The 52,721-nt window shown below is 65.7% G+C and carries 43 protein-coding genes and 2 pseudogenes; 28 read left to right on the top strand and 17 right to left on the bottom strand.

Going from position 1 to position 52,721, the window contains the following annotated elements; all coding sequences use genetic code 11:
* The 4 genes and pseudogenes from ACYCAX_RS25485 to ACYCAX_RS25470 all read left to right on the top strand — a co-directional run.
* Positions 1 to 250 (top strand): electron transfer flavoprotein subunit beta/FixA family protein (locus ACYCAX_RS25485; protein ID WP_460249130.1); only part of this gene is annotated, 250 nt, incomplete at its 5' end.
* On the top strand, positions 250 to 1,194 hold the full coding sequence (locus ACYCAX_RS25480) for an electron transfer flavoprotein subunit alpha/FixB family protein (RefSeq protein ID WP_015477206.1): 945 nt from the start codon (positions 250 to 252) through the stop codon (positions 1,192 to 1,194). The genes ACYCAX_RS25485 and ACYCAX_RS25480, both read left to right, overlap by 1 nt.
* Positions 1,195 to 1,315: 121 nt before the next feature.
* A pseudogene (locus tag ACYCAX_RS25475) lies at positions 1,316 to 1,579 on the top strand (hybrid sensor histidine kinase/response regulator); the annotation flags it as partial.
* 192 nt (positions 1,580 to 1,771) lie between these two features.
* Positions 1,772 to 2,653, top strand: coding sequence for a hypothetical protein (locus ACYCAX_RS25470; RefSeq protein WP_460249132.1), 882 nt, complete (start codon positions 1,772 to 1,774; stop codon positions 2,651 to 2,653).
* A 341-nt stretch (positions 2,654 to 2,994) separates the two neighbouring features.
* Here the strand turns inward: ACYCAX_RS25470 and ACYCAX_RS25465 are convergent, their stop codons facing one another.
* On the bottom strand, positions 2,995 to 3,924 hold the full coding sequence (locus tag ACYCAX_RS25465) for a site-specific integrase (RefSeq protein WP_294973081.1): 930 nt from the start codon (positions 3,922 to 3,924) through the stop codon (positions 2,995 to 2,997).
* A gap of 181 nt (positions 3,925 to 4,105) precedes the next feature.
* Between ACYCAX_RS25465 and ACYCAX_RS25460 the strand changes: the two genes are divergently transcribed.
* Positions 4,106 to 5,080 carry a DNA-binding protein gene (locus tag ACYCAX_RS25460; RefSeq protein ID WP_460249129.1) on the top strand — a complete coding sequence of 325 codons (975 nt, stop codon included), beginning with the start codon at positions 4,106 to 4,108 and terminating at the stop codon, positions 5,078 to 5,080.
* A 35-nt stretch (positions 5,081 to 5,115) separates the two neighbouring features.
* Here ACYCAX_RS25460 and ACYCAX_RS25455 read toward each other — a convergent pair whose 3' ends face one another.
* From ACYCAX_RS25455 to ACYCAX_RS25420, 8 genes are all read right to left on the bottom strand, one after another.
* Entirely contained in the window at positions 5,116 to 6,027 is a 912-nt protein-coding gene (locus tag ACYCAX_RS25455) for a LysR substrate-binding domain-containing protein (RefSeq protein WP_294973085.1), read from the bottom strand.
* 242 nt (positions 6,028 to 6,269) lie between these two features.
* The gene (locus tag ACYCAX_RS25450) at positions 6,270 to 7,688 is read right to left on the bottom strand and encodes an OprD family porin (protein ID WP_015477237.1); all 1,419 of its coding nucleotides are present in this window, start codon (positions 7,686 to 7,688) and stop codon (positions 6,270 to 6,272) included.
* 11 nt (positions 7,689 to 7,699) lie between these two features.
* Complete coding sequence (locus ACYCAX_RS25445; protein WP_460249131.1) at positions 7,700 to 8,644, bottom strand: pirin family protein; 945 nt, start codon at positions 8,642 to 8,644, stop codon at positions 7,700 to 7,702.
* A gap of 64 nt (positions 8,645 to 8,708) precedes the next feature.
* Positions 8,709 to 9,116, bottom strand: coding sequence for an OsmC family protein (locus ACYCAX_RS25440; RefSeq protein WP_015477239.1), 408 nt, complete (start codon positions 9,114 to 9,116; stop codon positions 8,709 to 8,711).
* 115 nt (positions 9,117 to 9,231) lie between these two features.
* Entirely contained in the window at positions 9,232 to 9,921 is a 690-nt protein-coding gene (locus ACYCAX_RS25435; protein WP_460249128.1) for a hydrolase, read from the bottom strand.
* Positions 9,922 to 10,025: 104 nt separating this feature from the next.
* Positions 10,026 to 10,892, bottom strand: coding sequence for a pirin family protein (locus ACYCAX_RS25430; RefSeq protein WP_294973094.1), 867 nt, complete (start codon positions 10,890 to 10,892; stop codon positions 10,026 to 10,028).
* Positions 10,893 to 11,160: 268 nt separating this feature from the next.
* A complete protein-coding gene (locus ACYCAX_RS25425) occupies positions 11,161 to 12,363 on the bottom strand; it encodes an NAD(P)/FAD-dependent oxidoreductase (RefSeq protein ID WP_294973096.1) in 1,203 nt (400 codons plus the stop codon).
* Positions 12,364 to 12,545: 182 nt separating this feature from the next.
* Positions 12,546 to 13,451: a LysR substrate-binding domain-containing protein gene (locus tag ACYCAX_RS25420; RefSeq protein WP_015477243.1), complete on the bottom strand. Its 906-nt coding sequence runs from the start codon at positions 13,449 to 13,451 to the stop codon at positions 12,546 to 12,548.
* 155 nt (positions 13,452 to 13,606) lie between these two features.
* On the opposite strand from ACYCAX_RS25420, the gene ycaC reads away from it, so the two are divergent.
* A complete protein-coding gene (gene ycaC, locus ACYCAX_RS25415; RefSeq protein WP_460249127.1) occupies positions 13,607 to 14,239 on the top strand; it encodes an isochorismate family cysteine hydrolase YcaC in 633 nt (210 codons plus the stop codon).
* A gap of 168 nt (positions 14,240 to 14,407) precedes the next feature.
* On the opposite strand, the gene katG is transcribed toward ycaC, so the two are convergent.
* The gene (gene katG, locus ACYCAX_RS25410; protein WP_015477245.1) at positions 14,408 to 16,594 is read right to left on the bottom strand and encodes a catalase/peroxidase HPI; all 2,187 of its coding nucleotides are present in this window, start codon (positions 16,592 to 16,594) and stop codon (positions 14,408 to 14,410) included.
* Between the two features lie 303 nt (positions 16,595 to 16,897).
* On the opposite strand from katG, the gene ACYCAX_RS25405 reads away from it, so the two are divergent.
* Positions 16,898 to 19,636: a cation-transporting P-type ATPase gene (locus tag ACYCAX_RS25405; RefSeq protein ID WP_460249126.1), complete on the top strand. Its 2,739-nt coding sequence runs from the start codon at positions 16,898 to 16,900 to the stop codon at positions 19,634 to 19,636.
* 52 nt (positions 19,637 to 19,688) lie between these two features.
* Here the strand turns inward: ACYCAX_RS25405 and mqo are convergent, their stop codons facing one another.
* The gene (mqo, locus tag ACYCAX_RS25400) at positions 19,689 to 21,320 is read right to left on the bottom strand and encodes a malate dehydrogenase (quinone) (RefSeq protein WP_460249125.1); all 1,632 of its coding nucleotides are present in this window, start codon (positions 21,318 to 21,320) and stop codon (positions 19,689 to 19,691) included.
* A 714-nt stretch (positions 21,321 to 22,034) separates the two neighbouring features.
* Here mqo and ACYCAX_RS25395 point away from each other — a divergent pair.
* The 13 genes from ACYCAX_RS25395 to ACYCAX_RS25335 all read left to right on the top strand — a co-directional run bounded on the left by ACYCAX_RS25395 (position 22,035) and on the right by ACYCAX_RS25335 (position 36,219).
* Complete coding sequence (locus ACYCAX_RS25395) at positions 22,035 to 22,700, top strand: GntR family transcriptional regulator (protein ID WP_015477248.1); 666 nt, start codon at positions 22,035 to 22,037, stop codon at positions 22,698 to 22,700.
* A 125-nt stretch (positions 22,701 to 22,825) separates the two neighbouring features.
* A complete protein-coding gene (locus ACYCAX_RS25390; RefSeq protein WP_460249124.1) occupies positions 22,826 to 23,632 on the top strand; it encodes an ABC transporter substrate-binding protein in 807 nt (268 codons plus the stop codon).
* 11 nt (positions 23,633 to 23,643) lie between these two features.
* Positions 23,644 to 24,411 (top strand): amino acid ABC transporter permease, encoded by a 768-nt coding sequence (locus ACYCAX_RS25385; protein WP_460249123.1) that lies wholly within the window; start codon positions 23,644 to 23,646, stop codon positions 24,409 to 24,411.
* A gap of 1 nt (position 24,412) precedes the next feature.
* A complete protein-coding gene (locus ACYCAX_RS25380; protein WP_081518195.1) occupies positions 24,413 to 25,192 on the top strand; it encodes an amino acid ABC transporter ATP-binding protein in 780 nt (259 codons plus the stop codon).
* Positions 25,193 to 25,207: 15 nt separating this feature from the next.
* Complete coding sequence (locus tag ACYCAX_RS25375) at positions 25,208 to 26,293, top strand: polyamine ABC transporter substrate-binding protein (protein ID WP_460249122.1); 1,086 nt, start codon at positions 25,208 to 25,210, stop codon at positions 26,291 to 26,293.
* Between the two features lie 18 nt (positions 26,294 to 26,311).
* The gene (locus ACYCAX_RS25370) at positions 26,312 to 27,928 is read left to right on the top strand and encodes a gamma-glutamyltransferase family protein (RefSeq protein WP_460249121.1); all 1,617 of its coding nucleotides are present in this window, start codon (positions 26,312 to 26,314) and stop codon (positions 27,926 to 27,928) included.
* Positions 27,929 to 28,078: 150 nt separating this feature from the next.
* Positions 28,079 to 28,585 carry a sigma-70 family RNA polymerase sigma factor gene (locus tag ACYCAX_RS25365; protein ID WP_460249120.1) on the top strand — a complete coding sequence of 169 codons (507 nt, stop codon included), beginning with the start codon at positions 28,079 to 28,081 and terminating at the stop codon, positions 28,583 to 28,585.
* On the top strand, positions 28,582 to 29,520 hold the full coding sequence (locus ACYCAX_RS25360) for a FecR domain-containing protein (RefSeq protein WP_460249119.1): 939 nt from the start codon (positions 28,582 to 28,584) through the stop codon (positions 29,518 to 29,520). Before ACYCAX_RS25365 ends, ACYCAX_RS25360 begins: the two co-directional genes overlap by 4 nt.
* Before the next feature lie 124 nt (positions 29,521 to 29,644).
* On the top strand, positions 29,645 to 32,050 hold the full coding sequence (locus ACYCAX_RS25355) for a TonB-dependent siderophore receptor (RefSeq protein ID WP_460249118.1): 2,406 nt from the start codon (positions 29,645 to 29,647) through the stop codon (positions 32,048 to 32,050).
* Positions 32,051 to 32,068: 18 nt separating this feature from the next.
* The gene (locus tag ACYCAX_RS25350; protein WP_294973121.1) at positions 32,069 to 33,220 is read left to right on the top strand and encodes a PepSY-associated TM helix domain-containing protein; all 1,152 of its coding nucleotides are present in this window, start codon (positions 32,069 to 32,071) and stop codon (positions 33,218 to 33,220) included.
* A complete protein-coding gene (locus tag ACYCAX_RS25345) occupies positions 33,217 to 33,408 on the top strand; it encodes a hypothetical protein (RefSeq protein ID WP_015477258.1) in 192 nt (63 codons plus the stop codon). Before ACYCAX_RS25350 ends, ACYCAX_RS25345 begins: the two co-directional genes overlap by 4 nt.
* A gap of 1 nt (position 33,409) precedes the next feature.
* Positions 33,410 to 34,606 (top strand): MFS transporter, encoded by a 1,197-nt coding sequence (locus ACYCAX_RS25340; RefSeq protein WP_460249117.1) that lies wholly within the window; start codon positions 33,410 to 33,412, stop codon positions 34,604 to 34,606.
* Positions 34,603 to 36,219 carry an alpha/beta hydrolase family protein gene (locus ACYCAX_RS25335; RefSeq protein ID WP_294973126.1) on the top strand — a complete coding sequence of 539 codons (1,617 nt, stop codon included), beginning with the start codon at positions 34,603 to 34,605 and terminating at the stop codon, positions 36,217 to 36,219. Before ACYCAX_RS25340 ends, ACYCAX_RS25335 begins: the two co-directional genes overlap by 4 nt.
* Before the next feature lie 123 nt (positions 36,220 to 36,342).
* Here the strand turns inward: ACYCAX_RS25335 and ACYCAX_RS25330 are convergent, their stop codons facing one another.
* A complete protein-coding gene (locus tag ACYCAX_RS25330) occupies positions 36,343 to 37,116 on the bottom strand; it encodes an ABC transporter ATP-binding protein (RefSeq protein ID WP_015477261.1) in 774 nt (257 codons plus the stop codon).
* A gap of 288 nt (positions 37,117 to 37,404) precedes the next feature.
* Between ACYCAX_RS25330 and ACYCAX_RS25325 the strand changes: the two genes are divergently transcribed.
* From ACYCAX_RS25325 to ACYCAX_RS25295, 7 genes and pseudogenes are all read left to right on the top strand, one after another.
* Positions 37,405 to 39,198, top strand: a complete 1,794-nt coding sequence (locus ACYCAX_RS25325; protein WP_460249116.1) for an acyl-CoA dehydrogenase — start codon at positions 37,405 to 37,407, stop codon at positions 39,196 to 39,198.
* Positions 39,199 to 39,536: 338 nt separating this feature from the next.
* The gene (locus ACYCAX_RS25320; RefSeq protein WP_015477263.1) at positions 39,537 to 39,950 is read left to right on the top strand and encodes a hypothetical protein; all 414 of its coding nucleotides are present in this window, start codon (positions 39,537 to 39,539) and stop codon (positions 39,948 to 39,950) included.
* A gap of 163 nt (positions 39,951 to 40,113) precedes the next feature.
* On the top strand, positions 40,114 to 40,293 hold the full coding sequence (locus ACYCAX_RS25315; RefSeq protein ID WP_041711972.1) for a hypothetical protein: 180 nt from the start codon (positions 40,114 to 40,116) through the stop codon (positions 40,291 to 40,293).
* Between the two features lie 153 nt (positions 40,294 to 40,446).
* Positions 40,447 to 41,121 (top strand): polysaccharide lyase family 7 protein, encoded by a 675-nt coding sequence (locus tag ACYCAX_RS25310; protein WP_460249115.1) that lies wholly within the window; start codon positions 40,447 to 40,449, stop codon positions 41,119 to 41,121.
* A 166-nt stretch (positions 41,122 to 41,287) separates the two neighbouring features.
* Positions 41,288 to 41,884 carry a GNAT family N-acetyltransferase gene (locus ACYCAX_RS25305; RefSeq protein WP_460249114.1) on the top strand — a complete coding sequence of 199 codons (597 nt, stop codon included), beginning with the start codon at positions 41,288 to 41,290 and terminating at the stop codon, positions 41,882 to 41,884.
* A 183-nt stretch (positions 41,885 to 42,067) separates the two neighbouring features.
* Positions 42,068 to 42,952: a DMT family transporter gene (locus tag ACYCAX_RS25300; RefSeq protein ID WP_015477267.1), complete on the top strand. Its 885-nt coding sequence runs from the start codon at positions 42,068 to 42,070 to the stop codon at positions 42,950 to 42,952.
* Between the two features lie 71 nt (positions 42,953 to 43,023).
* Positions 43,024 to 43,305: pseudogene (locus tag ACYCAX_RS25295) on the top strand (LysR substrate-binding domain-containing protein); the annotation flags it as partial.
* 222 nt (positions 43,306 to 43,527) lie between these two features.
* Here the strand turns inward: ACYCAX_RS25295 and ACYCAX_RS25290 are convergent.
* The 5 genes from ACYCAX_RS25290 to ACYCAX_RS25270 all read right to left on the bottom strand — a co-directional run bounded on the left by ACYCAX_RS25290 (position 43,528) and on the right by ACYCAX_RS25270 (position 51,049).
* Positions 43,528 to 45,963, bottom strand: coding sequence for an efflux RND transporter permease subunit (locus tag ACYCAX_RS25290; RefSeq protein ID WP_460249113.1), 2,436 nt, complete (start codon positions 45,961 to 45,963; stop codon positions 43,528 to 43,530).
* Between the two features lie 17 nt (positions 45,964 to 45,980).
* Positions 45,981 to 47,045 (bottom strand): WD40/YVTN/BNR-like repeat-containing protein, encoded by a 1,065-nt coding sequence (locus tag ACYCAX_RS25285; RefSeq protein ID WP_294973139.1) that lies wholly within the window; start codon positions 47,043 to 47,045, stop codon positions 45,981 to 45,983.
* Between the two features lie 62 nt (positions 47,046 to 47,107).
* Positions 47,108 to 48,466, bottom strand: coding sequence for a DUF1329 domain-containing protein (locus tag ACYCAX_RS25280; protein ID WP_460249112.1), 1,359 nt, complete (start codon positions 48,464 to 48,466; stop codon positions 47,108 to 47,110).
* A gap of 41 nt (positions 48,467 to 48,507) precedes the next feature.
* Complete coding sequence (locus ACYCAX_RS25275; protein WP_460249111.1) at positions 48,508 to 50,352, bottom strand: DUF1302 domain-containing protein; 1,845 nt, start codon at positions 50,350 to 50,352, stop codon at positions 48,508 to 48,510.
* Positions 50,353 to 50,485: 133 nt separating this feature from the next.
* Positions 50,486 to 51,049: an RBBP9/YdeN family alpha/beta hydrolase gene (locus ACYCAX_RS25270; protein ID WP_294973143.1), complete on the bottom strand. Its 564-nt coding sequence runs from the start codon at positions 51,047 to 51,049 to the stop codon at positions 50,486 to 50,488.
* 358 nt (positions 51,050 to 51,407) lie between these two features.
* Between ACYCAX_RS25270 and ACYCAX_RS25265 the strand changes: the two genes are divergently transcribed.
* Positions 51,408 to 52,412 (top strand): AraC family transcriptional regulator, encoded by a 1,005-nt coding sequence (locus ACYCAX_RS25265; protein ID WP_015477274.1) that lies wholly within the window; start codon positions 51,408 to 51,410, stop codon positions 52,410 to 52,412.
* The last annotated feature ends 309 nt before the right edge of the window (positions 52,413 to 52,721 follow it).

Here is a 52,721-nt window from a genome sequence, read left to right as displayed (position 1 = left end):
GCTGAACCTGCCGGCGATCGTCACCACCGACCTGCGCCTGAACGAACCGCGCTACGCGTCGCTGCCGAACATCATGAAGGCGAAGAAGAAGCCGCTGGACGTGGTGACCCCGGACGCCCTGGGCGTTTCCACCGCTTCCACCGTGAAGACCGTGAAAGTCGAAGCGCCGGCTGCCCGCAGCGCTGGCGTCAAGGTCAAGTCCGTTGCCGAACTGGTCGAGAAACTGAAGAACGAGGCGAAAGTAATCTGATGGCTATCCTGGTAATCGCTGAGCACAACAACGGCGCACTGGGCGCTGCCACTCTGAACACTGTCGCTGCCGCACAGAAGATCGGTGGCGACATCGCTGTCCTGGTCGCTGGCCAGAACGTCGGTGGCGTGGCTGAAGCCGCTGCCAAGATCGCCGGTGTTTCCAAGGTGCTGGTCGCCGACAACGCCGCCTACGCTCATCAGCTGCCGGAGAACGTTGCTCCGCTGATCGCTGCTCTTGTTGGTGAGAATGGGGGCAAGGGTTACAGCCACGTGCTGGCGCCGGCCACCACCAACGGCAAGAACTTCCTGCCGCGCGTCGCCGCGCTGCTGGACGTCGACCAGATCTCCGAGATCATCGACGTGGTCAGCGCCGACACCTTCAAGCGCCCGATCTATGCCGGCAACGCCATCGCGACCGTGCAGTCCTCGGCCGCCGTCAAGGTCATCACCGTTCGCGGCACCGGCTTCGACGCCGCGGCTGCCGAAGGTGGCTCCGCCGCCGTTGAAGCGGTTTCCGGCCCGGCGGATGCCGGCAAGTCCGCCTTCGTCGGCGAAGAGCTGGCCAAGTCCGACCGTCCGGAACTGACCGCTGCCAAGATCGTCGTTTCCGGCGGCCGTGGCATGGGCAACGGCGACAACTTCAGCATCCTTTATGCCCTGGCCGACAAGCTGGGTGCCGCCGTCGGCGCTTCCCGCGCCGCGGTCGATGCCGGCTTCGTGCCGAACGACATGCAGGTTGGCCAGACCGGCAAGATCGTCGCGCCGCAGCTGTACATCGCGGTGGGCATCTCCGGCGCCATCCAGCACCTGGCGGGCATGAAGGACTCCAAGGTCATCGTGGCGATCAACAAGGACGAAGAGGCACCGATCTTCCAGGTCGCCGACTACGGCCTGGTGGGTGACCTGTTCGAAGCTGTGCCGAGCCTCGAAGCGGCAGTCTGAGGACTGCCAACACTCCGGGACCTTGCGGTCCCGGCGCTTTTCTCCTCCGGACTGGTTGGCACACCCCATATACAAGGGGCAGAGCCAGTAATGACCAGTGCTCCGGCGTGACAGCAGCCATAACCTGCTGCTCAAACCGGACGAAGAAGGGCTGGTGGAGGGCGAGCGCGTCCAGGCCCAGCCGCGCCTACAGAGCCTCAACGAAGAACTGGCTGCCCTAGGTACTTGTCCTTGTGCCTCGGCGGCGTCGCGGGCTTCGCGCAACTGGTGGTTGAGCGTATCCAGTTCACGGGTGCGGGTGGCGACGCGCTGCGCCAGCCATGATCTGCTGCAGCCGCTGAACGCCGCGCGGCTGCTGCTCTCGACCTTCCGCGAGCGACAGCTGAACAAGCCGGTACGAGGACGGTGCTCAGTTCGCTGGTGCAGGGGTAGGGTGGGGGAGTCCGGGAGACTGCCCTCCGACCCGCGCGACCACAGATCGGTTATTCCACAGACCGATGTGGATGAAACTAGAGTTTGCGGTATTTCCGCAGGCGACGAACCGGCATGGAGCGCTTGCTGCAGCAAGGAGGTCAGTATGAAAGCGCTACTGCTGTTGCTCAGCGTCAGCCTGTTCATCGCACCTGCCGTGGCCAGTGAATGGGATCGCGACGATCCGAAACCAGACCAACCCAGTCCGGTCGAGAGTCCGGCACCGGCGCACGAGGTTTCCCCACCGAACGGCCTTCATCCAGCGTCAGCGAGTACTGTGCCGGCCTCAACCGCCATCACCAATAGCGCTGGGAATATGGTGGCGGGGATCGAGGTGGCGCGCAGGATCTTCAGCGCAAGGATAGGCGGCAAGCCTCGTCGCTGTGATGCCGCAGTCATTGACTTCCCGCGCTGGGAGGGCTTTCCCGTACAGCGTTGCGACTACTATGACACGGGGGTACGCGTTAAGACCTACATGCTCAACCCTTCGATTTATCAGCTCTCCCGATGGACTGTGACCGCCTGCAAGGACGCCGGGGCGATCAACATGCGGGACTGTGTCAGCGTCGTAGCCGAGACCATTATCACGGCCTCAACCGGTGTCTTTCCCGTCTCGGGATTCATACCGGAGCCCGCCAAACCTGCAGGCCGGCACAGCAGTCAAATGCTTTGCCTCCTGTTCAGGGATGGTGTGACGGTGCATTCCGCCCAGTTCGTCGAGGCTCCCGCAGCGGTCAATGGAACCTGTCCATCCGTGGATCACGGAGCATTGGTAACCCGTGCCATGCCATTCGCTCGAGTCGCATCGACCACGCGTGATGAATATCGTGCTCATGGTGGGGCTATCTTCGTCGGAACCGATGGCGACGGTAGCGCGCACTGGCTGGATGTCGTTCGCAAGCTTTATCAGAGGGCCTGGACCAGTGAGCGTAACGAGCTGATTTCAGCGAAGGCCGTGGCCATGCATTCACAGCATCTTTTTGAGTGATTCGAGAGCAGAGAGGGAAAGGAGCATCTACCATGCAATATTGAATTTAACATAATATAGATTATGCGAACTATAAGGTTCGCACGCGGCGATCAGGTATCAGGGAATGCGCCCATAGCGCCCCGGCATCAAAACCTCACCAGCGTGATTCTGAGGCCATTCTCTGTCCACGGAGTTCTCAGTGACGCGATCGCTACCGTGCCTGCTCAGTTCGTCCCGGCCACGTTCGTTGCACCGACCGATTACTCGTAAGCGCTTTCGGTTTCTTAAAAACGGGAATGGCAAATTTGAAGAACCTATCGCTGGATTGCAGGACGACCAGTCGAGCCGTCGCTCACGTGTCATTGCTGCAAAAGTGCATGCGCCGTTTCTCTGGAGAAGCCTCCCGAGGCTTCAACGTAGCGCAGCGCGGACTTCGGATCGCGCCAGCCGACATAGCTCATCAGCGACTTTTGGTCCCATCCATTACGCGTGGCCCAGGTCGCGAATCCGCGCCGCAGTGAATGGCTGCTGTAGCGCTCAGCTGGAAGTCCGGCCCCCTTAAGGATCTTTCGCAGCAGCGGGATCACGCTATGGGGATGCAGCGCTTGCGCGGCCACGTGCCCCCAGCGATCGACACCCCGGAATACTGGCCCTTTGGTTTCGCGCATTTCGTCGCACCAGTCCTGGTAAGCCTGTACAGGACACAGTCTCGCCAGTGCTGGCGCCTGGTAAGTCTGCCCGCGATTGTCGCGGTCGACTTTGCTCCAGGGTAAGTAGATCGCCATCCCCTTCCCTGGCGTAACCGCGATGAATTCAATTTCCAGGCGGCACAACTCATCGCTGCGGAACGCGCGCCAGAACCCTATCAGGAGCAAGGCGCGATCTCGCAGGCAGCGCCGGCGAGTAGGCAAGTCAGTGGATGCGCGAATTCCCTGCTCCAGCCAGATGACGCACTGTTCCAGCTCTTGAAGCTGCAGCGGAGAGGCCTGCTTCTCTTGGCGCGGGTGCAGGAAGCGGATGCCTTTGAGTACCTGCCTTACAACCGGGGCCTTCGTCGGATCGGGAAAACCTTGACTGAGATGCCACTGCGCCAGGGCCGCCAATCGCGTCTTGAGTGTGTTGGCACTGAGCACGCCCGCATGATCGGCCAGGTAGCGCGCGATGGTCTCGCTCGTGGCCGGCAGAAACCCTCCCCAGCTCACCTCGAAGTGCTCGATGGCGGCTCGGTAGCTGCGCCGCGTATTGCTACGCGTAGCTGCTTCTATATACCGATCCACTTCTTGGCTCATCACCACCCTCCTCTACCTTTCGTACCGGCCTGCTGCTGGAGATAGGTACGTCTTTACCTATCACACGTGATAATTCGTGATTATCCAATCTCAAACTAATGAGCACAAACGTTGATTATTCTTGATAAGATGCTACGTATTTACGTATTACATACCACATTACGAAATCATCGGAGACCATATGGCACGCGGCGGAGTCACCAAGTTCCTGGTACAGAAGGCCCGCGTAGCCATACTGGCGCGAGGGGAAAATCCGAGTATCGACGCCTTGCGTGTCGAGCTGGGTAATACGGGCTCGAAATCCACGATCCATCGCTACCTGAAGGAGATAGAGGCCGAGAACGCGCCCGCTGTCGGGGCGCCGCGTACGCTCAGCGAGAATCTGACCGAGCTGGTGGCGCAACTGGCTGGCCAGTTGCAGCAGGAGGCACGGCAGTCCGTTGCGGAAGACAGAGCCGCCCTGTCCCGCGAACGCCTGGACTATCAGCAGCAGGTACGGAACGCCCAGGCGCAGATCGATCCGCTGAAGGCGGCCGTACACGCGTTGGAAGTTCAGTTGCAGGATGCTCGCGAGCAGTTCCAGGCGGTTCAGGAGCAGAAGCACCAGAGCGACCTGGCGAACGCCCGCCTGCGCCAGGTGGGCAGTGACCTGGAAACCCGTCTGCGGGAACGGGATGCGCAGATTCTCTCGCTTGAGGAGAAGCACAATCATGCCCGCCTGGCGCTGGATCACTTTCGCCAGGCGGCCAAGGAGCAGCGCGAGCAGGAGCGCCGGCAGCAGGAGAGCCAGGTCCAGCAGCTCGGGGGCGAGCTCCGGCAGTTGCAGCAGTCTTTGATCGTGCGTCAGGATCAGTTGACCCAGCTCAACCGGGACAATGAGCGCCTGCTCACCGAGGCGCGCTTGCTGCGCAATGAGCAGGAAGCGAAGCATCAGCAGCTCATGCGGGAAACCCTGGCCTCCGAAGTGCTCCGGCAGGACAAGGCCAGGATTGACGGGCAACGCATCGAGCTCGAGGAAAGAAACCAGGAACTGGCCGACGAGCTTCGCCTGTCACAACAACTGCTACGAGAGCAGGCCATCCGGATGGTCGCGCTCGAGGAGCAGGTTCGGCACGCCAGCCAGCGCGAGACGCCTGAGGCGGCAGCGCCCGAGTGACGGGGATGCAGGCGCCCTCCGCGCTTGCCGCAGGTTCATGAGGGTGCCACGCCCTCCTGCTCGAACGCATCGGCAAGGAAATCGATCAGCTTGCGGACTGCGGGCATGAGGCCGCGACGGGAGGGAAATATTGCAACCACGTCGCCCATTTTCGGGAACCAGCCGTCGAGCACGCTGACCAGCCTGCCGCTGGCCAGGTCTTCGCTCACCACCTCTTCCGGAAGAAGCACGACCCCGACGCCCGCCAGCGCACCCTCGCGCAGCACGGATATGTCATCGGATACGATCCGTGGGCGCAGGTGGATGGACGCCGAGGCACCATTCGGTCCGTCCAGCTCCCAGATGTAGTCCTGGACGTGCGGTCCCCAGCAAAGACTGGGCAGTTCGACGAGATCCGCCGGCCCCAATACCCTGTCCGCCCCGGAAAGCATCGTGGGAGCCGCCACCAGGCAGTAACGGCTGAGCGCCAGTTTCCGCATGACCAGCTCGCTGCTTTCCAGCGGTTGATGACGGACGCTCAGGACCAGATCGAAGCCCTCGCTGATGACGTCGACACGGCGATTGAAACTCTTGACCTGCAGTTCGACCACCGGGCATTGCGCCATGAAGCGCGCCAGCATGGGCGCAAGGCGCGAGTCCAGCAACGCCGTCGTGCAGGCCACCCTGACGACTCCACGGGGCTCGGCCCGGCTGCGCTCGATCGTGTCCTCGGCGGCCAGGGCCTGCTCCATCATCGCCACGCAGTACTGGTAATACTCCAGGCCGATTTCAGTGACGGAGAAGTGCCGAGTCGAACGCTGAATCAGCCGCACTCCCAGGCGCTCTTCCAGCCTTGAGACACGGCGGCTCAAGCGCGACTTGGGCAGCCCCAGCACGCGGCCCGCGGGGGCGAATCCACCGTGCTCGACCACTTTGGCGTACAGGAACAGGTCGTTCAGATCAAACATGGAAACTGGCCATCCACACCCTCGTCAACATTATTTCGAACCTACTCATGAAGGGTGACACTCGCAGTATTCCTCGCCCATTCGCGCAATGGGCGTAACGGGGTGGCGCCGGACAGGCGTCATCCCGGTGCTGATGGGACATTCGGGTAACGGATCAGGCACGCTGCGTGACGCGCTTCGACAGCCGGTTACGGCAGGCAGTCAGGATCGGCTGGACGTACGGCATCGCGCTCATCCAGTCCTCAGAACAGGCTGATCGGGTAATCGACGATCAAGCGGTACTCGTCGGCGCTGGAGTTACCCCGGGTGTTGCCTGGGGCGGTATAGCCGTCACCTTCGCGATGGGACGCCCAGCGTGCCGTCAGCGACAGTCCCTTCGCCGGCCCCGCTGGCACCTGGTACTTGAGGGCGAGGTCACGCTCCCAATGCTTGGCGTGCTTCCCGTCCGGGTTATAGATGTAGCCATAGCCGACGCTGTTGGGGTCCACACGGGTCAGGTCCGCCTCGCCGCGCGTATAGGCCGCGATGAACTGCAGTGTCGGCGCGTTGAGGAAAGTCAGGGGTGTTTCGTACTGCACTCGCCAGGACTTTTCTCCCGGTCCGTTGAAGTCGGCGAACTGCTGGGAGTTGCTCAGGTACAGGAAGATCCGGTCGTTCTGCGTGAGGTAGTCGAAAGGCGTTCGGCCATCGACCTTCTGCAGCCCGAGGGTCAGCGTCTGGCCGTAGGCGGTGGCGGCAATCCCGGCACTGTAGGTGTCGTTGTCGATCGTCCCCAGCTGACCGCGACCCTGGTCGCGCGTCCTGAAGTAGTGCAGGTAGGGCTTGAGTACCAGGGTGTCGTTCACCGGGATGGCGTCCGAGAGCCCCAGGTAGTACTGATTCCAGATGTCTTCGAGCTGGCCGCCATAGGCCGACAGCTGCATGCCCCACGGGCCGCTGTAAATGGCGCCCGCCCAGCCCACATGCGGGCTTTCGCGATCCGCCGCGACGCCGGCCTTGTTGCGCGCGCCGTAGGCGGTGACCAGGTGACTATGCCCGCTCTGGTTGCGCAGGCGGGTGGACTCCACGAAGCCCGCATCCAGCCAGAGGTCCTGCAGGCTGTGGTTCTTCAGCGTGACGCCACGATATCCCTGGGGAAACAGGCGGCTCATCCCGCTGGCGATCAGCGGGTTTTCCACCATCTGGTCACCCGCCCTTACCAGGGTATCGAGGTACCTGAGCTTGAGCGCGGCGCCCGCGCTGGAAAAGTCGTCGCCGGGCTTGAGGGCCGAATCCAGCGGCAGCACGCCGGCGCCGCCGCTGCCACCGCCGCCATCCAGCTTGATGCCCAGGAAGCCGTGGGCATCGACACCCACGCCAATGGGCGTGTCGGTGAAGCCGGACCTGAACGAAAGCAGGAAGCCCTGGGCCCACTCGGTCGGGTCGCGGGTGACCAGGTCCGAGTGATTGTCGCGCTGCAGGTAGTAGTTCCTGACCAGGCCGTCCAGCCGAGCGCCCTCCACCAGCCCCGGCGGGATGGAGAGCTCGACGGCCTGCCGCTCATTGATGCCCGTGAAGATGTTGTCCTTCTGTCCAAGGGAGTTGTCGGCCTGGGCGGGCAACGCCAGGAACAGGCCGACGCCCAGGGGCCACAGGCGTCGTTCGACGAATGGGGACCTCATCGTCGAAACGTTCAGGTTCGCCAGGGCAACGGAGGCGCAACCAGGCGAGGGCCGTCGAACCCCTCCACCTCGCCGAACCGGGCGCTACCCTCCTCCCATTCACGTTGTGCCTGGGCGATCCCTTCCTTGCTGTGCCCTACGAAGTTCCACCAGAGGAAAATTTCCTCGCCGAAGGGCACACCTCCGAGCAGGACGGCGCGGGCGTCAGCCGATGCCGTCAGATCGACCGCTTCCAGCCCCCGGCCGAGATAGGCGAACTCGTTCGTGGCAAAGACCTCGCCGTTGATCCGCCACTCGCCCGTCAACGGCAGAACGCCGTACTCGTAGCTCCGCTCCAGGCCAAGCCGGGTGCTGGCCGCCTGCGCCTTCGTGACCAGATCGAGCCCTACCAGGGGCGAGAAGATGCACGTGGGAGCCTTGTATTGCCCGAAGCTCCCGGCCAGGAGCGTCAGGTCGAAGCCATCGGCCTGCCATTGGGGCAGGCTCGCGTAGTGATCGAACATCGGCGGACGATCGCTGGCGGAAGCCGGCAAGGCGATCCACAACTGGACCGCGTGCAGTCGATCCTCGCCCGGCAGGGACTCTTCGGTGTGGGTGATCCCGTAACCGGCGGTCATCAGGTTCACCTGGCCGGGCCGGATCACCTGGACATTGCCCAGGCTGTCGCGGTGGAGCACTTCGCCCTCGATCATCCAGGTGAAGGTCTGCAGTCCGGTATGCGGATGCGGACCGACGCGCAGTCCACTCCCGGAGGTGAAGACCGCCGGGCCGGCATGGTCCAGGAAGCACCAGGCCCCGACCATGCGGCGGTGCCGTGAAGGCAGCAGCCGGCTGACCGAAATGCCGCCACCGACTTCGGCGCTGCGCGAAGTGATCCGCTGGATGGCCCGCACGCCGTCGTTCATCGGGCAGTCGGCGGACGACGACAGCTCGCATTGGGTTTCGTGTGTACTCATCATCAGATCTCCCTGGCCACCGGGATACCCACGACCTCGACCAGCGGGTGCCTCGGTGCGTGTGTCATTCCACCAGCACACTGGTAATGCGGACTTCACCGCTCAGCACCTTGTGAATGGGGCAGGCATTGGCAATTTCCAGCAGGCGCGCCCGCTGTTCGTCCGTCAGCGCGCCGGACAGGCGGATATCCCGTCCGATCTCCACCTGCGACGCTTGCCCCAGCCGTTCCTGCACAACGCTCAGGTCCACATCGATGGACTCCAGCGGTATGCCCTTGCGCTGCGCGTACATGGCCAGCGTGATGGAGGTGCAGGCGCCAAGGGCGGACAGCAGCAGCTGGTGCGGCGTCGGCCCGGTATCTCCACCGCCCAGTTCGGCGGGAACATCGCCGAGCCACGCATGCTGACCATCGCTCACCTTCACCTGGTATGCCACGCCCCCGTAGGATGCACGGACTGTGGGTTCTGCCATGAAAACTCCTGAGTTGAATGTCGAACCGGACGGCCCCGGGCCCGCCAAACGAGGAGCCATGCGCAAGGTCATGGCTGCTCGCTCGTGACAGGCCTGACGAGGCTCGCCGTGGCGGTCAGGTGCGCTGGGAATCCAGTTGCTCGTGATTGGTCGCGACCGACTGGGCCTTCATGTAGCTCTCGATCAGCAATTGATAGTGCGGGAACACGGCGCTGTAGGCTTCCGCCCACTGGGCGGCATCCGCGCGGTTCCAGGTCTGCTGGACTTCGGAGCAGACCGCGGCGGTGTCCATCGGCACCACGCCGGCCTGCACCACCCGCGCCAGGGTGATCTCCTGCGCCATCTTCGAATACGTGCCGGACGCATCGATCACGGCGAAGACCTGATAGCCGGCGTTCACCGCGCTGATGCTGGGGAAGGCCATGCACACGCTGGTGATGGTGCCGGCGATGATCAGTTGCTTGCGTCCCGTCTTTTCCACGGCGGCAACGAAGTCGGCGTTGTCCCAGGCATTGATCTCTCCCTTGCGTGCCACGTACTGGGCATGGGGTGCGGCTTCGTGGATTTCCGGGATCAGCGGGCCGTTGGGGCCTTGCGGCACCGAGGCGGTGGTGATGACCGGGATCTTCGCCAGGGTGGCGATCTTCGCCAGGGTGATGGCATTGGCACGCAGCGTGGTCATCGGCATGTCCTTGACCGTCTGGAACAGACCGCTCTGGTGGTCGATCAACAACATCGCTGCGTTATTGGGATCGATCTTGGGAATCTGGCCGTTGAAGTTGGCGACTTGTGCGAAATTGCTCATAGCTCTTTCCTCGTTCTCGGGTAGAAGGCCATCCAGGCCGTAGCCCCGCATTCCGCCGCGGGGATTTATCAGGTTAGTTACGCACTTGCATGACGTTGCGACCGTCAGTCGTTCAGTTGGCCGAACCGACCACTTTCGAAGTCCTGGACCGCCTGACGTATTTCGCTTTCGCTGTTCATCACGAAGGGCCCATAGCCGACAATCGGCTCATCGATGGGCTCGCCGGCCAGCAGCAGCACCTGAGCGTCCCCGTTCGCCTCCAGCAACACCTCGTCATCGGCCCGGTCGAACAACACCGTCTGGGCCTCCCGCACGAGCTCGCTGCCGTTCACCAGCAAGGTGCCATGCAGGACCACCAGGGCCGCGGTGTATCCAGGGACCAGTGGCAGGCTGAGCGGTTTTTCGCGCTTGAGCCGCAGGTCCCAGACGTCGATGGGGGTGAAGGTCCGGGCGGCGCCCTGCTGCCCGGCGAACTGCCCGGCAATCAGGCGAAGCGTGCCGGCGCCATCGGCCAGCGCGATGCTGGGAATGGCGCTGTCGAGAAGGGTCTGGTAGCGCGGAGCCGACATCTTGTCCCGGGCCGGCAGGTTGACCCACAGCTGCACCATCTCCAGGGTTCCGCCGCTGCGGCTGAAGGCTTCGGAGTGGAACTCTTCATGCAGGATGCCCGATGCCGCCGTCATCCACTGCACGTCGCCGGGGCCGATGCGCCCGCCCGCGCCAGTGGAGTCGCGATGCTCCAGTTCGCCCTGGTAGACGATGGTGACCGTCTCGAAACCGCGATGGGGGTGCTGCCCCACGCCCCGGCGGCCCGGCGTCGGCGGAAAGTCTTGCGGCCCGGCGAAGTCGAGCAACAGGAAGGGACTGATGTGCTTGCCCAGGCTGTCGTAGGAAAACAGCGTGCGAACCGGAAACCCGTCGCCCACCCAATGGGGCCTTGGGCTGGTATAGACACCCAGAATCTTCTTCATTGCGCACCTCCCGCAACCAACGGCAGTAACGGTAGTTCCGCAACGATGTTCCCGGTAGAGCCATAAACTGCTCCTCAGAGTTCCATTCCCGGAACACTGCTTCCGCTTCCACCGGTGATCAGGCCGTCCGGTGGACTGCGTGTAGGTGGGCCTATTCCTACGAATGACTGAAGATATTCAGGCGACGGCAGAACCCGGCTGAAGCTGCCAGCAGCCCCGGAGCCGCAACGTGAATCCCGCGCGGCTCCGGGGCTCGCTAACGTCGCGGTCACGCCACGACGGGAATCAGCGGGTCGGCGGCGGCCAGCGCCACGGCACGGTCAGCCGCCGGTGGGTAGATCCACTGGGTGTTGATCTGGGTCTTGAGCTGCTTGCCCTCCTCCCCCGTCAGCTTGACCTGGCGGTCCCAGCCTTCGGTATACACCGCGCCCCAGCCGCCCAGGTCCAGGCAGGTGACGTACTTGGGTTGGCTGTAGGGAATCGGCGCGACGCCCAGCAGGTCGGCGGCGGCGTTGTTGCCGGCCGAGCGGCCCAAGGAGATGGCGTGCTGGCAGGTCATCAGAGCATGGTTGCCGAGGTCGTCGGTGGCGGCGTAGGCGGTGTCGCCGGTGGCGTAGATTTCATCCTGGCCCAGCACCTTGAGGTTGCGGTCGACGTGCAGGCGGCCGCGCGGGCAGCGCGGAGCATCGATCTGCGCGGTCAGCGGCGAGGCTTTCACGCCGGCGGCCCAGATCACCGTGCGGGTTTCGATACGCTCGCCATTGGCCAGGGTCACGCCATTCTCATCCACCGAGCTGACCGGCGCGCCCAGGCGCCAGGACACACCGAGGGTTTCGCTGGCGTGGGCGATGATCTCGGCGATCGAGTCGCCCATCGCCGCGCCGATGCGCTGGCCCGGATCGACGATGATCACATTCAGCGCAGTCTCCTCGCCCAGGATCGCCCGCAACCGGCCGGGCATCTCGGTGGCCGTCTCGATGCCGGTGAAGCCGCCGCCGACCACAACCACGGTGTTGCGCGCCGGGCTCTCCGGCAGCGCGGCCAGCGCGTGCAGGTGTCGCTCCAGCTCCACTGCCGACTCGAGGCTGTCCACGTCGAAGGTGTGACGGTCGATGCCCGCCGCCGCTGGCCGCGCCACTTCGCTGCCGGTCGCCAGCACCAGACGGTCGTACGGCAGTTCGTGCGACTGGCCATCGGCACCGGTGTAGCGCACGCGGCGGGCCTGGCTGTCGATGCCGGTGGCGCTGCCCTGGATGAAGTTGACGCCGACCGCGTCGAACAGCGCGCCCAGTGGCACGGTGGTACCGGCGACGTTGTGTTCGTAGAAGCGCGGGCGGATGCGCAATTCGGCCTGCGGTGCGAGCAGCGCGACCGCCGCGTCCGCGCCCTGCCGGTCGAGCAGGCGTACCGCGCTGAGGGCGCTCCAGAGGCCGCCGAAGCCGGCGCCGACGATCAGGATCTGTTGTTTCATGACATGCTCCAGAAAGAGGTCGAGGGGGAATCTCACCGGCCTGCTGCCGGACTACGGAGCGAATTGTGCGGGCAACGGTGGCCGAGGTATTTATCCAATTCCCGGTAAAACGACGGGGCCACTTCCGGGGCCGGGCACTGTCCTCCCCCCCGCCGCATCGGAGCCAGGAGGCACCTCGCGGTTCATGCCATGTCGCTACGGCTGAACTCCTCGGCGAGGAAGTCGATCAGGGTCCGCACCGACGGAAGCAGGCCACGCCGCGACGGGAAGATCGCATGGACGATCCCGCACCTGGGGGTCCAGCCCGGCAGCAGCTCCACCAGTGCGCCGGAGGCCAGGTCCTCGCGCACTGCGACCCTCGGCAGGTGTGCGATACCGACCCCCGCCACCACGCTGTTGCGCAGGGCCAGCAGGTCATCGGTGACCATGCGCGGCCGGTGCGCAATCACCAGCCGCTCGCTATCGGGATTGAACAACTCCCACTGGTACTCCCGCTGCGAAGCGCCCCAGTGCAGGCTCGGCAGGCTGCCGAGGTCCTCGGGCCGGAAGTTCCCTGACAAGCGCGCCACCAGTTCCGGATGCCCCACCAGGCATTGGGTACTGTTGGCCAGTACCTTCATCACCATGTCGGTGTTCTCCAGCGGCGGGAAGCGCACTCGCAATGCCACGTCGAACCCCTCATGGAGCAGATCGACGCGCCGGTTGGTGCTCTCGATGAACAACTCCACCATCGGGTACTTGAGCATGTAGCGCGTCAGCATCGGCCCCACCCAGGAATTGAGCAGTGTCGTCGGACAGGCCAGGCGCACCAGCCCGCGCGGCTCGCTGCGGTTGCGTTCGATCACTTCCGCCGCGCCCTCCGCCTCTACCCGCATGGCCAGGCAACGCTGGTAATACGCCTGGCCGATCTCGGTCAGCGAACAGTGCCGGCTGGTGCGCTGCAGCAGGCGCACGCCCAGGCGCTCCTCCAGCTCGGCCACGCGCCGGCTGAGCTTGGACTTGGGCATGTCCAGAGCGCGGCCGGCCGCAGCGAAACCACCATGCTCCACCACCTGGGTGAAGTAGTAGAGGGTATTCAAGTCTTCCATTGTCGTTCCCCATATAGAACGCTAGAGATGATTTTTGCAGTCTAGCGCACCAAGGGTGTCGTTTTTAATCTTTTGCCACGCAGCCAACGCGCTGCAAACCGCCTGAGGGTTCACTACCCGACGGCCCTATCCCAAGGCATTGCGAGGAACGCACCATGACGACTTCTTTCACCTACAACCGTCTCGACAAGAACAACGCCGCCGTTCTGCTGGTGGATCACCAGGCCGGCCTGCTCTCGCTGGTTCGTGATATCGAGCCGGACAAGTTCAAGAACAACGTCCTGGCCCTGGCCGACCTGGCCAAGTACTTCAAGCTGCCAACCATCCTCACCACCAGCTTCGAAACCGGCCCCAACGGCCCACTGGTGCCGGAACTCAAGGAAATGTTCCCCGATGCGCCCTACATCGCCCGCCCCGGCAACATCAATGCCTGGGACAACGAAGACTTCGTCAAGGCGGTCAAGGCCACCGGCAAGAAGCAACTGATCATCGCCGGCGTGGTCACCGAGGTGTGCGTGGCCTTCCCGGCGCTCTCGGCACTGGAAGAAGGCTTCGAGGTGTTCGTGGTGGCCGATGCATCCGGCACCTTCAACGAAGTCACCCGTGACGCTGCCTGGCGCCGCATGGAGGCCGCCGGCGCACAACTGATGACCTGGTTCGGCGTGGCCTGTGAGCTGCACCGCGACTGGCGCAACGACATCGAAGGGCTGGCCGCGCTGTTCTCCAATCACATCCCGGATTACCGCAACCTGATCACCAGCTACAACGCCCTGAGCGGAGGCAAGTAAGGCGCCACGCAGGCCGGCACCTTCCAAGAGGCGCCGGTCTTGCGGCATCGGCAGGCATTTGAGGCATCATTTCAGATGCTGGGCCAGAGTGACGCCAGCTTCCGCTTCCCAGCCCCCGATAGAAACGCCCCGTGAGCCGGCAGGCACAGGGGGCGTTGGTCCCAACGATCAGCGCAGATCGAACCGATCGAGATTCATCACCTTGGTCCAGGCCCTGGCGAAGTCATCGACGAACTTCTGCCCGGAGTCGGAGCAGGCATAGACCTCCGCCAATGCCCGCAGTTGCGAGTTGGAGCCGAACACCAGGTCGATGCGGGTGCCGGTCCATTTCACCTCGCCGGTCTTGCGATCGCGTCCTTCGTACAGCTCGTTGGCAGAGGATGTCGGTTTCCATTCCGTGCCCATGTCCAGCAGGTTGACGAAGAAGTCATTGCTCAGGGTGCCCGGCTTGCCGGTGAACACGCCATGCGGCGACTGGTCGACGTTGGCGCCCAGCACGCGCAGGCCCCCGACCAGGACGGTCATTTCCGGCGCGGTCAGGGTCAGCAGTTGTGCCTTGTCCACCAGCAGGTGTTCCGGCAGGACCGGGTACCTGGCCTTGAGGAAGTTGCGGAAACCATCGGCGCGCGGCTCCAGCATGCCGACCGACTCCACATCGGTCTGCTCCTGGCTGGCGTCCATGCGCCCCGGCGCGAAGTCCACGGCGACACCGTAGCCGGCATCCTTGGCGGCCTTCTCGACGGCGGCGCTACCGGCCAGCACGATCAGGTCGGCCAGGGAGATTTTCTTGCCACCGGCGGCGGAACCGTTGAAATCGCCCTGGATGCCTTCCAGCACCTTGAGCACCTTGGCCAACTGCGTGGGCTGGTTCACCGGCCAGTCCTTCTGCGGTGCCAGGCGGATGCGCGCGCCGTTGGCGCCACCGCGCTTGTCGGAACCACGGAAGGTGGACGCCGAGGCCCAGGCGGTGGAAACCAGTTCCGAGACGCTCAGCCCGGAAGCCAGCACCTTGGCCTTGAGCGCCGCCACGTCGTTGGCATCCACCAGAGGATGATCGACCGCGGGGATCGGGTCCTGCCAGATCAGTTCTTCAGCCGGTACTTCCGGGCCCAGGTAGCGGGCGCGCGGGCCCATGTCGCGGTGGGTCAGCTTGAACCAGGCGCGGGCGAAGGCCTCGGCCAGTTGCTCGGGATGCTCGTGGAAACGCCGGGTGATCTTTTCGTAGATCGGGTCGGTGCGCAGCGAGATGTCGGTGGTGAGCATGGTCGGGCCGCGGCGCTTGTTCGGGTCGAACGGGTCCGGGATGCTGCCCGCCCCGGCGCCATGCTTGGGCTGCCACTGGTGGGCGCCGGCCGGGCTCTTGGTCAGCTCCCATTCGTAGCCGTACAGGTTCCACAGGAAGTTGTTGCTCCACTTGGTCGGGGTGGAGGTCCAGACCACTTCCAGGCCGCTGGTGATGGCATCGGTGCCCACCCCGGTCTGGTAGCTGCTGCGCCAACCCAGGCCCTGTTCTTCCAGGCCGGCGGCTTCCGGGGCGGCTCCGACATTGTCGGCGGGGCCCGCGCCGTGGGTCTTGCCGAAGGTGTGGCCGCCGACGATCAGCGCCACGGTTTCCTCGTCGTTCATCGCCATGCGCGCGAAAGTCTCGCGGATGTCGATGGCGGCCGCCAGCGGGTCGGGGTTGCCGTTGGGGCCCTCCGGGTTCACGTAGATCAGGCCCATCTGCACGGCGGCCAGCGGGTTTTCCAGGTCGCGGTCGCCGGTGTAGCGCTCGTCGCCCAGCCAGGTCCTCTCGTCGCCCCAGTAGACGTCCATGTCCGGTTCCCATACGTCTTCACGACCGCCGGCGAAGCCAAAGGTCTTGAAGCCCATTGACTCCAGCGCGACGTTGCCGGTGAGGACGATCAGGTCGGCCCAGGAGAGCTTGTTGCCGTATTTCTGCTTGACCGGCCAGAGCAGCCGGCGGGCCTTGTCCAGGCTGACGTTGTCCGGCCAGCTGTTGAGCGGGGCGAAACGCTGTTGTCCGCGCCCCGCGCCGCCCCGGCCGTCGCCGATGCGGTAGGTGCCGGCGGCGTGCCAGGCCATGCGGATGAAGAGCGGGCCATAGTGGCCGAAGTCAGCCGGCCACCAGTCCTGCGAGTTGGTCATCACGGCCCGCAGATCCTGCTTCACCGCGTTGAGGTCGAGGCTCTTGAACGCCTCGGCGTAATCGAAGGATTCCTCCATCGGATTGGACTTGGAGGAGTGCTGGTGGAGCAGGTCCAGCCTCAGCTGATTCGGCCACCAGTCACGGTTCGTCGGGCCGCCACCAGCGGTGTGGTTGAACGGGCAGCTCGCTTTTTTTTCGTCACTCATCACAGGCTCCTTATCTGCGCCCATGCAGCGGCGCTGTGGCTTCACTTAACCCTCAGAAGATAGATCAAATGAGAGACAGCGCTATGACTGAGCCATTGGAGTTATTGATCGGTCGATGCGGTAAAAGGCTATGACCGCCCGAGGGGCCGAACTTGAGCGTCCCCTCCTCCCGGACATTCGCCCCGTTCTAGACCGGATCAGGAACAACCTGGCTGTCGTTGAGGTATGACAGCCTTTTATGTCGGACCAGCGGTTAGGGTTGCATCAGACCCTTCCTACTTCGGCATACGCCGGGAGTCCAATATGACCGCAATGCGACCCGACGGAGGCAACGTCGCCCAATCCGGTGCGGGAGACTGGCACCGCAAGAGCGTGGAGCAGACCCTGGCCGATCTGCAGACCGGCACGGACGGCCTTGCCCCCGACGAGGCCTGCACCCGGTTGTCGCGCGTCGGCCCCAATGCGCTGCCGGCCAAGGCATCCGAACCGATCTGGCTGCGCTTCATGCAGCACTTCAACGACGTGCTGATCTACATCCTGCTGGTGGCCGCGGTGGCAACCGCGCTGATGGGCCACTGGACCGATACCCTGGTAATCCTGCTGGCGGCGGTGATCAATGCCAGCATCGGCTTCTTCCAGGAGAACAAGGCGGAAAAGTCCCTGGCGGCCCTGCGCGGCATGCTCAGCAGCAGCGCCCGCGTGGTGCGCGGCGGACAGAAGATCGAGGTGGACGCCAGCGAGCTGGTGCCCGGCGACATCGTGATCCTGCGTCCCGGCGACAAGATTCCCGCCGACGTGCGCCTGTTCGACGTGCACCACCTGCAGGTCGAGGAATCCATGCTCACCGGTGAATCCCTCACCGTGAGCAAGCACGCCGATGCGCTGGAGCGGGATGCGTTGCTGGCCGACCGCACCAACCTCGGTTTCTCCGGTACCAACGTCAGCGCCGGCAACGCGCGCGGCGTGGTGGTCGAGACCGGTCCGTCCACCGAACTGGGCCGCATCAACCGGATGATCGCCAACGTCGATGAAAGCGAAACGCCGCTGCTGCGACAGATCGGCGAACTGGGCAAGCGCATCTTCCAGTTGATCGTCGGGATGATGCTCGCGCTCTTCGTCGTCGGCTTCTTCTGGCACGACTACCCGTTCGGCGAACTGCTGCTGTCGCTGATCAGCCTCGCCGTGGCCTCGGTGCCCGAGGGCCTGCCGGCCATCGTCTCGATCATCCTGTCCCTGGGCGTGCAGCGCATGGCGCGCAACAAGGCGATCATCCGCAAGCTGCCGACGGTGGAAACGCTGGGCGCGATGAGCGTGATCTGCTCGGACAAGACCGGCACCCTGACCATGAACGAGATGACCGTGAAGAGCGTGCTGCTCGCGGACGGTCTCTACGGCGTGGGGGGCCAGAGCTACGAGCCCAAGGGGCGCATCACCTTCGGTGGCGCGGGCGACGCGCCGGACACGGCGCAACAGGGTGTGCTGGAAGCCTTCATTCGCGCGGTGGACATCTGTAACGACAGCAGCCTGCAACGCGATGACGAGGGTCGCTGGACAGTGGTTGGCGGGCCCACCGAGGGCGCGCTGAAAGTGCTGGCGCGCAAGGCGGCGCTGCCGGAGATCGAGTTCCGCAAGTTCGGCAAGATCCCCTTCGACTCCGCCTACAAGTACATGGCCCGCCGCTGCGACGTCGCCGGGCAGAACCTGATCTACCTCAAGGGCGCGCCGGACGTGCTGCTGCGCATGTGCCAGCAGCAACTGGGCACCGACGGTGCGCAGCCGCTGGACCACGACTACTGGGAACGCGAGATGCACCACATCGCCGGCCAGGGGCTGAGGATGCTGGCGGCGGCCTACAAGCCGGTGCAGCCCGACGACGGCGTGATCGACCATGAAGACCTGCAGCACGGCATGATCTTCCTCGGCGTCGCCGGCCTGATGGACCCGCCGCGCCCCGAGGCCATCGAAGCCATCGCCCTGTGCAAGCGCGCCGGCATCCAGGTGAAGATGATCACCGGCGACCACCCCGACACCGCCGTGGCCATCGCCGGCATGCTCGGCATGGGCCACGAGCTGCAGGCCATGACCGGGCAGCAACTGGAGCAGGCCGACGACGAGCAGTTGAAGTCCCTGGCCATGCAGTACTCGGTGTTCGCCCGCACCAGCCCGGAGCACAAGCTGCGCCTGGTCCGCGCGCTGCAGGCCAATCGGCAGGTGGTGGGCATGACCGGCGACGGAGTGAACGATGCGCCGGCGCTGAAACAGGCCGACGTAGGGATCGCGATGGGTATCAAGGGCACCGAGGTGACCAAGGAAGCCGCCGACATGGTGCTCACCGACGACAACTTCTCCACCATCACCAACGCCGTGCGCGAGGGCCGGCGCGTCTACGACAACCTGAAGAAGACCGTGCTGTTCATCCTGCCGACCAACATGGCCCAGGGCCTGCTGATCGTCATGGCGATCCTCGCTGGCGCGGTGATTCCGCTGGCGCCGCTGCAGATCCTGTGGATGAACATGGCGACCTCCACCACCCTCTCCTTCGCGCTGGCCTTCGAACCGGGCGAGCCGGGGATGATGCGGCGCCCGCCACGCAATGCGAAGGAATCGATCCTCAACGGCTTCGCCGTCTGGCGGGTGCTCTACGTGGGCGGACTGCTCACCGCCGCGGCGTTCCTGCTGGAAGCCTGGATGGTCAGCAACGGCCAGGACACCGACCATATCCGCACCATGATCCTGCACACCCTGGTCACCGCGCAGTGGGCGTACCTGTTCAACTGCCGCCTGCAGGAAGCGTTCTCGCTGAACATGGCGCTGCTGCGCAACGGCGCGCTGCTCACCGTGACCCTGGCGCTGATCCTGCTGCAGTGCTTCGTGATCTACGTGCCCTTCATGCAGAACGCCTTCCATACCGTCGCCCTGCCCTTCAGCGGCTGGCTGATTTCGCTGGGCATCGGCATCGCAGTGTTCTTTGCGGTGGAGCTGGAGAAGCACCTGGTCCGGCACTGGAAGGCCGCGCGCGGCCGGGTTCGGGCATCGCCATGAAAACCGGGGCCCAGGCCCCGGTTTTCGTCTGCATGACTGGGCGCCGAAGGGTTCAGAGCGCCAGGTCGTTGGCGGCCTTCTCGGCCGGTGCGGCAGTCGCGGACGGCGTGGCGGGAGTCAAGTCAATGGCCGGCGGCGGGTCCAGTTGCAGGACGTCGCTGGTGTAGGCCCACTCCTGCCGGGTCTTCTCCGGATTGTCGTTCAGCCGGGTGCCGTAGCTCGGGACGATCTGGCGGACCTTCGCCTGCCATTGCGGCGTGGCGAGTTTGTCCTTGAACACCTTCTCCAGCACGCTGAGCATGATCGGCGCGGCGGTGGAAGCGCCCGGCGAGGCGCCCAGCAGGCCGGCAATGCTGCCGTCGGCGGAAGCGACGATCTCGGTGCCGAGCTTCAGCACGCCGCCCTTGTCCGCGTCGCGCTTGATGATCTGCACGCGCTGGCCGGCCTGCCACAGGCGCCAGTCCTCGGCCTTGGCTTCGGGGAAGTATTCGCGCAGCGCGGCGAGACGATCGTCGTCGGAAAGCATCAGCTGGCCGGCGAGGTATTCCACCAGCGGGTACTCGTCGATGCCCACGCGGGTCATCGGCCAGACGTTGTGCACGTTGGTGCTGGCCAGCAGGTCGAGGTAGGAACCTTCCTTGAGGAACTTGGTGGAGAAGGTGGCGAAGGGTCCGAAGAGGATCACGCGCTTGCCGTCGAGCACGCGGGTGTCCAGGTGCGGCACGGACATCGGCGGCGCGCCGACCGACGCCTTGCCGTAGGCCTTGGCCAGGTGCCGCTGGGCGATGGTCGGGTTCTCGGTGACCAGGAACGAGCCGCCCACCGGGAAGCCGGCGTAGTCCTTGGCTTCCTCGATGCCGGATTTCTGCAGCAGGCGCAGCGCGCCGCCGCCAGCGCCGATGAAGACGAACCTGGCGTCGGTCTGGGTGACGCTGCCGTCCTTGAGGTTCTTGTACTCAACGCGCCAGGTGCCGTCGTCGTTGCGGGTGATGTCCTCGACTTCGCTGGAGAGCTTCAGGCTGAAGTTCGGCTGGCTCTGCAGGTGCGCGGCGAAGTGGCGGGTGATCTCGCCGAAGTTCACGTCGGTGCCGATGGGCGTCCAGGTGGCGGCGATCTTCTGCGCCGGGTCGCGGCCCTGCATCATCAGCGGCACCCACTTGGCGATCTGCGCCGGGTCCTCGGAATACTGCATGCCACGGAACAGCGGGCTCTGCTGCAGGGCTTCATAGCGCTTCTTGAGGAAGGCGATGTTGTCATCGCCCCAGACGAAGCTCATGTGCGGGGTGGTATTGATGAACGAGCGCGGGTTCTTCAGTACGCCGTTCTGCACCTGCCAGGCCCAGAACTGACGGGAGATCTGGAACGACTCGTTGATCTCCACGGCCTTGGCGATGGTGACGTTGCCGTCTTTATCCTCGGGGGTGTAGTTCAGTTCGGCCAGGGCGGAGTGGCCGGTGCCGGCGTTGTTCCAGCCGTTGGAGCTTTCCTGGGCGACGCCGTCGAGGCGCTCGACCATCTCCATGCTCCAGCCGGGCTCCAGCTCGTTGAGCCAGACGCCCAGGGTGGTGCTCATGATGCCGCCGCCGATCAGCAGCACGTCGACTTTCTTGGTTTCCGCGAAGGCGGGCGCGCAATTCACTGCCAGAGCGAGGCCCAGCAGCGCCCCGCTAACTTTCTTGATCATCGAAAGGTTTTCTCGTCGTTAGGGCTTGGCCTGCCCCACCGGCGTCATTCAGCGTGAAGGCCGGGCCCGGCGCGCAAGGGTGCGCACGATGGGCAAGGCGACAGATGACGAGGATGAGTCAGGGCTCAGTTCCCTCCTCCGCCGGCTCTGTGGCCTGCTCGATGGAATGAGGGACGTCCTGCGCAGAGAGGCTTTTGTTGTAGGAAGAATGCATGGTCTGCTGAAACGTTTGTGCATTCTATAGAAAGCGAACTGCATCACCAACCTTTACAGTCAACTATCAATGGTCCGAGTCACGCGCAGGCCGTTTCTTCTTGTTTCAACCCGAGCTTCCCGACATGCGTACAAGCGGACCCTGTCCGCGATAGATCCGTATAGCGCCCAAGCGTTCGCGAGCAAGCTCGCTCCTACAGGCTCGGCATCGGAGCGCTTTTCGTAGGAGCGAGCTTGCTCGCGAACCTGCCCCAGCACCGGCCTACCCGGCAAATCGACCACAGCCCCACGCACCACAACGTTACCGAAGCGCACCGCCAGCGCGCACGAATCGCGCTGCCCGTTACCGTTTCGCCCCTTCCCCCGCCGCAATTCCTACGCCACTTCCCTATGCCCACCGCTCTACCCCGCCCAATTTCGATCGTTTCGCCATCCTTGGCACGGCAACTGCTTTATTACATACATGGATAATTGGATCCATAAATCCAAAGGAGCGATCCCATGCGCCTGGTACCCGCTGCCCGCCCGCCGATGAGCGCCGAAGACGAGGCTTACGACTATCTCCTCCAGGCCATCTGCACCGGCCGCTACAAGACCGGCGACCGCCTGGTGGCCGAAGATATCGCCAGCGAGATCGGCATGAGCCGCATGCCCGTACGCGGCGCCTTCAAGCGTCTGGACGCCGAGGGCCTGGTGACCCTGCGGCCCAATCGCGGGGCCATTGTCAGCGGCCTGAACATCGAGGAAATGCGCGAAGTCTTCGAGATGCGCAGCGCCCTGGAGGGCCTGGCCATCCGCATCGCCGTGGCGAAACTCTCCGAACGCGACATCGCCCGCCTGGAACGCATGCTCGACGAGATGGACGATTACCGCGACGACAGCGCCGAGTGGGTCAGCCGCCACCGCGCTTTCCACGAATACCTCTGCAGTCTTGCCGGGCGTCCGCGCCTGCTGCGCCAGATCACCGCGCTGTACTCGGTGATCGAGCCGCACATGCGCCTGTGGCTGCAGCACGTCGACAAGCCCATGAGCGCCCGCGAGGAACACACCGTGATCCTCGACGCCCTGCGCTCGGGCGATGCCCGCGAAGCCGAGCGGGTGATCTGCGACCACATCGAGGGGACCATTCCCTCTCTCGCGAAATTCCTGGAGGCGCAAGCCACCTGAGCCGCCATTCACGGAGCGCGCAAGCCACCCAAGCCCGATCCACCAAAGAGAGGAAGCAACGGGCGCCTAGACCCGTACTTCTGTGTCCCTGAACTGCCCCTGGCAACCCCACCCCGGAGCTCAACATGTTCGAACGCAGGATCCCACAGTGCCTTCTCGCCCTTTGCCTGGCCGCGCCCCTGGCGCACGCCGAGGTGAAGATTCCCGACCGTTTGCAGAACGTCGACAAGGTGACCTTCTGCGGCGGCATGGACTCGCCGCCGATGGGGTTCTATGACGCCTCGCAGAAGCTCACCGGGGTGACCATCGACCTGGGCGAGGCGATCGCCAAGCGTCTGGGCGACAAGAGGATCGACTGGCGCATCACGCCCTTCTCCGGGCTGATCCCGGCGCTGCTCGCCGGTCAGTGCGACATGCTGGTGGACCAGCTGTTCGACAAGCCCGAGCGGCGCGAAGTGATCGACATGGTCAACTACATGTACTCCAGCCAGGCCGTGGTGGTCGCTAAGGGCAACCCCGAGGGCATCCGCACGCTGGACGATCTCTCCGGCAAGAAGGTCGCGGTGCTCAACGGCTCGACCATCCGCACCCTGCTCGATGCCCACAACGAGAAGCTGGCCAAGGCCGGCAAGCCGCCGATGAAGGTGGTGGTCTACAACACCGATACCGACGCCTTCCAGTCCCTGCGCATCCGCCAGACCGACGCCTACGGCACCACCGTGGAAACCGCCGGCTACTACCAGAGCATGGCGCCGGACCTGTTCGAGATCGGCGTGCCGGCCTTTGCGCGCATCCTCACCGGCCTCGGCATCCGCAAGGACGACAAGCAACTGAGTGAAGCCGTCACCCAGATCATCAAAGACATGCAGGCCGACGGCAGCTATGCCGCGCTGCTGGCCAAGTGGCACATCGAAGGCGACAAACTGGACTGAGGTAACGAGCCATGAACTTCAGTTGGGACGTTTTCTGGCAATACCTGCTGCGGCCGAGCGACATCTACCTCTACGGCCTCTGGCTGACCTGCGTGATCGCTGTCAGCGCCATGCTCCTGGGCTGCGTGCTCGGGCTGCTGGCGGCGCTGATGCGGCTGTCGTCCAACCCGCTGCTGCAATACCCGGTGCGCTTCTACGTGTGGCTGATGCGCGGCACGCCGTTGCTGGTGCAGATCGTCTTCCTTTACACCGCGCTGGCCGCCGGCGGGATCTTCCGCTTCGAGGACCTTGACCTGGGGCTGTTCATCCTGCCGGGCAACATCCAGGCGGCGATCATCGCCCTGGGGCTCAACGAAGGCGCCTACATGGCCGAGATCATCCGCGCCGGCATCGGCGCGGTGGACAAGGGCCAGTACGAGGCCGGCAAATCCCTGGGGATGACCTTCCCCAAGCTGATGCGCCGCATCGTGCTGCCGCAGGCCTTCCGGGTGATCGTTCCGCCGCTGGGCAACGAGTTCAACGTGATGCTGAAGAACACCACGCTGGTCAGCGTGATCGGCGTGCAGGAACTGCTGCTGAGCACCCAGATGGTCACTTCGGCAACCTTCCGCGTGTTCGAGCTGTACCTGGTCGTGGCGATCTACTTCCTCGCCCTGACCACCCTGTGGGGCTTCTTCCAGCGCTGGCTGGAAGTGCGCTTCGGCAAATCCGACGGCCACACTGCCGCACCGAACCGCCTGTTTGGCCGGCAGGCGATGAAACTGCTGAGGGGGCGTTGAGATGATCCCGGACATGAAAGACGTGGTGATCCAGGCCCGCGACGTGCACAAGGCCTTCGGCGAGCTGGAGATCCTCAAGGGCGTGTCCCTGGAGGTGCGCCGTGGCGAAGTGGTGGTGCTGATCGGCGCCTCGGGCTCGGGCAAGACCACTTTCATCCGCTGCATGAACCACCTGGAAGACATCCAGGGCGGCAGCATCCGCGTCAACGGCGAGCTGATGGGCTACCGCGAACGCCCGGACGGCAAGCTGGTGCGTGACTCGGAAAGCAATATCGCCCGCCGTCGCCGTGACATTGGCATGGTGTTCCAGCGCTTCAACCTGTTCCCGCACATGACCGTGCTGGAGAACATCATCGAAGCGCCGACCCAGGTGCTCGGCGTGCCCCGTGGCGAAGCGCTGGATCAGGCCCGTCGCCTGCTGGCGCGGGTACGCCTGTCGGACAAGGCCGAGCACTACCCCGGCCAGCTCTCCGGCGGCCAGCAGCAGCGCGTGGCCATTGCCCGCGCCCTGGCGATGAAGCCCCAGGCCATGCTCTTCGACGAACCCACCAGCGCCCTCGACCCGGAAACCGTGGGCGAGGTGCTGCAGGTGATGAAGGAGTTGGCCGACGAAGGCATGACCATGGTGGTGGTCACCCACGAGATGGGCTTCGCCCGCGAAGTGGCCGACCGCGTCGTCGTTCTTCACCAGGGCGAGCTCATCGAAGAAGGTCCGCCGGCGCAGGTCTTCGGTAATCCGCACCACCCGCGCACGCGGGAATTCCTAAGCCGCGTTCTCTAACGATAAGGACAAGTCATGCGTAAACGCGTTCTGTTTCTGACCCTCCTCGCCTGCGCCACCGCTGTGCAGGCTGACGACAAGCTGGTGCGTTTCTACAACTGGTCCGACTACATGGGCCCGGACACCCTGAAGAACTTCGAGAAGGACACCGGCGTCGAGGTCCAGTACGACGTCTTCGATACCAACGAGATGCTCGAGGCCAAGCTGCTCTCCGGCCACTCGGGCTACGACCTGGTGGTGCCTTCCAGCCAGTTCCTCACCAAGCAGATCAACGCCGGCGTCTACCAGAAGCTCGACCGCGCCCAACTGAGCAACTGGAAACACCTCGACCCGCGCCTGATGAAGCGCCTGGAAGCCGCCGACCCCGGCAACCAGTACGCCGTGCCCTACATGTGGGGCACCGTGGGCATCGGCTACAACTACGACAAGGTCAAGGCTGCCCTGGGCGACAGCGCCCCGCTGGATTCCTGGGACCTGATCTTCAAGCCGGAGAACCTGGCCAAGCTGCACGGCTGCGGCGTCGCCTTCCTCGACGCACCAGTGAAGATCATCCCGCAGGCGCTGCACTACCTCGGTCTGAACCCGAACAGCACCAACCCGGACGACTACACCAAGGCCTCCGCCCTGCTGCAGAAGCTCGCCCCGTCGATCACCTACTTCAACTCCTCCAAGTACACCACCGACCTCGCCAACGGCGACATCTGCGTGGCGGTCGGCTACTCGGGCGACGTGATGCAGGCGCAGACCCGCGCCCGGGAAGCCGGCAAGAAGATCGACGTGCGCTACGTGATCCCCAAGGAAGGCGCCAACCTCTGGTTCGACATGCTCGCCATCCCGCGCGATTCGAAGAACCCCAAGGGTGCCCACGCGCTGGTCAACTACCTGCTGCGCCCGGAAGTGATCGCCCCTGTCAGCGACTACGTCGGCTACGCCAACCCCAATCCCGACGCCACGCCGCTGCTTGACCCCAAAGTTCGCGACAACCCCGGCATCTACCCCAGCGACGCGGTGATCGAGAAGCTCTACGTCTCCGCCGACCTGCCGCCGAAAATCCAGCGCGTGATCACCCGCGAATGGACCCGAATCAAGACTGGCCAATGACCTTCGAAGAGCCCTGCCATGCTTAAGTTTTCCGCTCACGAGTACCCCTACGCCTCCCAGCGCCAGAGCGTGTTCGCCCGCAACGGCATGGTCGCCGCCTCGCAGCCCCTGGCTGCCGAGGCCGGCATCGCCATGCTGCGTGCCGGCGGCAACGCCATCGACGCCGCCATCGCCACCGCCGCCGCGCTGACCGTGGTGGAACCCACCGGCTGCGCCATCGGCGGCGACGCCTTCGCCCTGGTCTGGGTCAAGGACCAGCTGCACGGCCTGGACGCCAGCGGCCACGCGCCCGCCTCCCTCTCCATCGGCAAGGTCAAGGCCGCAGGCTTCGACAAGATGCCCGTACACGGCTGGCTGCCGGTCACCGTGCCGGGCATTCCCTCAGCCTGGGCGGAACTGTCCGCGCGCTTCGGCAAGCTGCCCTTCGCCGACCTGCTGCAACCGGCCATCGCCCTGGCCCGTGATGGCTTCCCGGTGTCCCCGGTGGTCGCCCACCAGTGGGAAATCGCCCGCCGTGAATACCAGGAAAGCCGCGCTGCCGTGCCGGCCCTGGAAGCCTGGTTCGAGACCTTCACCCTGAACGGCGAGGCACCGCGCGCCGGCCAGCTGTTCCGCAACCCGGCCCAGGCGAAAACCCTCGCCGAGCTGGCCGAGACGAAGTGCGAAAGCTTCTACCGTGGCGCCCTCGCCGAGCGCCTGGCCGCCCACTCCGCCGCCACCGGTGGCGAGCTGAGCGCCGCCGACCTGGCCGGCTATAAGCCCAAGTGGGTCGAGCCGATCAAGACCAATTACCGTGGCTATGACGTCTGGGAAATCCCGCCGGCCGGCCAGGGCCTGATCGCCCTGATGACCCTGAACATCCTCCAGGGCTACGACTTCGACCAGCGCGACAGCCAGCTCACCTGGCACCGCCAGCTCGAGGCGATGAAGAAGGCCTACGCCGACGGCCTGCACTACATCACCGATTCGGAGCACATGCGCGTCAGCACCGCCGCACTGCTCTCCGATGACTACGCTGCGCGCCGTCGCGCGGAGATCGGCGAACACGCCGCCGAGCCCAGACATGGCGACCCGCACTCCAGCGGCACCGTGTACATCGCCACTGCCGACGGCGAAGGCAACATGGTCTCGTTCATCCAGAGCGCCTACCACGGCTTCGGCTCCGGCGTGGTGCTGCCCGACAGCGGCATCGGCCTGCAGAACCGTGGCTCGGAGTTCAGCCTCGATCCGGCCCACTCCAACGCCCTGGCGCCGGGCAAGAAGACCTTCCACACCATCATCCCCGGCTTCCTCAGCAAGGATGGCGTGGCGGTCGGTCCGTTCGGCGTGATGGGCGGCTACATGCAGCCCCAGGGCCACGTGCAGATGGTGATGAACCTGGTGGACTTCGGCCTCAACCCCCAGGCCGCGCTGGACGCCCCGCGCTGGCAATGGCTGGGCGGCATGAAGGTGGGCATCGAGCAGCATGCCAACCGCGACCTGGCCTTCGGCCTGGCGCGGCGCGGCCACGAGGTCGAGATCGCCTGCGACCTGACCGACTACGGACGCGGGCAGATCATCGTCCGCGATCCGCAGACCGGTGTGCTCTGCGGCGGCACCGAGCCGCGCGCGGATTCGCATATCGCGGTCTGCTGATCCATTGAAGGCAACGGCGGTGGCCCGCCTGCACGGGCGGGCCACCGACAACCGGTCACATCCGCGAGCGTTATCCCTGCCCAGGGGCTTGTGAGCACACCTCGGCAGCCACTATCATGAGAAATATTCTCAAATGATAATAGTTCTGCCATGCCTTCAGTCGACGCTCCGCTCCACGCCGCCGTCAGTGAGCTCTATCAGCACCATCACGGTTGGCTGCAAGGCTGGCTGCGTCGGCGCCTGGGCTGCCATGAACAGGCCGCCGACCTGGCCCAGGACACCTTCACCCGCCTGCTCGGCTCACGCCGGGTGCTGGAGGCCCGCGAGCCGCGCGCGTACCTCACCACGGTGGCCAAGGGGCTGATGATCAACTGGTTCCAGCGCCAGTCGCTGGAACGCGCCTACCTCGAAGCGCTCGCCAATCTGCCCGAAGAGCTGGCGCCCTCGCCGGAGCAGCGTTACCTCGTGCTGGAAACCCTGCACGAGGTGGATGCCCTCCTCGCCCGCCTGCCCGATCCCGTGCGCCAGGCCTTCCTGCTGGCGCAGATCGAGGGGCTGAAGTACGAGGCCATCGCCGAGCGCCTGGGCGTGTCCGTGGGGTCGGTGAAGCGCTATATGCAGCAGGCCTTCCGCCACTGCCTGGAGCTGATGGAGTGAGCGCCGCCGAGCCCATCGCCGCGCGCATCCTCGACGAGGCGGCGGACTGGCTGGTACGCCTGCAGCAGGATGCCAGCGAGGAAACCCGCCGCGCCTGCGTCGACTGGCAACGCCAGAGCCCGCAACACGCGCGAGCCTGGGATCGTGCCGAACGTCTGCTGGGCCACCTGGGCAGCCTGCCTCCGGCGCTGGCGATGCCGACACTGGGTCGCGAACGCACGCTGGATCGCCGACGCGTCCTCAAGCAACTGGCCGTGCTGTTGGCCGTCGCCCCGGTCGGCCTGGCCGCCTGGCGCACGCAGCCCTGGCAGGACTGGAGCGCCGACCAGCACACCGGAATCGGCGAGCAGCGCAAGTTGCCGCTACCCGATGGCAGCCTGCTGACGCTCAACACCGACAGCGCCGTGGACATCGCCTTCACCCCGGCGCAGCGCCTGGTGCGCCTGCTGCGCGGGGAGATATTCCTCGATGCGCGCGCGGACAGCCGGCCCTTCCTGGTCACAACCCGCGAGGGCCGGATGAATACCCGCGAGGCGCGCTTCAACGTGCGTCAGGGCGAGGTCTCGACCAGCGTTTCCGTGCTCCTTGGGCGTGTCGAAGTGGCACCGCTACAGGGGGCCAGCCAATGGCTGGGCGCCGGGGATTCGGTACTGCTGTCGGCAAGAAGTATCGGCGCGCTCCCGCCCTCACCGAGTCCGGACGCCTGGACCCACGGCATGCTGATGGCCGACCGCATGCCCCTGCAGACGCTGCTGGGCGAGCTGAGCCGTTATCGCCGCGGGGTGCTGCGCTGCGACCCGGCGCTGGCGCAACTGGCGGTATCCGGTGCCTTCCCGTTGCTGGACAGCAACCTCGCGCTGTCGATGCTGCAGTCCACCTACCCCCTGCGGATCCATCGGGTAACGGACTTCTGGATCACCCTGGCAGCGGCCTGAAGGCCGTCGCTGGGCATTGATGCAAAATAATTTCATAAAGAAGTGAGACTTTTTCTCACTTCGGCTGGCAACAGGGGAACATCTCCCGATACGAAGCCCGCAGAGGGCCGAAGGTACCCCGTCCATGTCCAGCAGACACGCCCACCCCTCTTCGCTTTCCCTGGCGGTACGCGCCGCCCTCTTCTCCCTGACGGTTGCCGTGGCGACGCCAGTGATGGCCGCGCCGGCGGCCAGCGAAGTGCGCAGCTACAGCATTGCTCCCGGCCCGCTGGGCCGCGCCCTGGCGTCGTTCGCCGCCGAGACCGGCGTGCACCTGTCTTTCGACCCGGCGCTGACCGATGGTCTGCAGAGTCCTGGCCTGAGTGGCGACTACTCGACCCGCAGCGCTCTGGAACGCCTGCTGCAAGGCAGCGGCCTGGAGCTGGAACAACGTGGCGACGGCACCTTCACCCTGATCCGCTCGCCCAGCCCCGACGCATTGCAGATGCAGCCCTCGCTGATCACCGGCCAGGCTGTGGGCCCTGAAGACCTGCCCGCCGAGTACGCCGGTGGCCAGGTGGCGCGCGGCGGACGCCTCGGCTTGCTGGGCAATACCGACCTGATGGATGCGCCCTTCAGCATCACCAGCTACACCGAGAAGACCATCCAGGACCAGCAGGCGCGCAGCGTCGCCGATGTTCTGCGCAACGAGCCCTCGGCGCAGATCGGCAGTGCGCGCACCAACCTCAACGAAGACTTCTCCCTGCGCGGCTTCCCGGTGGTCAGCGCCGACGTCGCGCTCAACGGCATGTACGGCCTGGCGCCATTCTTCCGCGTGCCGGTGGAAATGGCCGAACGCGTGGAGGTGGTCAAGGGCCCGAGCACCATGCTCAACGGCATGCCACCCAGCGGCAACGTCGGCGGCGCGGTGAACCTGGTGACCAAGCGCGCCGGCGACGAGCCGCTGACCCGCGTGACCATGGATTACCTGTCGGATTCGGTGTTCGGCACCCATGTCGACGTCGGCCGGCGCTTCGGCGAAGGCAAGGAATTCGGCGTGCGATTCAATGGCGTATACCGCAATGGCGATACCGCTCTGGACAAGCAGGAACTGGAAGACGGCCTGGGCTCCCTCGGCCTGGACTACGCCGGCGAGCGCCTGCGCCTTTCCGCCGACTACATCTGGCAGCGCGAAGACATCACCAACGTGGTCCGCCAGTTCTCCGTCGGCCCCGGCGTGACGAAGATTCCCCACGCCCCGGACAACGACCTGAACTACCCCGGCTACGGCGATTCCGAAATGATCGACCGGACCCTGGTGGTGCGCGGCGAATACGACCTAACCGACTGGCTGACCGGCTACGCCGGCTATGGCGACCGTCGCAGCGAGATGGATGCGCTGGCGGGTAACCCGGTGCTGATGGGCAATGACGGTGACTTCGTTTCCAGCCCGGCCTGGCAGGTCTACGACGTTGGCTCGCACTCTGCCGAGGCGGGCTTGCGCAGCACCTTCAACACCGGCCCGGTGGAGCACCGGTTGAACTTCGGCGCGACCCGCGTGGTGCAGAACTCGGACATCTTCTTCCTCTACACCGCCTTCCCGTCGCGTGCGTCGAACATCTACAACCCGGTCTACGCAGGCACGCCGAGCACCGACGGCTACCCGAAGAACGTGCAGAAGTACACCGCCCAGACCCTCACCAGCTATGCGCTGGCCGACACCCTGTCGATCCTCGACGGCCGCGTCGAGCTGACCCTCGGCGCGCGCAAGCAGCGCGTGGAGTCGCAGAACTTCGAGATGAACGTCGGCACCCCGGTGGGCGATGGCTACGACGAGGAAAAGACCACTCCGATGGGTGGCATCGTGGTCAAGCCGTGGGAGAACATTTCGCTCTACGCCAACTACATCGAGGGCCTGAGCCCGGGCGAAACCGCGCCCATCGGCACTTCCAACGCCGGTGAGATGCTCACGCCCTATGTCTCCAAGCAGAAGGAAGTCGGCATCAAGGGCGAGTGGGACGGCTTCGGCGCGACCCTGGCCGCGTTCGAGATCAAGCGCCCGAGCAGCGTCAATGACAACGGCCGCTTCACCCGTGGCGGCGAACAGCGCAACCGTGGCCTCGAACTGAGCCTGTTCGGCGAGGTCACCGAGGGTGTGCGCCTGCTCGGCGGTGCGTCCTACACCCAGGCGAAACTGACCAAGACCCAGGACGGCCAATACGACGGCAACGACGGCATCGGCGTGCCGCGCAAGCAGCTGAACCTCGGCGGCGAGTACGACATCACCCAGGTGCCGGGCCTGACCGTCACCGCCCGCACGATCTACACCGACGAGCAATACGTGGACCAGGCGAACAGCCTGAGCATCCCGGACTGGTGGCGCCTGGACCTGGGCGCGCGCTACCGCTTCGACACCCTCGGCAAGCCGGTGGTACTGCGCGCCAACCTGGATAACGTGTTCGACAAGGACTACTGGGGCACCTCCACCGCCGGGTACCTGTACCTGGGCGAGGGGCGCACCCTGCAGTTGTCCGCGAGCGTGGACTTCTAACGAAGAAAGAGCCTGACGATGACCGCCAAAGCCCTCCGCACCTGGTACCTGGTGCACAAGTGGACCAGCCTGATCTCCACGGTATTCCTGCTGATGCTCTGCCTCACAGGCCTGCCGCTGATCTTCCACGAAGAGATCGAGCACTACTTCGAGCCGCACCCGGAGCTCAAGCCGCTCACCGAACAGTCGCCGAAGATCGACTACGACGACGTGGTGGCCCGCGCGCTGGCGGCCCGGCCCGGCGAGGTGGTGCGCTTCGTGTTCTGGGAGCAGGACGATCCGCTGGGCGCGGTCCTCACCGCCCCGACCCTGGTGCCGCCGCCGGAGAATGGCCACATCCAGCCGTTCGACGCGCGCACCGGGGAGTTCTTCGATCCGCTGCCGCCACCGGGTGGCTTCATGTACATCATGCTCAAGCTGCACACCGACCTGTTCATGGGCCTGCCCGGCTACCTGTTCCTCGGCTTCATGGGGCTGCTGCTGGTGGCCTCCCTGGTGTCCGGCGTGGTGGTCTACACGCCGTTCATGCGCAAGCTGGACTTCGCCACCGTGCGCTCGCAGCGCAGCTCGCGGCTGAAGTGGCTGGACCTGCACAACGTGCTGGGCATCGTCACCCTCGCCTGGGTGCTGGTCGTGGGCGTCACCGGGGTCATCAACACCCTGGCGCTGCCGATCCTCATGCTCTGGCAAGGCGGCCAACTGGCGGAAATGACCGCGCCCTACAAGGACTTGCCGCCGCTGGAACAGCACGGCTCGTTGCACAAGGCCATCGAGACCGCGCGTCAGGCTGCACCGGACATGAAGCCCAGCTTCGTCGGCTTCCCCGGTACGCAGTTCAGCAGCCAGCACCACTATGCAGTGTTCATGCGCGGCAACACGCCACTGACCGAACGCCTGCTCAAGCCCGCGCTGGTGGACGCCGAAACCGGCGAGCTGACCGACATGCGCGAAATGCCGCTGTACGTGAAGACCCTGTTGCTGTCCCAGCCGCTGCACTTCGGCGATTACGGCGGCATGCCGCTGAAGATCGTCTGGGCACTGCTGGACATCGTCAGCATCGTCATCCTCGCCAGCGGCCTGTTCCTGTGGCTCGGCCGGCGCCGCACGCCCATCGAGAAGCGCCTCGCCGAACTGGATTCCGGCGGCCTGACAACGGAGGTCAAGGCATGAGGCGCGGACTCTGGATGATCTTCCGCTGGCCCGTCGCACTGGCCGTGCTGAGCACCTTCGGGCTGCTCTCGGCGCTGCTCGGCGATGGGGTTTTCGACGTGCTGTCGTGGGTTTCCCTTGGCGTTCCGCTGCTGCTGATCGTCCTTGTAGGGATGAGAATGCCCCGTCGTCCCAAGGAGCCACGCTGAAATGACCGCCATGCCGCCCCAGGCGTCCACCCTCAACCTGCGCCCGCTGATGTTCGAGACCTTCGTCTGCACGGTGGCGGTGATGTCCTTCGTCGCACTGATCGGCCCGGTGGCGCGCACCCTGGGCCTGGCGCCCTGGCAGGCGGGGATGACGGTGACCGTCGGCGGCATCGCCTGGATGCTCATGGCGCGGGTCTGGGGCATCGCCAGTGACCGCCTGGGCCGTCGCCGCGTGCTGCTCAGCGGCCTGGCCGGTTTTGCGGTGACCTACGCGCTGCTCTGCGCCTTCATGGCGCTGGCACTGAATATCTCGATGTCAGCGCTGCCGGCCTTCATCGGCATCGTCGCGCTGCGCGGCCTGGCGGGCGGTTTCTATGCCGCCGTGCCGGCCTGCTCCGCGGCACTGGTAGCGGACCATGTAAGCGCGGACAAGCGCGCCTCGGCCATGGCCGGACTGGGTGCCGCCAGCGCCGTGGGCATGGTAGTCGGCCCGAGCTTCGCCGGTCTGCTGGCGATGCTCGGCCTCGCGCTGCCGCTGCTGCTCACCTGCCTGCTGCCGCTGCTGGCGTTCGCCGTTCTGTGGCGCTGGCTGCCCGATAGCCAACGCGTCAGCGAACGCAAGGGTCCGGCGCTGGCGATCGGCGACAGGCGCCTGCGCCGCTCGCTGACTCTGGGCTTCATCGCCATGGTCTGCGTGACCGTGGCGCAGATGACCGTCGGCTTCTTCGCCCTCGATCGCCTGCAACTGCCCCCGGCCGATGCCGCCCGTGTTGCCGGCATCGCACTGACCTCGGTGGGCGTGGCGCTGATCTGCGCGCAGATGCTGGTGCGCAAGCTGAACTGGGCGCCGCTCAGGCTGATCGGTGTGGGCGGCCTCGTCTCCGCATTGGGCTTCGGCTCGGTGTGCTTCGCCGTGGCACCGTGGATGCTCTATGCCTCCTGCTTCGTCGCCGCCGCCGGCATGGGCTGGGTCTTCCCCGCCGTCTCGGCACTCAACGCCAACGCCGTGGAAGCCGACGAACAGGGCGCCGCCGCCGGCAGCCTGGTGGCCGTGCACGGCCTGGGCATGATCAGCGGCCCGCTGCTGGGCACCCTGCTGCACCAGATCGACAGCCGCGCGCCCTACGTGCTGGTCGCCGCGCTGCTGCTGTTCGGCGTCGCCTGGACCGTGCTGCCGCGCCAGGGCGCCACTGCATGACCGGCGCCGACGTCCTGCTGCTGGCCCTTCTCGCTGTCGCGTTGCTGGGTTGGTGGCTGCGTCGTCGGTCACTGGCCCTTATCGCCGCCCCGCTCGCGCTGGTCGCTGCGCTCTACGACGTCTGGGACGACCGCTGGCAGGCGGGCGCCGGCGCAGTGGTCGCCCTGCTGCTGGTTCTGGCCCTGCTGCTGCGGCGCAAGCGTCCGGCGCGGCTCCCACTCTGGTCCGGGCTGTTCTTCAGCCTGCTCACGGGGCTGGCGGTCGCCGCGCTGTACTTCTTCCCGGTCTCGCCACTGCCCATGCCGGGTGGCCCCTATCAAGTGGGCGTACGCGACTTCGAACTGGTCGATGCCAGCCGCTCCGGTCTCCTCGGCACACCGGTCGGCAAGGCTCGGCGTCTATTGGTGCGCATCTGGTATCCGGCCAGGCCGGCGACAGGCGCGCAGCCGCGCACCTACTTCAGCAATGCCGAAAGCCGCAGCACCGCCCGCGGCTTCGGCGAGCTGTTCCACTTTCCGCCACTGCTCACGCACTTGCGCCACCTGCGCACCCACTCCTACGAGAACGCGCCGCTGCGCTCCGACCTTGGACGCCTGCCGGTGGTGTTCTACAGCCACGGCTACGGCTCGTTCGCCGGCATGAACGGACGGATCATGGAGGAGCTGGCCAGCAACGGTTACGCGGTCTACTCCGTGCAACACAGCGGCGACGCCTCTCCCACGCTGTTCCCCAACGGCGAAGTGGCGCCGACCGACCCGGCGCTCTACGAGCACCTGCGCTACGCCTTCGAGCACGGCTTCTCGCCGCTCCTGCTGCAAGGCTATGGCGAGGACGACCTGGCCCGCCGCCTGGATGGACAACTGCGTTTCGCCACCGAACTCAAACCGCCAGCGGACCGCGCCATCCACCTCAGCGCGCCGATCTGGCTGGCCGACCGGCTGTTCGTCCACGACCGCCTGCAGGCTGGCGACGTGCCGCCGAATGTGACCGACCTGGTGGCCGCCAGCGACTTCGCCCATACCGGAGAGATGGGCATGTCCTTTGGCGGTTCGACTTCCGGCGCGGTCTGCATGATCGACAAACGCTGCGCGGCGGCGGTCAACCTCGACGGCGGCGACTTCGACTTCACGCCCTTCGACCAGGACCTGCCGGTGCCGCTGCTGATGCTGCACTCGGACCTGTCGCTGTTCTACCGCATGCTCGGCGTCACGCCGCCGTCCCAGCCGCGCAGCTTCAACGACTTCTCCTACGAAAGCCTGGAACATGCCGGGCAGAACCCGCGCATCCACCGTCTGGTGCTGCGCGATGCGCTGCATGCAGGTCTCACCGACAATGCGCTGTACATGCGCCGCCCGCTGCGCGACAAGCTCATCGGCAGCGCACCCACCGAGGTTCTGATCGAGGCCCCGGCGACGCTGGTACTGGGCTTCTTCGACCACTACCTGCGCGGCCGCGACAATGGTTTCCCGCAGGTGCAGGTAGCGCGCTGGTCCGATTGGCTGACGCCCTACAGCAATCGTCCTGTGAGCCAATGGTGGAGCGCCTTGCCCGAAGCCGAACGCAATCACTGGGAAGAACGCATCCGCGCCATGCGCCAGGCGCTAGTCCGATAGCGGCTGAAACCCTCAGGAGCGGGCCATGCCCGCGATCGCTGACAAAGCACGCACCCTTGGCATGAAGCGATTCCCAGCCGAGGACAACGCAACAGGAGCGGAGTGGCCGGTTTCCAGGCTCACTCACGCGTGCCAGCAACGGTACCAGCCGTCCTGCTGCGTGGCCTTCAGCGGCGCCTGGTACAGCGCCGACAGATTCTCGCTGGTGAGAATCTCGGCCTTGGCGCCGTCGGCCACCACCTTGCCGTCGGCGATCAGCACGACGCGCTCGATCTCCGGGATGATTTCGTCAATGTGATGGGTGGTGATGATCATTGCGTGCTCTTCGCCGCAGAAGCGTCGCAACAGCTTGAGCATCTGCAGGCTGGCACCCATGTCCAGGCCGTTGGCCGGTTCGTCGAGAATCAGCGCCCGCGGTTCGTGCACCAGGGCGCGAGCCAGCAGCAGGCGGCGTTTCTGGCCGGTGGAGAGGCGCTGGAACATGCGTTCCTCGAAACCGGACATTTCCACCGCTCCGAGCAGGCTCCTGGCCTTTTCGACCTGTTCCGCCGTTGGCTGCAGGTGGCCGTGGCTGCCGATGGCGCCGAAGAAGCCGGAGATCACCACGTCCAGCGCCTGGGTGAACGGCGTGTAGTCTTCCTGCAGGTCCTGGGAGATGAAGCCGATGCGGCTGCGCAGGTCCCAGAGATTGACGTTCTGCTTGCCGAACAGGGTCAGCGAACTTCCCTCGTGTTCAACCGGGTAGAGTTCGCGGCTGATCAGCTTGAGCAGCGTACTCTTGCCGGCGCCATTGGGGCCGAGAATGGCGACTTTCTCGCCTTCGCCAATGTGCAGGGAAAACCCATCCAGCACGCGGGTCTGCTGCTGGTAAGCGGTAACGTTGTTGAACTCGATCATGCGGGCATCAGTTATCGGCGGACGAAGAGGACACCTTCTACCACGCCCGGCCCTGCTCTTCACGCCAAATCCCACTGCCCGACAGAACCCGCTCAGCAGGGGCGCCACCGTCTCCTGCGCGCCAGGGGACTCGCTCGCCCACTGCGGCACCTTCGGCCTGGAATACCGGTCTGATGTCCTGAGGGCGGCATCCGTCCGCTGGTGCCCCCCTAGCGGCGGCGGGCCGGCCCGAGGGAATCGTGGGTACGCTGCCGCCGCGAGGCTCATCCTTCGAACAGGAGTTCCACCATGAGTGAGTACGTAGCCCCGCTGCGCGACATGCAATTCGTCCTGCGCGAGCTGCATCTGCTGGAGGCCCTGGCCGAACTGCCCGGACACGAGGACATGAACGCCGAACTGGTGACGGCCATCCTCACCGAGGCGGGCCGCTTCGCCCAGGGCGTGCTGGCACCGCTCAATCCCGTCGGCGACCGTCAGGGCGCGCGTTGGCAGGCTGGCGAAGTCAGCACCGCCGCAGGCTGGCGCAATGCATACGAGCAGTTCGTCGCCAACGGCTGGAACGCCCTCTCCTGCCCCCCCGACTTCGGCGGCCAGGGCGCGCCTCGACTGGTCTCGGCGCTGGTGGAGGAAATGTGGAACGCCGCCAACGTCGCTTTCGGCCTCTGCCCGATGCTCACCCGTGGCGCCATCGAAGCCATCGAACTGCGTGGCTCCGACTCACTCAAGCAGACCTGGCTGCCCAGGCTGGTGAGTGGCGAATGGGCCGGCACCATGAACCTCACCGAACCCCAGGCCGGCTCCGACCTCTCGGCGGTGCGCAGCCGTGCCGAACCGCGAGGCGACGGAACCTATCGGCTGTTCGGGCAGAAGATCTTCATCACCTATGGCGAGCACGACCTCACCGACAACATCGTCCACCTGGTGCTGGCCCGCGTGCCCGGTGCGCCCGAAGGAGCGAAAGGTATCTCGCTGTTCGTGGTTCCCAAGATGCTGCTGAACGCCGATGGCAGCCTGGGCACGCGCAACGACGTGCGTTGCGTGTCCATCGAACACAAACTCGGCATCCACGGCAGCCCCACGGCAGTGCTGGCCTTCGGCGATCACGGCGGCGCCACCGGCTGGCTGGTGGGCGAAGAGAACCGGGGCCTGGAATACATGTTCATCATGATGAACGCCGCGCGCTTCTCGGTGGGCATCGAAGGCATCGGCCTGGCCGAGCGTGCCTACCAGCGCGCGGTAGCCTACGCCCGCCAGCGCATCCAGGGCGGCGAGACCGGCAGTGCCAGCCGCGCGAAGGTGGCCATCCTGCGCCATCCCGACGTACGCCGGATGCTGATGTCGATGCGTTCGCGTATCGAGGCCATGCGCGCACTGGCCTGCGACGTGGCGCTGGCGACGGACCAGGCCCGGCGCCATCCCGCCCCCGCCGTGCGCCGGGAACGACAGGCCTTCGTCGAACTGATGATCCCGGTGATCAAGGGCTGGTGCACGGAGAACGCCGTGGACATCGCCTCCCTCGGCGTGCAGGTCCACGGCGGCATGGGTTTCATCGAGGAAACCGGCGCCGCCCAGCACCTGCGCGACGCCCGGATCACACCGATCTATGAAGGCACCACCGGCATCCAGGCCAGCGATCTGATCGGCCGCAAGATCGCCCGCGACAGAGGCGAGGCGGCGAGCGCGCTGATCGTGCGCATGCGCGACACCCAGCGTGGCCTGCCGGATGAAGACACCCAGTTGGCGGGCATCCGTCACCACCTGTTCCTGGCCATCAATGCCCTGGACGATGCCGTGGCCTTCGTCGTCCGGCACTACGACCAGCAGATGCGGCAGGTAGCGCTCGGCTCCGTGCCGCTGCTGGAGCTGTTCGGCATCGTCGCCGGTGGCTGGCAACTGGCGCGGGCCGCGCGGATCGCCCGGCAACACCTGGCCGCCGGGACCGGGGATAGCGCCTTCTACCGCGCCAAGCTGCGTACCGCGCAGTTCTACGCCGGGCACATCCTGACCCGCGCGCCGGGACTGGCGCAGAGCATCGTGGACGGCAGCGATGCCGCCCTGCTCATGGATGACTTCGCGTTCTGACCGTCGCGGCGCATGGCCGCCCGTCCGAAGCCTGGAGGGGCGGCCGCAACCTGTAACGCCAGCGTTACACCCCTGCGGCAATCCGCCATTCCGGCTCCACGCCGGTGCCACGCCCTGCGGCAGAGCGCTTGGCTATTTCCGGACTCACCCTTATGCGGGATTGCTCGTTGACAGTCCGTCTGCGCTTACAGTGTGATGGCTTTTCGTTCAGGCAAATGGCATTGCCGGTTGACCGATGTGTGCGTTGTAGTCACTGCAATGTCGCGATGACGAAGCTCGGCGATCCCGACGGTCGCTCCACGGGTTTCATTGATTCATCGACACAGGAGATGCCGGCGATGCACAACCAGGCAGCCCGGAATACCCCGGAAGTCGATTTCGACGATCAGTTCTTCCTCGCCTTCGAAATCCAGGTCCTGCAGAAGGCCCTGCCCGCTTTCGAAGAAGCCTCGCGCTTCGCCCGCGACCGAGGCCTGCGCTGTAGCGTGGAACTGGTCACCAACGCCGACGGCCATCCCGAACTCAGCCTGCTGGCCAGGCAGCGCGATGACCTGCCGGACAGTTGTTATCGCCTTATCGCCGATCCCCATACCCAGGGCATCATCCATGAAGAGTTCACTGCCGTGAGCCGGCGTACCCAGCGTCAGCCCTCGCATCTGGCATCGCTCAATGCGCAGGTGCTGGAAATGCAGCTGGCGGCATTCTTCATGCACGCCTTCGGCATGCGCCTGGACTACGCAATGGAGCGTTGACCGGCTTCCGACTCGCCGGTCGTCGGGTCGACCGGTGAGAACGGGGCGTTCCGTCGGAACGGCCCGGCAAAGGATGATTCATGGCAACGCCGAGACAGCGGGAGCCGCTATCATTCGCGGCCTGTGCGCCACTTCGTGCGTGTCTCTCCGCTGTCGCTTCGCCATGAATGAATTTCTCGTGCATTTTCAGGACGGTCACTGCCTGGGCAAGACCGTGCTGCGCTCGTTCTCCCGCCACATGACCCTGTCCGAAGCGCGCGTGCGCCTGCAGGCCTGCTACCCGCTGCGCGTCCCGCACCTGCTGAACATCCTGCACCTCGCTCCGATGCTGCCGGGCCGCTGAGCCTGCCCCTAGGGTTTCCCTCCGCGGGTTTCCCGTTCCACCTGGCGAGCCGAGCCAGTGCCGCAATGCGTCACGACCGTCTGGCCGAAAAATCGATACGACACGAGCATCACCGGTCAAAGGCAGCACCCCGACCGTTGAAGGAGTGCCGTCATGAACGTGAACATCGACAACCTCAACATCGCCCTGCCCGTGGCGAAGTCCGCCAGCGACCCCGTGGCCCTGGAAATCCCCGGCCTGCAGGCTCAGGCACAGTATCCCGAACTGGTACTCCGGCTACCGGACGGCAGCCTGCAACTCACCGCGCCAACTCGTGGCGCCTCGAGCAAGAGCCCCCACCGCACCCGCTGCGAATGGAAGGAGCCGATCCACTGGAGCCTGAGCAGCGCCACCGAGCATGTGAACCACCAGTTGATGAAGGTCACCCAGGTGAACTCGGCGCAGAAAGTCGTGGTGGCGCAGGTGCACGTGAAGAACGATGACAGCCCGCTGCTCAAGGTGTTCTGGCAGGAGGGCAAGCTGACCCTGGGGTTCCGCCAGAACTTCAACCAGACCGCCCCGGTGAACAGCACGGTGCTCGACAACGTTCCGCTGGGCGCGGACTTCGACATCCTGGTCCTGGTCACTTCCAGCCTGATGCTCAGCGTGCAGGCCAGTTGCAATGGCCGCACCTCGAGCCTTCTCCCGATGCCGCTGGATGCCAGTTGGGCCGTGCAGACCTTCAACTTCCACGGCGGGGTATACAACCAGGTGGACTACAGCGATGCGACCTTGCCGACCGATGCCTCGGTGTGTGTGATCAAGGATCTGCAGATCTGGCATATCTGAGCGCGGCGCCGATCGATGCCGTGCTGCAGACGCGGTTCGCGAGCACGCTCGCGTCCGCCCAGGACCGATCGCGGCGGGACGTTCCAGGGCTCGGTTCCACGCTACAAACCCGGCCCCGGTTTGGTTACGCTCTCCCCGCGCCGTCCGTTCCGCCAAGAGCCGTATCATGCACTCTCCCAGCTGCCCCCACCTGATCGGCGTACACGTCGAGCTCCTCCCCTTGCGCGCCGAGCATGCCGTCGACCTGCTCGCGGCCGCCGCCGATGGCGAGCTGTGGAACCTCAAGGTCACCCTGGTGCCGGGGCCCGATACCGTCGGGGGCTATATCGACAAGGCACTGGCCGGACAGTACGCCGGCACGGTGATACCTTTCGCCATCCTTGACCGGCGCAGTGGCCGCATCGTCGGCAGCACGCGTTTCTGGAAGATCGACCGGAGCAACCGCAAGCTGGAAATCGGCCACACCTGGCTGGCGCTGTCGGCACAGCGCACGCCGATCAACACCGAGGCCAAGCTCCTGCTGCTGCGCCATGCCTTCGAGGTGATGGACTGCGTGCGGGTGCAGTTCACCACCGACGAGCTGAACGGGACGTCCCGCGCGGCGATTCTTCGCCTGGGCGCGGTGCAGGAAGGTATCGTCCGCCATGAGCGGATCATGCCCGACGGACGCAAGCGCAACTCGGTGCGTTTCAGCATCATCGACAGCGAATGGCCCGAGGTCCGGGCCCGCTTGCTGGCACGCCTGGGGCGCGCGTCGGGCTGACCGTTTCCAGCCGGCGCTTGGCTCCGCCGGGGCAGTGCCCGGCCGGCACCGGGAAAACGGCGCTGCGAGACAGGAAAACGTCGGTGCGCCACCTTCCCAAGCGCCACGGGCGCCCGGCAAGATAGCCCGACTCGCCGCCGCGCTTCGGTGGCCCACCTTCTGCCTGTGCGTTCCGGGAGCCGTATGCAACCGCGCGACCTTGCCGCCTACCTGTTCCTGGCGATCGGCTGGGGGCTGTCCTTTCTCGTACTGCTCAAGGCCATCGCCGGCTTCGGTTGGGTTGGCGCGGTAAGCTTCCGCGCGCTGATCGCCAGCGGCACGCTGCTGGCGGTGGCGCGGTTGTCGGGGCGCCGGCTGAATTTCGAGGGGCTGTGGAAGCCGCTGTGCGTCGTCGGCGCCACTACGGTGGCCGGCCAACTGATCGGCATGACCTACGCCACCCCGCGCATCGGCACCGCGATGGCGGCGATCTTCGTCGCCGGGATTCCGCTGTTTTCCATGCTCATCGGCCGTGTCTGGGGCCTGGAGCGCATCACCTGGAGCGGCCTCGGCGGGCTGCTGCTGGGCTTCTTCGGCATGGTCCTGCTGGTGGGGTTCCCGGCGGTACCGGTGACCCACGAGTTCATCCTCGGCTGCATCGCCTCGGTGTTCGGCGCGGTCTGTGCGGCCTTCGGCAGCAACTACGCCAGCCTGCGCCTGCGTACCGCCGGGCCTTGGGAAGTGACCTGCGGCGCCTTCCTGATCGGCGGCCTGCTGACGCTGCCGCTGCTGATCTGGGTACCGCTGCCGGGCACGCCGCAGCCGGTGGATTTCCTCTACCTGCTGCTGTGCGGCTGCGTGCTCAGCGCGCTGAACTACGTGATCTACTTCCAGCTGGTTTCACGTATCGGAGCGACCCGGACGATCAGCGTGGAGTTCGTCGTTACCGTGGTCGCCGTGCTGGTCGGTGCGCTGGTGCTGGATGAAAGCCTGTCGCTGATCCAGGGCCTGGGCGCGCTGACCATCCTGGCCGGCTGCGCCCTGGTGCTCGGCCTCGTGCCGGGCACCAGGATGCGCGCCGTCAGTTAAGCCGCGGTGAGCTGGACTGTGTCCGGTGAGGCGTCGTCGCGGTCGGTCGCCTCCAAAGGCATGGCTGCTGTCGCATCCGCCAGCCGGTGCCGCGGGTCGCCAGCGACAACTATGACTTCCTGCTGTCCTGCCTGCTGGACGGCCAGGGGCTGCAGTTCCTCCCGCAATGGAGCGCGCTGCCGTACATCGAGCGCGGCGAACTGGTGGAGCAGCTACCGGACTGCTGGCACGACCAGAGCGCCTTCGGACCCTGGGTGCATGTGCTCTACCTGCCGCACCGGCGCAGCACGCGCAAGGTGCGGGTGTTCATCGAGTACCTGCGCGAGCATTTGCAGGGCAAAGGGTTGATCTGAGCGGTCCCGCAGGGCGTGGCTCCAGGGCCTGGACTGGGCCAGGAGGGCCCTGAGGCGAAGGTCAAACGGCGGAGTCCACTCCGTAGCAGCGGAGCTTCTCCGCGATTCGCCGGCAAGGCCGGTGCTGGATCAGTTCGCGAGCAGGCTCGCTCCTACGAAGAGCGGGCCTGCAGGAGCGAGCTTGCTCGCGAACCCGCCCAACGCAGACGCCTGACCGGCTGTTCAGCCCTTCCGGTCGTTCAGCAGGAAGTGCGACAACGCCGGGATCAGCACCAGCGCGCCGAGCATGTTCCAGAGGAACATGAAGGTCAGCAGGATGCCCATGTCGGCCTGGAACTTGATCGGCGACCAGGCCCAGGTAATCACCCCGGCGGCCAGAGTCACGCCCACCAGCGCCACCACCTTGCCGGTGAAGATCACCGCTTGCTGGTAGGCCAGCGCCAGCGGGAAGCCGGCACGCTGCAGTTGCAACTGCACGCTGAGCAGGTACAGCGCATAGTCCACGCCGATACCCACGCCCAGGGCGATCACCGGCAGCGTCGCCACCTTCACGCCGATGCCGAGGAACACCATCAGCGCCTCGCAGAGCATCGAGGTCAGCACCAGCGGCAGCATGGCCACCAGGGTCGCGCGCCAACTGCGGAAGGTGATCAGGCAGAACAGGCTGACCGCCCCGTAGATGTACAGCAGCATGGTGCGGTTGGCCTGGTGCACCACGCTGTTGGTGGCGGCCTCGATACCGGCGCTGCCGGCGGCGAGGAGGAACTGGCGGTCCGGCGTGCTGTTGGCCTTGGCGAAGTCCTCGGCGATGCTCGTGACTTCTTCCAGGGTCTTGGCCTTGTGGTCCTTGAGGAAGGCGATCACCGGCATCACCGAGCACTCGGTGTTGAACAGCTCCGGGGTGTTCACCGATGCCTGCTGGGCCGAGTAGTTGAGCACGTCCTGGTTGCGCTGCAAGCTGGCGAACTTGGGGTTGCCCTCGTAGGTGCCGGCGGTGATCTGGCGCACCGCGTCGGCCAGCGACACGGTGGCCTGTACGCCCGGATGCTGTTGCAGAGCCCAGCCCAGGCGGTCGGCGAGGATCAGCGTCTTGTAGTTCAGGCAGCCTTCGGCCGGGGTCTTCACCATCACCGCGAACAGGTCGCTGGACAGCGCATAGTGGCTGGTGATGTAGGCGTTGTCGCGGTTGTAGCGCGAGTCCGCGCGCAGCTCCGGCGCCCCGGCGTCGAGGTCGCCGATCTGCAGGTGCAGGCTGACCAGGTAGCTGCCGGCGCCGATCAGCGCCGCGAAGCCCAGCGCAATGCTTGCCCAGCGTCGCTCGGTGAAGCGGTCGAGCAGGCTCCACAGCCGACCCAGGCCCTGCTCGCGGGCTTCCTGCTGCTCCTCGCGCAGGGCGCGGGCGGCGGCGCGCGGACTGACGCCGATGAAGGACAGCGCCACCGGCATCAGCAGCAGCGAGGTGAACACCAGCACCGCCACGCCGATGCTCGCGGTGATCGCCAGGGCCTTGATCACCGGGATGTCGATCAGCATCAGCACGCCGAAGCCCACGGCGTCGCAGAGCAGCGCGCTGACCCCGGCCAGGAACAGGCGGCGGAAGGTGTTGCGCGCCGCCACCAGGCGGTGGGTGCCACGGCCGATGTCCTGCATGATCCCGTTCATCTTCTGCGTGGCGTGGGAGACGCCGATGGCGAAGATCAGGAACGGCACCAGGATCGAGTACGGGTCCAGCGCGTAGCCCAGCCAGGCGATCAGGCCCAGTTGCCAGATCACCGCCAGCAGGGAGCAGACGATCACCAGCAGGCTGCTGCGCAGGCAGCGGGTGTAGAGCAGGATGATGACGAAGGCCGAGACCACCGCCAGGCCGAAGAACATCATCACCCGCAGCAGGCCGTCGATCAGGTCGCCGACCAGCTTGGCGAAGCCGATGACGTGGATGCGCACGTTGCCCTTGCCCGGCTCGCCGGCATCGAAGCCGTGCTGGTCGCCCTGGTACTCGTACTTCAGGCGCAGCGCGTCGAGCTGGTGGGAGAACTGCCGGTAGTCGATGCCCTTGCCGGTGGCCGAGTCGTGGTCCAGCAGCGGTACCACCAGCATGCTCGAACGGAAGTCATTGGCCACCAGGCTGCCGACGATGCCGGCGCGGGCGATGTTCTGGCGCAACGTGGCGATGCTCGGGGCGTCGCCGGCATAGCCATCGGGCATCACCGGGCCGCCCTGGAAGCCTTCCTCGGTGACTTCGGTCCAGCGTACCGCCGGCGACCACAGCGACTTCATCCAGGCGCGGTCGACGCCGGGGCTGAGGAACAGCTGGTCGTTGATCTGCTTGAGGGTGTCCAGGTAGGCCGGCGCGAAGATGTCGCCGTCGCGGCTCTCCACCACCACTCGCACAGAGTTGCCCAGGCCGCGCAGCGCCCCGCGGTTCTCCAGGTAGTTGCGGATGTAGGGGTGGCTCTGCGGGATCATCTTCTCGAAGCTGGGCTTGATCTCCAGGCGGGTCACCGCCATCCAGCCAAGCAGCAGCGTGACCAGGGCGATCAGGCCGATGAACAGGAGCCGATGGTTGAACACCAGGCGTTCCAGCAGGCTGCCGCTGTGCGCGTCGAAGTCCCGCAGATCGCTGATGACGGGCAGTTGCCCTTGTTTGAGGTCGACCATAGGAGGCTGTCTCTTTCTTATTGTGAGAGCGGCAACGCGCTGCGTTGCAGGCCGCGATTGCCCACCAGCAGCAGACTGTCGCCGCTGACCAGGGCGCCGCTGACCGGCGTGCGCTGCGCCAGGGCCAGCGGCTTGAAGGTGGCGCCGTCGTCGCGGCTGACCAGTCCCTGGCCGGCCTGGCTGAACAGGTAGAGGCTACCGTCGGCGCCCTGGCCGGCCGCCGTGAGGCTGACCGGAAGGCCGGTGGCCACCTCGCTCCAGTTCACGCCGCCGTCGACGCTGCGTACCGCGTTGCCGCGCAAGCCGTAGGCGAACAGCAGGCCGGGCCTGCCGAGCACGCCGAAGAAGGTGCCCTTGTACGGCGAGTCCAGCGCGACGAAGCGCTGGCCTTGCGGGTCGAGCTTGAGCAGCAGGCCCTGCTCGCCGACGATGAACAGTTCGTCGCCCACCGCCGACAGGGCGGTCAGGTGCAGCGCTTGCGGGTTGTCGATGCGATGGTTCCAGGGCTCCCAATTGCGCCCGCCATCGCTGGTGTGCAGGATCAGGTTGAAGGCGCCGATCACGAAACCCTCCTGGGCGTTGCGGAACCAGAGGTCGAGGAACGGCTTGTCGGCCCCCTCCTCCTTCATGCGCCGCGACTGCTCCAGCAGGGTTTCGTTATCCGCCTGGGGGTGGGCCGTGTAGTAGTCGATCATCAGTTGGCCGATGGCGCGGCCATCGAGCTGGCGAGTCCAGTGTTCACCGCCGTCGGCGCTGTGCAGCACCACGCCGTCGTGGCCCACCGCCCAGCCTTCGCGCGGCGTGGGGAAGCGCACGGCGGTGAGGTCGGAGCTGACCGGGACCTCGGCCTGCCGCCAGTCCTTGCCGTCGTTGTCGGAATAGAGAATGTGGCCGCGCTGGCCGACCACCACCAGGCGCTTGTCGGCGCGGGCGATGGCCGCCAGCGGGCTGCTCATGGCCAGTGCGGAGGGCTGCGAGGGCAGGTCCAGCACGTCGACGAATTCATCGGCGCCGGCGTGACCGGCGAGCAGCGCCAGTCCCAGCCCGGCGCAGGCCAGGGCGAGCTTGAGGGGAAATTGCATACGGCTACCTCGATGGGAAAGGCGCGGCGGCTTCACCAGCCGCCGCGACCGGACTCATCCGCTTAGCGGATGCCGCTGCCCGCGAGGGCTTCAGGCGACCACTGGGTAGCGGCCAGCGGATCGATGTAGGTGATGCCGCCGTACGGGCCGACGACGCCATTGATGTTGTAGGAGCCGGCGGTCAGGTCGTAGATCATGAACGGCGTGGCGTCCGGGATGCGCTTGTCGTAGCTCTGGCTGAGGAAGGCGAAGGAGCCGCGATAGAGCTGGCCACGGGCGTCATACTGGTCTGAGGCCAGGGCCACCCAACTGTCCTCGTCGAGGTAGAAGCGGCGCTTGGCATAGATGTGCCGGGCGCCAGCCTTCAGCGTACCCTCGACCACCCACACGCGGTGCTTCTCCCAGCGCACATAGTCCGGCGACAGGTGATTGGGCGTGACCACCGGCTTGATGTCGCTGGTATAGGTCAGGCGGTAGGTGTTGTAGGGCACGATCATTTCCTGCTTGCCCACCAGTTTCCAGTCGTAGCGGTCCAGCGCACCGTTGAAGACGAACACGTCGTCGTAGGTGCCGGCACCGGCCATGCCGGGGTTCGGGGTGTCGTAGGCCAGGTTCGGCGCCAGCTTCACGCGGCGCTGGCCGGGCAGGTACTGCCAGGCGCGGCGCGGTTGCTGCAGCGGGTTGGCGGCGTCCTTGAGCATCATCGCCTCGCCGGCGCGGCGGGCCGGGCCGCTGTAGTACAGCTTCATCTGGTAGTAGACCTCGGAGCCCTTCACCGGCTGGGTGAGGTTCTCGTAGATCGGGTAGTTGATGAACGCCTGGCCGGTGGTGGCGAGGTTCGCGCTACCCGAGGCGTCGACGTTCCAGGAGTCGTACTTGGCCTTGATGTTCACCCCCTGGTAACGCAGCAGGAAGTTCCACATGGCCTCGGCGCCGCTCTTCGGAATCGGGAACGGCACGCCCGGCAGTGCGTTGTCGATGGCGGTGCCGCCTTCCAGGGACTGGGTGGCGAGCGCGTTCTTCCTGCTGTTTTCCAGCACCGCATCCGGCAGCGCGACGGTGCGGTGGGTCGGGTAGACGTCGACGCGGAAGCTCGGGTAGCGCTTGGCCAGTTCGACGGTGGTGGCGGTCAGCTCGCTCTTGTACTGGTCGACGTTCTTGCCGTCGATCACCAGCACCGGCTTCTCGCCGGCGAAGGGGTCCGGGCGCATGCTGTCGCCGGCCTTGAAGCCGGCCGGGGCGCTGGTCAGGCCGCCGCTGTAGGCGGGAATCGAACCGTCGCTGCTGGCGGCCTTTTCGGCGCCGACCAGGGTCAGGCTGGAGCCCAGCTGGGCGGCATCCTGGGGAGACACGGCGGCCTGGGCCGCGCCGCACAGGGCCAGGCCGAGGGCCGTGGCGATCAGGGTAGGTGTGAAGTTCATGCTGTTTTTCTCCTGCTCCGGGTAGGGAGCCTGGGGTGAAATCAGAAGGTCGCCTTGAAGGACGCGGTCACCATGCCGCGGTCCTTCAGCAGGGGCGCGAGGCCGCCCTGCGAGGTGATCTGCCCGGGGATGCACTGGTACTGCCCATTAGCCCCGGGGGTGTTGTTGTCGTGTCCGCTTTCGCAGGTATCGAAGGGACCGAATGCGTCGACGTACTTCAGATCGACGCGGTACTTCTGGTGGAAGTCCGCCGCCACGCCGATCGAGTAGCTGCCGGCGTCTTCGTTGCCGCCCAGCTGCACCGCCGAGTTGCCGTGCAGGCCGACGTTGTAGGCCAGCGGCATGGACAGGTCGACGCCGGGGAAGGCCTGGTACCAGGTCGGGGTGAAGTTGGCGGACATGGCGTAGGCATTGGTGGTGACCTTGTCCACGCCGTGGTAGCTGGAGTCGCCCTTGAAGGTCTGCTCGCCTTCGGTGACGTCGACCAGATGGGTCAGGGTGCCCTCCACCGCCAGCGACGAGGCGTCCCACAGCGGGGTCGCGCCGAAGGTCACCAGACCGTTGAGCACCACGTGGAAGGTCTTGCCGCGGGCGAGGCCGGTCTCGCCGTCGCTGGGCAGCTCGCCGATCAGGTTGGCGCCGTTGATCAGCCCATGCTGCGCGGCGTTGTAGAGCGCCCCGTTGACGGTGGTGAAGTTGCTCGCCAGCGGCATGTTCTCGCGGTAGTTCAGGTCCATGCCGACGCTCACCCCGCCGATTTCCTTCGACAGGCTGATGCCGTAGATGTCGATGTCGTCGGCATAGGCGGTGAAGTAGTTCATCCCCTGCAGGCCGGCGAGGCCGGGCTTGTGCATGTTCGGCGCGTCCACCAGCACCGCCGGCAGGGTGTCGGAGGTGTTGCGGTAATAGAAGCCGAGGGTGCCGTCGAGCCATTCCGGGCTCCACTTGGCCATCAGGCCGAAGTCGCCGCTGTTGTCCGGCTTGCGGTCGTGGCCGCGCGGCGCGCCGTAGAAGGCGTTGAGCGCCGGCAGCGGCAGCCAGAAGACGTTGCCGCCGTCGTTGAGCATGTCGTAGGGGCCCATGTAGGTGCCGCCTTCGGGGAAGCGCGAGTTCTCGAACTCGAGGAAATACTGTGCGGCCAGGGTCAGCTCCGGGTTCACCGTCAGCGACGCGGACAACTGGTTGCGCGGCATGAACAGCTCTTTCGCCTCGGTGCCCGGCACGTTGTACAGCTTGCCCAGGTCCAGGGCCGACTGGCCGTAGTTGATGCCGTTGGCGGCGCTGAACAGGGTCTCGCCCCAGTACACGGTGTGGCGGCCGAGCTTGCCGCTGAGCAGCATGTCATCACCCACCTGGTGGCTGGCGAAGACGAAGGCGTCGAGCAGCTCGCCAGAGGGACCGTTGTAGTAGCGGTCGGCGAAATTGCTCAGGCCGTGGGTCGACGCCTTGGCGCCGGGCGGAACGATCACGGTGCCGTTCTTGGTGACCAGGTGGCCGGCGTTGCCTTTCTGGCCGGGGAACGGGTTGCTCGAGCCGACGTCTTCGTAGGCGTTGTCGTACCAGCCGGCGGCGCTGACGCGGAAGCCCATGCTGTCGCGGTAGACGAAGTCCAGCTCGCTGAGCAGGTCGAAGCGCTGGGTCACCGGGCTGCCGGCGGAAAAGTTGCGGTCGCCGTCGTTGGTGTTGGCGGTGCCGGCGATCTTGCTGTTGGCCGCTTCCACCCGCTGCCCGTAGCTGAGCTTGACAGTGTTGTCGAAGCGGACAGCGATGTCCGGGTTGCCGGTGTTCAGTTCGAACGCCTGGGCCGAGGTGCCGCCCAGGGCGCTGATGATCGCCGAGGCGAGCAGGCAGCGGCGCAGCCGCGGTGAGTTGCTCTGGTAGTGCATGCGTGTGCTCCGTTTCTTGTTGTAATCGGGACGCTATCCGGGCCCGTCCCGCGGCCCTCGCCCGCGCCACCCTGGGGGCGTACGCGGGCCTGCCCCGCCGCCAGGCGACGGGGCGTGAACTTCCTTTCGGGGGTCAGCGATCCAGCATCTGGATCAGGTTGTCCGCCTCCGGCCAGTCACCGAAGCCGGACGCCGGGTTCATGTGGCCGACACGGCCCAGCGCCACCAGGCTTGCGCCCCAGGTGTCGGCCAGGCGCTGCACGGCCTCTGGCGTGGCGAGCGGGTCGTTGTCGCTGGCCGCCACCAGGCAGGGGAACGGCAATGGCTGCCGCGGCAACGGCGCCCAGCCACGCTCGGCGAGGCTCGCCGGGCTCGGGTAGTGCTCCGGCCACGGGCCGTCGAGGTCCGGCGGGGTCACCAGCAGCGCGCCCTTGATCGGCCGGTCATGGCGAGCCGCCCAGTGAGCCACCATCAGGACGCCGGCGCTGTGGGCGACCAGGATCACCGGGCCGTCGATCTGCGCCAGCTCGTGCTGGATGGCGGCGACGCGGGCGTCGAGATCGAGTCTGTCCTCGGTCAGCGGCGGTACGCAGCGCGCATCGGGCAGGCGGGCCTGGAGATGGGTCTGCCAGTGGTCGGCCACGTGGTCGCGCAGGCCGGGAACGATGAGGACGGTGGTGGAGTTGTTGTGTTTCACCGGGTCACCTTGCAGCTATTTCGAACATGTTGGAGCAGACAGTAGAGGCAGCCCGGCAACGCTGCTTTGCATAGAACGTCAGGCACTTCGCAATTGATGACAGCGGCGACGGCGTCCGACACCCTGCTCCTCAGCCATATCCCACGCGCCATGCGAGCTAGGCCTGTTCGATGACGCCCAACGGCGCTGGCTGAGATGCAAAACTTCGTACACGCTTTGCTGAACTCGCCGATAGAATCTGTCGTTATCGACCAAGCCAAACGCACGCCGGTGATGGTTCGGCACCTGTCATTTCGTGACAGACACCACCCCGGCGTGACGCAGACACAAGAAAAAGAAGGCGATCGGCATGACCCCAATGGTTCGTATTGCGGCCCTGACCAACTACCTGGAGGTGGCCCGCCACCTCGGCCTCAACCCCCAGCAGCAGCTCAGCCGGGTGGGTTTGAGCCTGTCCATGCTGGAACATCCCGAGCAGCGTGTGCCCATCACCCCGGTGGTGAGCCTGCTGGAGGAATCGGCCCGCGCCTGCGGCTGCGAAACCTTCGGCCTGCGCATGGCCGAATCCCGTCAGCTCGCCGATTTCGGCGTGATCAGCCTGCTGATCAGCCACCAGGCGACCCTGCGCGAAGCCATCAACACCATCGTCCAGTACCGCCACATGATCAATGAGTCGCTGGCCCTGTACATCGACCAGGAAGGCAAGACCGCGATCCTGCGCGAGGAGATCATCACCGTGCCACCGATGCCCATGCGCCAGGGCATCGAACTGGCCATCGGCACCCTCTACCGCCTCTGCGCCGCCCTCCTCGGCCCGCACTGGCGGCCGATGAGCGTGAACCTCACCCACGACGCACCGGCCGACCTGCAGGTGCACAAGCGCCTGTTCGGCTGCAAGATCGAGTTCGGCAGCGAATTCAACGGCATCGTGATCCCGGCGGCCGACCTGGACGCGGCCAACCCCATGGCCGATCCGGCCATGGCCCGCCATGCGCGCAGCTTCGTCGACTCGCTGCCCGGAGCCACCGACGGCAGTACCCTGAACGAAGTGCGCAAGGCCATCTACCTGCTGCTGCCGATGGGCCGCGCCACCATCGAGCAGATCGCCCAATCGCTGGGCCTGAACGTCCGCACCCTGCAGCGCCGGCTGGAGGAGAACGGCGTGACCTTCTCCGACCTGATCAACGAAGTACGTCGGGAACTGGTGCTGCGCTACATGGAAAACCCGCGCTATTCGCTCAGCCGGATTGCCGATCTGCTGGGGTATGGGATGCCCAGTTCGTTCACCCGCTGGTTCACCATCCAGTACGGCATGTCGCCGGCGGCGTGGCGGCGGGAGCATATGGGGCGGGAGTTGGAGTGATATCTCGCTGGGACGGGCCTCGCCCGCGCGCCAGACTGCTCTTCGTAGGAGCGAGCTTGCTCGCGAATGGATTACCTGGCGGCTCCGGAGCTGGACGGTTCGCGAGCAAGCTCGCTCCTACAGGTTCTGGCGTCATGCGGAGGTGTTTTCCGATAGGAGCATATTCCGCCGCGATGGATTTCGCGGACAAGGTCCGCTTACGGGAGCGCAGCTTCGCTCTAGCTCTGGCTCTCTAAGACTTCCAGAGAAATCTCCGTGCACTCCGAACGCCCCTTCAGGAGGCCGAGTGGAATCGGAGTTTCAGGGGTT

The sequence above is a fragment of the Pseudomonas sp. MT3 genome (assembly GCF_054720805.1).
Note: the sequence above shows the minus strand (reverse complement) of the source record. Positions and strands in the feature narration are given on the sequence as shown.

Coding starts and splice junctions, on each gene's coding strand:
- ACYCAX_RS25335 (WP_294973126.1), top strand. CDS start 34,603: ATGACCGGCGCCGACGTCCTGCTGCTGGCCCTTCTCGCTGTCGCGTTG.
- ACYCAX_RS25370 (WP_460249121.1), top strand. CDS start 26,312: ATGCTTAAGTTTTCCGCTCACGAGTACCCCTACGCCTCCCAGCGCCAG.
- ACYCAX_RS25350 (WP_294973121.1), top strand. CDS start 32,069: ATGACCGCCAAAGCCCTCCGCACCTGGTACCTGGTGCACAAGTGGACC.
- ACYCAX_RS25355 (WP_460249118.1), top strand. CDS start 29,645: ATGTCCAGCAGACACGCCCACCCCTCTTCGCTTTCCCTGGCGGTACGC.
- ACYCAX_RS25365 (WP_460249120.1), top strand. CDS start 28,079: ATGCCTTCAGTCGACGCTCCGCTCCACGCCGCCGTCAGTGAGCTCTAT.
- mqo (WP_460249125.1), bottom strand. CDS start 21,320: ATGATCAAGAAAGTTAGCGGGGCGCTGCTGGGCCTCGCTCTGGCAGTG.
- ACYCAX_RS25390 (WP_460249124.1), top strand. CDS start 22,826: ATGTTCGAACGCAGGATCCCACAGTGCCTTCTCGCCCTTTGCCTGGCC.
- ACYCAX_RS25450 (WP_015477237.1), bottom strand. CDS start 7,688: ATGAGGTCCCCATTCGTCGAACGACGCCTGTGGCCCCTGGGCGTCGGC.
- ACYCAX_RS25425 (WP_294973096.1), bottom strand. CDS start 12,363: ATGAAACAACAGATCCTGATCGTCGGCGCCGGCTTCGGCGGCCTCTGG.
- ACYCAX_RS25300 (WP_015477267.1), top strand. CDS start 42,068: ATGCAACCGCGCGACCTTGCCGCCTACCTGTTCCTGGCGATCGGCTGG.
- ACYCAX_RS25445 (WP_460249131.1), bottom strand. CDS start 8,644: ATGAGTACACACGAAACCCAATGCGAGCTGTCGTCGTCCGCCGACTGC.
- ACYCAX_RS25455 (WP_294973085.1), bottom strand. CDS start 6,027: ATGTTTGATCTGAACGACCTGTTCCTGTACGCCAAAGTGGTCGAGCAC.
- ACYCAX_RS25330 (WP_015477261.1), bottom strand. CDS start 37,116: ATGATCGAGTTCAACAACGTTACCGCTTACCAGCAGCAGACCCGCGTG.
- ACYCAX_RS25380 (WP_081518195.1), top strand. CDS start 24,413: ATGATCCCGGACATGAAAGACGTGGTGATCCAGGCCCGCGACGTGCAC.
- ACYCAX_RS25420 (WP_015477243.1), bottom strand. CDS start 13,451: ATGGAAGACTTGAATACCCTCTACTACTTCACCCAGGTGGTGGAGCAT.
- ACYCAX_RS25470 (WP_460249132.1), top strand. CDS start 1,772: ATGAAAGCGCTACTGCTGTTGCTCAGCGTCAGCCTGTTCATCGCACCT.
- ACYCAX_RS25395 (WP_015477248.1), top strand. CDS start 22,035: ATGCGCCTGGTACCCGCTGCCCGCCCGCCGATGAGCGCCGAAGACGAG.
- ACYCAX_RS25340 (WP_460249117.1), top strand. CDS start 33,410: ATGACCGCCATGCCGCCCCAGGCGTCCACCCTCAACCTGCGCCCGCTG.
- ACYCAX_RS25480 (WP_015477206.1), top strand. CDS start 250: ATGGCTATCCTGGTAATCGCTGAGCACAACAACGGCGCACTGGGCGCT.
- ACYCAX_RS25275 (WP_460249111.1), bottom strand. CDS start 50,352: ATGCACTACCAGAGCAACTCACCGCGGCTGCGCCGCTGCCTGCTCGCC.
- ACYCAX_RS25375 (WP_460249122.1), top strand. CDS start 25,208: ATGCGTAAACGCGTTCTGTTTCTGACCCTCCTCGCCTGCGCCACCGCT.
- ACYCAX_RS25305 (WP_460249114.1), top strand. CDS start 41,288: ATGCACTCTCCCAGCTGCCCCCACCTGATCGGCGTACACGTCGAGCTC.
- ACYCAX_RS25440 (WP_015477239.1), bottom strand. CDS start 9,116: ATGGCAGAACCCACAGTCCGTGCATCCTACGGGGGCGTGGCATACCAG.
- ACYCAX_RS25465 (WP_294973081.1), bottom strand. CDS start 3,924: ATGAGCCAAGAAGTGGATCGGTATATAGAAGCAGCTACGCGTAGCAAT.
- ycaC (WP_460249127.1), top strand. CDS start 13,607: ATGACGACTTCTTTCACCTACAACCGTCTCGACAAGAACAACGCCGCC.
- ACYCAX_RS25285 (WP_294973139.1), bottom strand. CDS start 47,045: ATGCAATTTCCCCTCAAGCTCGCCCTGGCCTGCGCCGGGCTGGGACTG.
- katG (WP_015477245.1), bottom strand. CDS start 16,594: ATGAGTGACGAAAAAAAAGCGAGCTGCCCGTTCAACCACACCGCTGGT.
- ACYCAX_RS25320 (WP_015477263.1), top strand. CDS start 39,537: ATGCACAACCAGGCAGCCCGGAATACCCCGGAAGTCGATTTCGACGAT.
- ACYCAX_RS25405 (WP_460249126.1), top strand. CDS start 16,898: ATGACCGCAATGCGACCCGACGGAGGCAACGTCGCCCAATCCGGTGCG.
- ACYCAX_RS25430 (WP_294973094.1), bottom strand. CDS start 10,892: ATGAAGAAGATTCTGGGTGTCTATACCAGCCCAAGGCCCCATTGGGTG.
- ACYCAX_RS25385 (WP_460249123.1), top strand. CDS start 23,644: ATGAACTTCAGTTGGGACGTTTTCTGGCAATACCTGCTGCGGCCGAGC.
- ACYCAX_RS25265 (WP_015477274.1), top strand. CDS start 51,408: ATGGTTCGTATTGCGGCCCTGACCAACTACCTGGAGGTGGCCCGCCAC.
- ACYCAX_RS25435 (WP_460249128.1), bottom strand. CDS start 9,921: ATGAGCAATTTCGCACAAGTCGCCAACTTCAACGGCCAGATTCCCAAG.
- ACYCAX_RS25345 (WP_015477258.1), top strand. CDS start 33,217: ATGAGGCGCGGACTCTGGATGATCTTCCGCTGGCCCGTCGCACTGGCC.
- ACYCAX_RS25315 (WP_041711972.1), top strand. CDS start 40,114: ATGAATGAATTTCTCGTGCATTTTCAGGACGGTCACTGCCTGGGCAAG.
- ACYCAX_RS25280 (WP_460249112.1), bottom strand. CDS start 48,466: ATGAACTTCACACCTACCCTGATCGCCACGGCCCTCGGCCTGGCCCTG.
- ACYCAX_RS25460 (WP_460249129.1), top strand. CDS start 4,106: ATGGCACGCGGCGGAGTCACCAAGTTCCTGGTACAGAAGGCCCGCGTA.
- ACYCAX_RS25325 (WP_460249116.1), top strand. CDS start 37,405: ATGAGTGAGTACGTAGCCCCGCTGCGCGACATGCAATTCGTCCTGCGC.
- ACYCAX_RS25310 (WP_460249115.1), top strand. CDS start 40,447: ATGAACGTGAACATCGACAACCTCAACATCGCCCTGCCCGTGGCGAAG.
- ACYCAX_RS25290 (WP_460249113.1), bottom strand. CDS start 45,963: ATGGTCGACCTCAAACAAGGGCAACTGCCCGTCATCAGCGATCTGCGG.